General features: G+C 67.0%; 58 protein-coding genes and 1 tRNA gene (1 of these 59 cut by a window edge). 29 read left to right on the forward strand and 30 right to left on the reverse strand.

Annotation, left to right across the window (positions count from 1 at the left end):
* Window positions 1–93 precede the first annotated feature (93 nt).
* Both AC07NC_RS06180 and AC07NC_RS06185 read right to left on the reverse strand, forming a co-directional pair.
* The gene (locus AC07NC_RS06180) at window positions 94–993 is read right to left on the reverse strand and encodes an enoyl-CoA hydratase-related protein (RefSeq protein WP_040350026.1); all 900 of its coding nucleotides are present in this window, start codon (window positions 991–993) and stop codon (window positions 94–96) included.
* A gap of 51 nt (window positions 994–1,044) precedes the next feature.
* The gene (locus AC07NC_RS06185) at window positions 1,045–2,637 is read right to left on the reverse strand and encodes a carboxyl transferase domain-containing protein (protein ID WP_494568948.1); all 1,593 of its coding nucleotides are present in this window, start codon (window positions 2,635–2,637) and stop codon (window positions 1,045–1,047) included.
* 374 nt (window positions 2,638–3,011) lie between these two features.
* Between AC07NC_RS06185 and rpsF the strand changes: the two genes are divergently transcribed.
* The 9 genes from rpsF (at window position 3,012) to alr (ending at window position 11,064) form a co-directional block, all read left to right on the forward strand.
* Complete coding sequence (gene rpsF, locus AC07NC_RS06190; RefSeq protein ID WP_040349448.1) at window positions 3,012–3,398, forward strand: 30S ribosomal protein S6; 387 nt, start codon at window positions 3,012–3,014, stop codon at window positions 3,396–3,398.
* 12 nt (window positions 3,399–3,410) lie between these two features.
* Window positions 3,411–3,689, forward strand: a complete 279-nt coding sequence (gene rpsR, locus AC07NC_RS06195) for a 30S ribosomal protein S18 (protein WP_008259463.1) — start codon at window positions 3,411–3,413, stop codon at window positions 3,687–3,689.
* A gap of 1 nt (window position 3,690) precedes the next feature.
* Window positions 3,691–4,275 carry a 50S ribosomal protein L9 gene (rplI, locus tag AC07NC_RS06200; RefSeq protein ID WP_008261897.1) on the forward strand — a complete coding sequence of 195 codons (585 nt, stop codon included), beginning with the start codon at window positions 3,691–3,693 and terminating at the stop codon, window positions 4,273–4,275.
* Window positions 4,276–4,610: 335 nt separating this feature from the next.
* The gene (locus AC07NC_RS06205) at window positions 4,611–7,079 is read left to right on the forward strand and encodes a TonB-dependent receptor plug domain-containing protein (protein ID WP_494568949.1); all 2,469 of its coding nucleotides are present in this window, start codon (window positions 4,611–4,613) and stop codon (window positions 7,077–7,079) included.
* A gap of 162 nt (window positions 7,080–7,241) precedes the next feature.
* Window positions 7,242–7,607 (forward strand): hypothetical protein, encoded by a 366-nt coding sequence (locus AC07NC_RS06210; RefSeq protein WP_494568950.1) that lies wholly within the window; start codon window positions 7,242–7,244, stop codon window positions 7,605–7,607.
* An 80-nt stretch (window positions 7,608–7,687) separates the two neighbouring features.
* Entirely contained in the window at window positions 7,688–8,077 is a 390-nt protein-coding gene (locus AC07NC_RS06215) for a hypothetical protein (RefSeq protein ID WP_494568951.1), read from the forward strand.
* A 110-nt stretch (window positions 8,078–8,187) separates the two neighbouring features.
* Complete coding sequence (locus AC07NC_RS06220) at window positions 8,188–9,678, forward strand: replicative DNA helicase (RefSeq protein WP_035307425.1); 1,491 nt, start codon at window positions 8,188–8,190, stop codon at window positions 9,676–9,678.
* Between the two features lie 45 nt (window positions 9,679–9,723).
* Window positions 9,724–9,975, forward strand: coding sequence for a hypothetical protein (locus AC07NC_RS06225; RefSeq protein ID WP_494568952.1), 252 nt, complete (start codon window positions 9,724–9,726; stop codon window positions 9,973–9,975).
* 48 nt (window positions 9,976–10,023) lie between these two features.
* Complete coding sequence (alr, locus tag AC07NC_RS06230) at window positions 10,024–11,064, forward strand: alanine racemase (protein ID WP_494568953.1); 1,041 nt, start codon at window positions 10,024–10,026, stop codon at window positions 11,062–11,064.
* Here the strand turns inward: alr and AC07NC_RS06235 are convergent.
* Window positions 11,058–11,699, reverse strand: coding sequence for a Yip1 family protein (locus AC07NC_RS06235; protein ID WP_494568954.1), 642 nt, complete (start codon window positions 11,697–11,699; stop codon window positions 11,058–11,060). The genes alr and AC07NC_RS06235 overlap by 7 nt on opposite strands.
* Window positions 11,700–11,897: 198 nt before the next feature.
* Between AC07NC_RS06235 and radA the strand changes: the two genes are divergently transcribed.
* The 5 genes from radA (at window position 11,898) to AC07NC_RS06260 (ending at window position 16,639) form a co-directional block, all read left to right on the forward strand.
* Window positions 11,898–13,277 carry a DNA repair protein RadA gene (gene radA / locus AC07NC_RS06240; protein ID WP_035307418.1) on the forward strand — a complete coding sequence of 460 codons (1,380 nt, stop codon included), beginning with the start codon at window positions 11,898–11,900 and terminating at the stop codon, window positions 13,275–13,277.
* A gap of 28 nt (window positions 13,278–13,305) precedes the next feature.
* Complete coding sequence (locus AC07NC_RS06245) at window positions 13,306–13,902, forward strand: CvpA family protein (RefSeq protein ID WP_008258948.1); 597 nt, start codon at window positions 13,306–13,308, stop codon at window positions 13,900–13,902.
* A gap of 27 nt (window positions 13,903–13,929) precedes the next feature.
* Window positions 13,930–15,435, forward strand: coding sequence for an amidophosphoribosyltransferase (purF, locus tag AC07NC_RS06250; protein ID WP_008260342.1), 1,506 nt, complete (start codon window positions 13,930–13,932; stop codon window positions 15,433–15,435).
* Window positions 15,436–15,444: 9 nt separating this feature from the next.
* Window positions 15,445–15,759, forward strand: a complete 315-nt coding sequence (locus tag AC07NC_RS06255; RefSeq protein ID WP_494568955.1) for a hypothetical protein — start codon at window positions 15,445–15,447, stop codon at window positions 15,757–15,759.
* A 127-nt stretch (window positions 15,760–15,886) separates the two neighbouring features.
* The gene (locus tag AC07NC_RS06260) at window positions 15,887–16,639 is read left to right on the forward strand and encodes an SDR family NAD(P)-dependent oxidoreductase (RefSeq protein ID WP_494568956.1); all 753 of its coding nucleotides are present in this window, start codon (window positions 15,887–15,889) and stop codon (window positions 16,637–16,639) included.
* On the opposite strand, the gene AC07NC_RS06265 is transcribed toward AC07NC_RS06260, so the two are convergent.
* The gene (locus AC07NC_RS06265) at window positions 16,640–17,527 is read right to left on the reverse strand and encodes an oxidoreductase (protein ID WP_494568957.1); all 888 of its coding nucleotides are present in this window, start codon (window positions 17,525–17,527) and stop codon (window positions 16,640–16,642) included.
* 144 nt (window positions 17,528–17,671) lie between these two features.
* Here AC07NC_RS06265 and AC07NC_RS06270 point away from each other — a divergent pair, with 144 nt between their 5' ends.
* Complete coding sequence (locus AC07NC_RS06270; protein ID WP_494568958.1) at window positions 17,672–18,574, forward strand: AraC family transcriptional regulator; 903 nt, start codon at window positions 17,672–17,674, stop codon at window positions 18,572–18,574.
* Here the strand turns inward: AC07NC_RS06270 and AC07NC_RS06275 are convergent.
* The 12 genes from AC07NC_RS06275 to AC07NC_RS06330 all read right to left on the reverse strand — a co-directional run bounded on the left by AC07NC_RS06275 (window position 18,571) and on the right by AC07NC_RS06330 (window position 27,277).
* Window positions 18,571–19,197 (reverse strand): methyltransferase family protein, encoded by a 627-nt coding sequence (locus tag AC07NC_RS06275; RefSeq protein WP_492073830.1) that lies wholly within the window; start codon window positions 19,195–19,197, stop codon window positions 18,571–18,573. The two genes, AC07NC_RS06270 and AC07NC_RS06275, sit on opposite strands and share 4 nt — an antisense overlap.
* A gap of 102 nt (window positions 19,198–19,299) precedes the next feature.
* Complete coding sequence (locus tag AC07NC_RS06280) at window positions 19,300–19,758, reverse strand: NUDIX hydrolase (protein ID WP_008261740.1); 459 nt, start codon at window positions 19,756–19,758, stop codon at window positions 19,300–19,302.
* 7 nt (window positions 19,759–19,765) lie between these two features.
* Window positions 19,766–21,385, reverse strand: coding sequence for a ribosome biogenesis GTPase Der (gene der / locus AC07NC_RS06285; protein WP_494568959.1), 1,620 nt, complete (start codon window positions 21,383–21,385; stop codon window positions 19,766–19,768).
* A gap of 32 nt (window positions 21,386–21,417) precedes the next feature.
* On the reverse strand, window positions 21,418–22,797 hold the full coding sequence (locus tag AC07NC_RS06290) for a PQQ-binding-like beta-propeller repeat protein (RefSeq protein WP_035307407.1): 1,380 nt from the start codon (window positions 22,795–22,797) through the stop codon (window positions 21,418–21,420).
* Between the two features lie 23 nt (window positions 22,798–22,820).
* A complete protein-coding gene (locus AC07NC_RS06295; protein WP_494568960.1) occupies window positions 22,821–23,567 on the reverse strand; it encodes a tetratricopeptide repeat protein in 747 nt (248 codons plus the stop codon).
* A 79-nt stretch (window positions 23,568–23,646) separates the two neighbouring features.
* Window positions 23,647–24,483: a 3-methyl-2-oxobutanoate hydroxymethyltransferase gene (gene panB / locus AC07NC_RS06300; protein WP_494568961.1), complete on the reverse strand. Its 837-nt coding sequence runs from the start codon at window positions 24,481–24,483 to the stop codon at window positions 23,647–23,649.
* 58 nt (window positions 24,484–24,541) lie between these two features.
* Entirely contained in the window at window positions 24,542–24,943 is a 402-nt protein-coding gene (locus AC07NC_RS06305) for a hypothetical protein (RefSeq protein WP_292147561.1), read from the reverse strand.
* Window positions 24,933–25,493, reverse strand: a complete 561-nt coding sequence (locus AC07NC_RS06310; RefSeq protein ID WP_494568962.1) for an RNA polymerase sigma factor — start codon at window positions 25,491–25,493, stop codon at window positions 24,933–24,935. The genes AC07NC_RS06305 and AC07NC_RS06310 overlap by 11 nt, the downstream gene beginning before the upstream one ends.
* A gap of 24 nt (window positions 25,494–25,517) precedes the next feature.
* On the reverse strand, window positions 25,518–25,916 hold the full coding sequence (locus AC07NC_RS06315) for a DUF6249 domain-containing protein (RefSeq protein ID WP_494568963.1): 399 nt from the start codon (window positions 25,914–25,916) through the stop codon (window positions 25,518–25,520).
* 120 nt (window positions 25,917–26,036) lie between these two features.
* Window positions 26,037–26,333: a hypothetical protein gene (locus tag AC07NC_RS06320; RefSeq protein ID WP_494568964.1), complete on the reverse strand. Its 297-nt coding sequence runs from the start codon at window positions 26,331–26,333 to the stop codon at window positions 26,037–26,039.
* Window positions 26,323–26,850 carry an RNA polymerase sigma factor gene (locus AC07NC_RS06325; RefSeq protein ID WP_494568965.1) on the reverse strand — a complete coding sequence of 176 codons (528 nt, stop codon included), beginning with the start codon at window positions 26,848–26,850 and terminating at the stop codon, window positions 26,323–26,325. Before AC07NC_RS06325 ends, AC07NC_RS06320 begins: the two co-directional genes overlap by 11 nt.
* A gap of 13 nt (window positions 26,851–26,863) precedes the next feature.
* Window positions 26,864–27,277, reverse strand: a complete 414-nt coding sequence (locus AC07NC_RS06330; RefSeq protein ID WP_494568966.1) for a hypothetical protein — start codon at window positions 27,275–27,277, stop codon at window positions 26,864–26,866.
* 200 nt (window positions 27,278–27,477) lie between these two features.
* Between AC07NC_RS06330 and AC07NC_RS06335 the strand changes: the two genes are divergently transcribed.
* Window positions 27,478–27,717 carry a DUF2188 domain-containing protein gene (locus tag AC07NC_RS06335; RefSeq protein WP_494568967.1) on the forward strand — a complete coding sequence of 80 codons (240 nt, stop codon included), beginning with the start codon at window positions 27,478–27,480 and terminating at the stop codon, window positions 27,715–27,717.
* 12 nt (window positions 27,718–27,729) lie between these two features.
* Here AC07NC_RS06335 and AC07NC_RS06340 read toward each other — a convergent pair whose 3' ends face one another.
* Together AC07NC_RS06340 and AC07NC_RS06345 are read right to left on the reverse strand one after the other, a co-directional pair.
* Window positions 27,730–28,077: an ArsC family reductase gene (locus AC07NC_RS06340; RefSeq protein WP_492073819.1), complete on the reverse strand. Its 348-nt coding sequence runs from the start codon at window positions 28,075–28,077 to the stop codon at window positions 27,730–27,732.
* A 93-nt stretch (window positions 28,078–28,170) separates the two neighbouring features.
* Window positions 28,171–28,305 (reverse strand): hypothetical protein, encoded by a 135-nt coding sequence (locus tag AC07NC_RS06345; RefSeq protein WP_255343239.1) that lies wholly within the window; start codon window positions 28,303–28,305, stop codon window positions 28,171–28,173.
* On the opposite strand from AC07NC_RS06345, the gene AC07NC_RS06350 reads away from it, so the two are divergent.
* Entirely contained in the window at window positions 28,295–29,998 is a 1,704-nt protein-coding gene (locus AC07NC_RS06350; protein ID WP_494568968.1) for an ATP-binding protein, read from the forward strand. The genes AC07NC_RS06345 and AC07NC_RS06350 overlap by 11 nt on opposite strands.
* 14 nt (window positions 29,999–30,012) lie before the next feature.
* Here the strand turns inward: AC07NC_RS06350 and AC07NC_RS06355 are convergent, their stop codons facing one another.
* Complete coding sequence (locus AC07NC_RS06355; RefSeq protein ID WP_494568969.1) at window positions 30,013–32,634, reverse strand: TonB-dependent receptor domain-containing protein; 2,622 nt, start codon at window positions 32,632–32,634, stop codon at window positions 30,013–30,015.
* Window positions 32,635–32,812: 178 nt separating this feature from the next.
* On the opposite strand from AC07NC_RS06355, the gene AC07NC_RS06360 reads away from it, so the two are divergent.
* Window positions 32,813–33,901, forward strand: coding sequence for an ABC transporter ATP-binding protein (locus AC07NC_RS06360; protein WP_494568970.1), 1,089 nt, complete (start codon window positions 32,813–32,815; stop codon window positions 33,899–33,901).
* Here AC07NC_RS06360 and AC07NC_RS06365 read toward each other — a convergent pair.
* Window positions 33,898–34,254, reverse strand: a complete 357-nt coding sequence (locus tag AC07NC_RS06365) for a phage holin family protein (RefSeq protein WP_008260563.1) — start codon at window positions 34,252–34,254, stop codon at window positions 33,898–33,900. The genes AC07NC_RS06360 and AC07NC_RS06365 overlap by 4 nt on opposite strands.
* A gap of 122 nt (window positions 34,255–34,376) precedes the next feature.
* Between AC07NC_RS06365 and AC07NC_RS06370 the strand changes: the two genes are divergently transcribed.
* The 4 genes from AC07NC_RS06370 to AC07NC_RS06385 all read left to right on the forward strand — a co-directional run bounded on the left by AC07NC_RS06370 (window position 34,377) and on the right by AC07NC_RS06385 (window position 36,459).
* A complete protein-coding gene (locus AC07NC_RS06370; protein WP_494568971.1) occupies window positions 34,377–34,814 on the forward strand; it encodes an HIT family protein in 438 nt (145 codons plus the stop codon).
* Window positions 34,815–34,882: 68 nt separating this feature from the next.
* Window positions 34,883–34,958 (forward strand) — tRNA-Thr (locus AC07NC_RS06375).
* Between the two features lie 293 nt (window positions 34,959–35,251).
* The gene (locus AC07NC_RS06380; RefSeq protein WP_292147548.1) at window positions 35,252–35,950 is read left to right on the forward strand and encodes a cytochrome c oxidase assembly protein; all 699 of its coding nucleotides are present in this window, start codon (window positions 35,252–35,254) and stop codon (window positions 35,948–35,950) included.
* Window positions 35,947–36,459 (forward strand): CopD family protein, encoded by a 513-nt coding sequence (locus AC07NC_RS06385; protein ID WP_494568972.1) that lies wholly within the window; start codon window positions 35,947–35,949, stop codon window positions 36,457–36,459. Before AC07NC_RS06380 ends, AC07NC_RS06385 begins: the two co-directional genes overlap by 4 nt.
* Here the strand turns inward: AC07NC_RS06385 and AC07NC_RS06390 are convergent.
* Entirely contained in the window at window positions 36,429–36,941 is a 513-nt protein-coding gene (locus AC07NC_RS06390; RefSeq protein WP_287927109.1) for a DUF2231 domain-containing protein, read from the reverse strand. The genes AC07NC_RS06385 and AC07NC_RS06390 overlap by 31 nt on opposite strands.
* 21 nt (window positions 36,942–36,962) lie before the next feature.
* On the opposite strand from AC07NC_RS06390, the gene AC07NC_RS06395 reads away from it, so the two are divergent.
* The 3 genes from AC07NC_RS06395 to AC07NC_RS06405 are packed head-to-tail and all read left to right on the forward strand — an operon-like array spanning window position 36,963 to window position 40,425.
* The gene (locus tag AC07NC_RS06395) at window positions 36,963–37,625 is read left to right on the forward strand and encodes a cytochrome c oxidase subunit II (protein WP_494568973.1); all 663 of its coding nucleotides are present in this window, start codon (window positions 36,963–36,965) and stop codon (window positions 37,623–37,625) included.
* On the forward strand, window positions 37,622–40,105 hold the full coding sequence (gene ctaD / locus AC07NC_RS06400; protein ID WP_494568974.1) for a cytochrome c oxidase subunit I: 2,484 nt from the start codon (window positions 37,622–37,624) through the stop codon (window positions 40,103–40,105). The genes AC07NC_RS06395 and ctaD overlap by 4 nt, the downstream gene beginning before the upstream one ends.
* On the forward strand, window positions 40,102–40,425 hold the full coding sequence (locus tag AC07NC_RS06405) for a hypothetical protein (protein WP_494568975.1): 324 nt from the start codon (window positions 40,102–40,104) through the stop codon (window positions 40,423–40,425). The genes ctaD and AC07NC_RS06405 overlap by 4 nt, the downstream gene beginning before the upstream one ends.
* Window positions 40,426–40,495: 70 nt before the next feature.
* On the opposite strand, the gene AC07NC_RS06410 is transcribed toward AC07NC_RS06405, so the two are convergent.
* The 9 genes from AC07NC_RS06410 to AC07NC_RS06450 form a co-directional block, all read right to left on the reverse strand.
* Window positions 40,496–41,866: a purple acid phosphatase family protein gene (locus AC07NC_RS06410; RefSeq protein WP_494568976.1), complete on the reverse strand. Its 1,371-nt coding sequence runs from the start codon at window positions 41,864–41,866 to the stop codon at window positions 40,496–40,498.
* A gap of 11 nt (window positions 41,867–41,877) precedes the next feature.
* A complete protein-coding gene (locus tag AC07NC_RS06415) occupies window positions 41,878–45,027 on the reverse strand; it encodes a TonB-dependent receptor (protein ID WP_494568977.1) in 3,150 nt (1,049 codons plus the stop codon).
* 97 nt (window positions 45,028–45,124) lie between these two features.
* Complete coding sequence (locus tag AC07NC_RS06420) at window positions 45,125–46,099, reverse strand: FecR family protein (RefSeq protein ID WP_494568978.1); 975 nt, start codon at window positions 46,097–46,099, stop codon at window positions 45,125–45,127.
* The gene (locus tag AC07NC_RS06425) at window positions 46,089–46,595 is read right to left on the reverse strand and encodes an RNA polymerase sigma factor (RefSeq protein ID WP_164952572.1); all 507 of its coding nucleotides are present in this window, start codon (window positions 46,593–46,595) and stop codon (window positions 46,089–46,091) included. Before AC07NC_RS06425 ends, AC07NC_RS06420 begins: the two co-directional genes overlap by 11 nt.
* Before the next feature lie 180 nt (window positions 46,596–46,775).
* A complete protein-coding gene (locus AC07NC_RS06430; RefSeq protein WP_494568979.1) occupies window positions 46,776–47,162 on the reverse strand; it encodes a hypothetical protein in 387 nt (128 codons plus the stop codon).
* 55 nt (window positions 47,163–47,217) lie between these two features.
* The gene (locus AC07NC_RS06435) at window positions 47,218–47,652 is read right to left on the reverse strand and encodes a hypothetical protein (RefSeq protein WP_494568980.1); all 435 of its coding nucleotides are present in this window, start codon (window positions 47,650–47,652) and stop codon (window positions 47,218–47,220) included.
* Window positions 47,652–47,996, reverse strand: coding sequence for a hypothetical protein (locus AC07NC_RS06440; RefSeq protein ID WP_494568981.1), 345 nt, complete (start codon window positions 47,994–47,996; stop codon window positions 47,652–47,654). Before AC07NC_RS06440 ends, AC07NC_RS06435 begins: the two co-directional genes overlap by 1 nt.
* Before the next feature lie 14 nt (window positions 47,997–48,010).
* Window positions 48,011–48,454 carry a response regulator transcription factor gene (locus tag AC07NC_RS06445; RefSeq protein ID WP_008259390.1) on the reverse strand — a complete coding sequence of 148 codons (444 nt, stop codon included), beginning with the start codon at window positions 48,452–48,454 and terminating at the stop codon, window positions 48,011–48,013.
* 58 nt (window positions 48,455–48,512) lie between these two features.
* Complete coding sequence (locus AC07NC_RS06450; RefSeq protein ID WP_008261975.1) at window positions 48,513–48,932, reverse strand: helix-turn-helix domain-containing protein; 420 nt, start codon at window positions 48,930–48,932, stop codon at window positions 48,513–48,515.
* 255 nt (window positions 48,933–49,187) lie between these two features.
* On the opposite strand from AC07NC_RS06450, the gene AC07NC_RS06455 reads away from it, so the two are divergent.
* The 4 genes from AC07NC_RS06455 to AC07NC_RS06470 form a co-directional block, all read left to right on the forward strand.
* A complete protein-coding gene (locus AC07NC_RS06455; RefSeq protein WP_494568982.1) occupies window positions 49,188–50,222 on the forward strand; it encodes an SMP-30/gluconolactonase/LRE family protein in 1,035 nt (344 codons plus the stop codon).
* A 58-nt stretch (window positions 50,223–50,280) separates the two neighbouring features.
* Entirely contained in the window at window positions 50,281–51,534 is a 1,254-nt protein-coding gene (locus AC07NC_RS06460) for a TetR/AcrR family transcriptional regulator (protein ID WP_494568983.1), read from the forward strand.
* Window positions 51,535–51,808: 274 nt separating this feature from the next.
* On the forward strand, window positions 51,809–54,013 hold the full coding sequence (locus AC07NC_RS06465) for a TonB-dependent receptor (protein WP_494568984.1): 2,205 nt from the start codon (window positions 51,809–51,811) through the stop codon (window positions 54,011–54,013).
* A 68-nt stretch (window positions 54,014–54,081) separates the two neighbouring features.
* On the forward strand, window positions 54,082–54,457 hold the 5' portion of the coding sequence (locus AC07NC_RS06470; RefSeq protein ID WP_494568985.1) for an alkaline phosphatase D family protein. It continues 1,211 nt past the right edge of the window; the window shows 376 of its 1,587 coding nt (coding positions 1–376); the start codon lies at window positions 54,082–54,084; the stop codon falls past the right edge of the window.

Raw genomic sequence — 54,457 nt, forward strand, 5'->3', positions numbered from 1 at the left:
GGATTTCGGTGCTCGCATTCCTCCCCCCTTGGGGGAGGTGGATCGCCGGCGAAGCCGGCGAGACGGAGGGGGCCTGTGAGGCCTGCCCTGCCCCTAAACCGCCCAGTCGGGTTTGCGCTTGTCGAGGAAGGCGCGGACGCCTTCCTGGCCCTCGGGGGAGACGCGGGCGCGGGCGATGCGTTTGGCGGTGTCGTCCAAAAGGCCGCTGTCGATCTTGTGGCCGGCGATGTCGTTGACCAGGCGTTTGGCCTCGCCCATGGCGCCGGGGGCGTTGCCGCTGAGGCTGTCGGTCAGCATGGCGACGAACTCGTCCACCGACCCCTCGGGCAGGACCAGGTCGATCAGGCCGGCGTGGGCGGCGTAGTCGGCGTCGAAACTGTTGCCGGTCAGGAACAGCTGACGCGCGCGGCGCGCGCCGATGGCCTCGATGACATAGGGGGCGATGGTCGCGGGGATCAGGCCCAGCTTGACCTCGGAGAAGGCGAAACGCGCGCCCTCGACCGCCACGGCCATGTCGCAGGCGGCGACGATGCCGGCCCCGCCGCCCATGGCCGCGCCCTCGACCAGGGCGACCGTCAGGGCGGGGACGTCGTGCAGGGCCTTCAGCATCCGCGCCAGGCCCAGGGCGTCGTCGCGATTGTCGGCCTCGGACCAGTCGGCGGCGTCGCGCATCCAGTTCAGATCAGCCCCGGCGCTGAAGGTCCCGCCCGCGCCGCGGATGAAGACCAGGCGGACGTGGTCGGCGCCGTGCAGTGTCTCGAACGCCTCATGCAGGGCGGCGATGGTGGCGGCGTCGAAGGCGTTCTTCTTCTCGGGCCGGTCCAGGGTGATGAAGACCACCCCGTCGCTGGTGGCGTCGATCCGCACCAGGTCGTCATTGGCGTCCGGCGCGGCGTCGGCCAGCAGCGGATGGGCGATGCGGTTGATCTCGGCTTCCTCGGCGTCGGTGACGTCCAGGGCGTTGAGGTCGGCGTCGGTGGGTTGATCGGCCATGGTCATCTCCAAACTGAGGGTCCGCGTTGCAACGGGGGGCGGAAGAATAGGTTACATCCGGAACAGGCCGAAGGTCGTCTCCGGGATCGGGGCGTTCAGGCTGGCGGAAATGGCCAGGCCCAGGATGTCACGGGTCTGGGCCGGGTCGATGACGCCGTCGTCCCACAGGCGGGCGGTGGCGTAATAGGGATTGCCCTCGTCCTCGTACTTCTGGCGGATCGGGGCCTTGAAGGCCTCGGCGTCTTCCGCGCTCCAGGTCTCGGCGTCGCGGTGGACGGTGGCCAGCACCGACGCTGCCTGTTCCCCGCCCATCACGCCGATCCGGCTGTTGGGCCAGGTGAAGAGGAAGCGCGGAGAATAGGCGCGGCCGCACATGCCGTAGTTTCCGGCGCCGAAACTGCCGCCGATCAGGACGGTGAACTTGGGCACTTCGGCGCTGGCGACGGCGGTGACCAGCTTGGCGCCGTCCTTGGCGATGCCGCCGGCCTCATATTTGCCGCCGACCATGAAGCCCGAGATGTTCTGCAGGAACAGCAGCGGAATCTTGCGCTTGCAGGCCAGCTCGATGAAGTGGGCGCCCTTCTGGGCGCTTTCGGAGAAGATGACGCCGTTGTTGGCCAGGATGGCGACCGGATAGCCCCAGATGCGGGCGAAGCCGCAGACCAGGGTCGAGCCGTACAGGCTCTTGAACTCGTCGAACTCGGACCCGTCCACCAGGCGGGCGATGACCTCGCGCACGTCATAGGGGGCGCGCACGTCGTCGGGGATCAGGCCGTACAACTCTTCGGCCGCAAAGGCCGGCGCGCGAGGTTCGCGCACGTCCATCTCCACGGACTTGGTCGTGTTCAGATTGGCGACGATGGAGCGGACGATCTCCAGCGCATGTTCGTCGTTCTCGGCCACATGGTCGACCACGCCCGAGCGACGGCCGTGGGTCTCGGCGCCGCCCAGTTCCTCGGCCGAAATGACCTCGCCGGTGGCGGCCTTCACCAGGGGCGGGCCGGCCAGGAAGATGGCGCCCTGGTTGCGCACGATGATCGTCTCGTCCGACATGGCCGGCACATAGGCGCCGCCGGCGGTGGACAGGCCCATGACACAGGCGATCTGGGCGACGCCCTTGGCGCTCATCCGGGCCTGGTTGAAGAAGATGCGGCCGAAATGGTCGCGGTCGGGGAAGACCTCGGCCTGGTGCGGCAGGTTGGCCCCGCCGGAATCGACCAGATAGACGCAGGGCAGGCGGTTCTGCTCGGCGATCTCCTGGGCGCGCAGATGCTTCTTCACCGTCATGGGGAAGTAGGCGCCGCCCTTCACCGTCGGGTCGTTGGCGACGATCATCACCTCGCGGTCCGAGACGCGGCCGATTCCGGTGATCAGGCCGGCGCCGGGGGCCTCGCCGTCGTACATGGCGTGGGCGGCCAGCTGGCCGATCTCCAGGAAGGGCGAGCCGGGATCCAGCAGCCGCTCGACCCGGTCGCGGGGCAACAGCTTGCCGCGCGCCACATGTCGTTCGCGCGACTTGTCGGACCCGCCGCGCGCGGCCTGGGCCACATGGTCGCGAAGTTCAGCGACCAGGGCGCTGTTGTGCGTGTGCAGGGACTTGTATTTGGGGCTTTGCGGATCGACCGCTGACGTCAACTTCGGCATGGGGGTGGTTTAGGCGGGGTCGCGGGACGTCACAAGGAATTCTCCCTCCCCGCTCCGGGGAGGGGCGTCGCGCAGCGACGGGGCGGGGGCGGCCCGGCAGGGGCGCACTGCCGGAATCGGGACAGATCTGTGATGGGTCGCCCTGCCCTCCCCACCCGGTCTCGCCTGCGGCTCGACCACCCTCCCCCGCGGGGGAGGGAGAAATGTTGCGCATCGCCCCCTTTTCCCCTATAGGCCCCGCCTTTCCAGGGCTTCGGTCCTGTCGTGGAACACCAAAGGGTTGGACGTTCGGTCCGGCCGCCGCGCCAGGAGCCATCGTGGGGATCGACTTACCCGGTCGTTTCCACGCCGACGCCCACAAGGGAGACTACCGCATGGCTCTTTACGAGCACACGGTCATGACGCGCCAGGATATCTCGGCGCAGCAGGCCGAAGCGCTGAACGACACCATCAAGGACCTGATCGTGCAAGGTGGCGGTTCCGTCGCCAAGATCGAGTACTGGGGTCTGCGCAACCTGACGTACCGCGTGAAGAAGAACCGCAAGGCTCACTATTCGCTGCTGGCCGTCGACGCCCCTCCGGCCGCCATGGCCGAAGTCGAGCGTCAGCTGGGCATCAACGAAGACGTGCTGCGCTGGCTGACCGTCCGCGTCGAGGAACTCGACCTGGAACTGTCGCCGCTGCTGGCCCGCCGCGAGCGTGAACGCGAGCGTGAGCGCGAGCGCACCCCGCGCGACGACGCCGCCGCTGACGCCGAATAAGGAAACCGGAACATGACCGACACCACCGCCCCGACCCCGGGCGCCCCGGCCGGCTCCGGCGCCGCCGGCCGCCGCCCCTTCTATCGTCGCCGCAAGGTCTGCCCGTTCTCGGGCGCCAATGCGCCGAAGATCGACTACAAGGACGTGAAGCTGCTGCAGCGTTACGTCTCCGAACGCGGCAAGATCGTGCCCTCGCGCATCACCGCCGTCTCCCAGAAGAAGCAGCGCGAACTGGCCAAGGCCATCAAGCGCGCCCGCTATCTGGCCCTCCTGCCGTATGTGGTGAAGTAAGATGAAGGTCGTTCTGCTGGAACGCGTCGAGAATCTCGGCGCCATCGGCGACGTCGTGTCCGTCAAGGACGGCTTCGCCCGTAACTTCCTTCTGCCGCGCGACAAGGCCCGCCGGGCCACCGCCGCCAACCTGAAGGCGTTCGAACTCGACCGCGTCGCCATCGAGCAACGCAACGAGAAGAACAAGGCCGATGCACAGAAGGTCGCCGACAAGATCGACGGCCAGACCTACATCATGATCCGTCAGGCCGGTGAAACCGGTCACCTGTACGGTTCGGTCGCCGGCCGCGACGTCGCCGAGGCCATCCAGGCCGAAGGCGGCAAGGTCGAGCGTTCGCAAATCGTCCTGAACACGGCGATCAAGAACCTGGGCGTCCACGAAGTGCCGGTTCGCCTGCACGCCGAGGTCCGCGCATCGGTCAAGATCAACATCGCCCGTTCGATGGATGAAGCCGAGCGTCAAGCCAAGGGCGAGGACGTGATCCGCAGCCAGTTCGACGATGAGCGCCAGGCCGCCGAGCAATCGGCCCAGGAACTGATCGAAGGCGGCGCCGGTCAACAGGAAGGCTTCGGCGACGAAGCCTGATCCCGCCGGCCTTTCGAGGCCGGATCGCCGGAAACATCAGGGGCGCGTTCCGCAAGGGACGCGCCCTTTTTGCTGCGCGGGCCCTCGGCAGGAGGCCGGGCGCGCCTTCACGCAATTCATGACAAGTTTGCAACAGCCGCGAAGGTTTGGTGCGGCGATGAGAGTTTGCGCAAACTCCTTTCTTGACCGACGTAAATAGCGGTGAACACTCTCAACTAAGGCTGAGATTTGTCGACGGTGCGACCAATTTATTGCGCCTTTCATCCCGGCCCGGGTGTCGAAATCGTGGCCGGTCGCCGCCCCTCCCAACAGGCCGCTGTCGTTTGGGGATAGTCATGAAGCTGAATTCCGGTCGTTCCGTCTTGTTGGCCTTTGTCTCCACCAGCGCGCTGATGTCCGCGCCGCTCGCCTTCGCCCAGGAGGCGACACCGGCGGAGGACGCCGCCGACATCGGCGAGATCGTGGTGACAGGCACCCGCGCCATAGGTCGAACCCGCCTGGACACGATCGCCCCCGTGGACGTGATCACCGGCGAGACCCTGACCCGCAGCGGGACGGGCACGGAGACCGCCGCCGCCCTGGCCGCCGCCGCTCCGTCGATCAACTTCCCCCGCCCCGCCATCTCGGACGGTTCCGACCACGTCCGGCCGGCGACCCTGCGCGGTCTGGCCCCTGACCAGACCCTGGTGCTGATCAACGGACAGCGGGGCCACGTCGGCGCCTTGGTTAATGTGAACGGCGCCCTGGGACGCGGATCCACGGCCTTCGATCTGAACACCATTCCCTCGGTCGCCCTGGGCTCCGTCGAGGTGCTGCGCGACGGCGCCTCGGCCCAGTACGGCTCCGACGCCATCGCCGGGGTGATCAACCTGCGTCTGCGCCAGGCCCGCGACGGCGGCGGACTGACGCTGAACCATGGGCGTTACGACACCGAATACGACACCGCGCGCGGATCGCACGAGGCCACGGACGGCGAACAGACGTCCCTGGCCGGCTGGATCGGCCTGCCGTTGGGCGAGGACGGGTTCGTCACCGTGTCGGGCGAACTGCAGAAACGCGATCCGACCAACCGTTCGGACTACGCCGCGCCGTCGGCCGTGGTCGGCAATACGTCGACGAACACGGTTCTGGGCCGGTTCGGCGATCCGGCGGTGGAGTCACAGTCGCTGTGGTTCAACGCCGGCAAGCCGATCAACGCCGACTGGGAGACCTATGCCTTCGGCGGCATCCAACACAAGGAAAGCGAATCCGGCGCGACCGCCCGCGCCTACAACAACGCCAACAATGTCCTGGCCATCTATCCCAACGGCTTCCTGCCGCTGATCAACACCCAGATCGTCGACTACAACCTGTACGGCGGGGTCAAGGGCGAGGCGGCCGGGATCGATTGGGACGTCTCGGTCGGTTACGGGCGAAATGTGCTGGACTATCGCGTCACCAACTCGCTGAACGCTTCGTATGGCGCGGCGTCGCAGCAGGAGTTCGAGGCCGGGGGGCTGAAGTACGACCAACTGACGCTGGGCGTCGATGGCGTCAGGCCGCTGGAGTTCGGGCTGATCGAACCGGTCAATCTGGCCTTCGGGGTCGAATACCGGACCGAGCGTTTCGAGGTCTATGCCGGTGAGCCCGCCTCCTACAATCGCGGACCCAGCGCCGGCGGCGGCGGAGCCCAGGGCTTCCCCGGCTTCTCGCCGGCCAATGCGGCGGACGAGGACCGCAACAACTGGAGCGCCTATGTCGATCTGGAAGGCAAGCTGACCCAGGGGCTGACGGTCGGCGTGGCCGGCCGTTACGAAGACTATTCCGATTTCGGCGACCAGTTCACCGGCAAGGTCTCGGCGCGCTACGACTTCTCGCCGGCCTTCGCCCTGCGCGGCGCGGTCTCCACCGGCTTCCACGCCCCGGCCCTGCAGCAGCAGTATTTCAGCTATACCGCCACCAATCTGGTGACCCAGTTGATCGGCGGCCTGCCCGTGACCAGCCTGATCCAGGCCGGCACCTTCCGCGTGGACGACCCCGTAGCCCTGGCCCTCGGCTCCAAGCCGCTCGAGCCCGAGACCTCGGTCAACTATTCGGTGGGGGCGGTGTTCCGGTCCGGCGGATTCGAACTGACCATCGACGCTTATCAGATCGAGCTTGAAGACCGGATCATCTATTCCGAGAGCCTGGGGACGACGCGCCCCAGCCAGTCGGCAGCGACCACCACGGCGGTCCAGACCCTGCTGGCGCCCTTCGGCGTCAGCGCCGCCCGCTTCTTCCTGAACGGCGTCGACACGACGACCAAGGGAATCGACGTGGTCGGTCGGTGTCGCCTGCCGACAGACACGCTCGGCCGGTTCGATTTCACCCTGGCCGGAAACTACAACGAGACGACGGTGGACAAGACGCCGGAGACGCCCTCCATCGGCATTCCGACGTCGGATTTCTTCCTGTTCGACCGGTCCAACATCCTGGCGTTCGAGAAGGGCACGCCCAAGACCAAGGTGGTCGGCGGGATCGACTGGAGCCTGGGCGGTTTCGGCGTGTCGGCCAAGGCGACCTATTACGCCAGCGTCCTGGTCGCCAACAACGCCGCCAGCCTGGACTACGAGACCGGCGACAAGACCCTGATCGATCTGGAAGGCCGCTATCAGTTCCCATACGGGGTCGGTCTTGCGGTGGGGGTGAACAACCTGTTCGACGAGTATCCGGAATATACGCCGGCGGCCCTGAACGGGGCGACCGGGTCGGTGGGCTTCCCCAGCTATTCGCCGTTCGGCTTCAACGGTCGGTTCCTGTACGCGCGACTCAGCTACAGCTTCTGATCCAATCTGGAGCAACGAAAGGGGCGCTCGCCGGAGCGCTCCTTTTTCGTGATGAGAATGCCGAGCGGAAACATTACCGAAGCTTCAGAACCACACGAGATTCGCGCCGCCGTTGCGCCACATATCGCCGCTCAATCTGGCCCTCTTGTTCGGAGGGGATCAATGAAGACCAGAATCATCGCGGGGGCCTTGGCCCTGTCGCTCGTGGCCGGGACGGCGCGCGCCATGACGGTGCAGGAGTTTCTGACGACGGCGAACGGCATTCCCCGCAACCCCACCGCCCTGTTGCGGTCCGACACCCGGCGGCTGATGGGCGAGTTTCGCGGGGCAGTGCAGACGGTGCGCGCGGAACAGACGGCGGCCACAGCGGCCGGTCGCCGCTCGGCCACCTGTATGCCGGACAAGGTCGGCCTGTCAGCCGACGCCATTCTGGCCCGGTTCAACGCCATCCCCGCCGAGCGGCGCGGCATCAGCACGACCCAGGCCGTGCGTGAGTGGATGGCCGAGAAATATCCCTGCCCCGCATGACCCAAGGCAGGACGGTGCGAACGTCCGCGCTTCGATCCGCGATCATATTCATCGGAGGCGCGCTGCTGATAGTGGGCGGCTTGACCGGGCTCGGGCTGATTCTGGGGCCGGATGAGGTCGACGCCGTGCAGACGCCGGAGGGACTTCATCCCGCCGCCCTGTTCGCACTGGGCCTGGCCCTGATGACCGCCGAGGTTGCGCTGTTCACCCTCGTTCCGATAGAACTGTCGCAACGGTTCCTGAAACGCGCCTGGCCGGGCGTCGCAGCGGGTTTCGCCGTCTATGTCATCGGAATCCATTGGAATAACGGCTGGCTGGGATTGGCGGTCTCAAGCTGGATATGGGGCGTCGTGACCGGCGCCTATCTGCTGGAGCGCCCCGTATCGCGCGGTCGAGCGGCCTGTCAGGCGATCGGGCTGAAATGGACGTTCTGGATCTTCGCCATGGCAGTATTGACCGCCGGCGCCTGATCGCCCCGACTGAGGAATTCCCGTTCGCCCACAGGGTGGACGATCTGTCCACGGTCGAAGCGACGTCCACGACTGACGCAGGCGCGTGTCAGGGCTAGAGCGTTAAGACAATGAACGCGTTCGCCCCCATGCCCTTCTCGTCCTCGCCGATGGACTCCAGCGGCGTCAGCTCGATGCCCCACAATCTGGAGGCGGAACAGGCGCTGCTGGGCGCGCTGATGTTCGACAACGGCGTGTTCGAGCGTCTGAGCGACCGGCTGCGCGGCCAGCATTTCTACGAACCCTTCCACCAGCGGCTGTTCGAGGCGATCGAGGATCATATCCGCCAGGGCATGCTGGCCGAGCCGACCATCCTGATGGAGCGGTTCAAGCAGGATCCGGCCTTCCAGGAGTTCGGCGGCCTGCGCTATTTCGCCGATCTGGTGGACCGGGCGCCGCCGGCGGCCAATGCCCCGGACTATGCGCGGGTGGTCTATGACACGGCCCTGCGCCGCGACCTGATCCGCATCGGCGGCGAGATCATCAAGGAGGCGCCCAATCCCGAGACGCCCGCCGACGAACAGATCGAACAGGCCGAACAGACCCTGTATTCGCTGGCCGAGACCGGCAAGCCGTCGTCCGGTTTCGTCAGCTTTTCCCACGCCCTGTCCGGCGCCGTTCAGATGGCGGCCGAAGCCTATCAGCGCGAAGGCAAGCTGGCGGGGCTGGCGACCGGGCTCAATGATCTGGACCGGAAGCTGGGCGGGCTGCACCCGTCCGACCTGCTGATCCTGGCCGGGCGTCCGTCGATGGGCAAGACGGCGCTGGCGACCAACATGGCCTTCAATGTGGCCCGCGCCTATCAGTGGGAGCCGACGCCGGAGGGCCGCAAGACGGTCAACGGCGGGGTGGTGGCCTTCTATTCGCTGGAAATGAGCGCCGAACAGCTGGCCATGCGGATCCTGGCCGACGCCTCGGGCGTGTCGTCCGACAAGCTGCGCAAGGGCGAGATCGACGCCACCGACTTCGGCAAGCTGCGCGACGCAGCGGTCGAGATCGGCGAGAGCCCCCTGTACATCGACGCCACCGGCGGTCTGTCCATGTCGAAGCTGGCGGCCCGGGCGCGGCGGCTGAAGCGGATGGAGCACGGGCTGGACCTGATCATCGTCGATTATCTGCAACTGGTCACGACCGGCGACAGCGGCGGGCAGAAGAACCGGGTGCAGGAGGTGTCGGAGATCACCGGCGGCCTGAAGGCCCTGGCCAAGGAGCTGTCGGTGCCGATCATCGCCCTGTCGCAGCTGTCGCGTCAGGTGGAGCAGCGCGAGGACAAGCGGCCGCAACTGTCCGACCTGCGTGAATCCGGCTCGATCGAGCAGGACGCCGACTGCGTGATGTTCGTCTATCGCGAGAGCTATTATCTGGGCCGGGCCGAGCCGCGCGAAGGCACCGAGGAACACCTGCAATGGCAGCAGGACATGGACCGGCTTCAGGGCCAGGCCGAGGTCGTTATCGGCAAGCAACGCCACGGCCCCATCGGCATCGTCAAACTGGCCTTCGACGCAGAGACGGTGCGGTTCGGCAACCTGGCGCACGGCTATGAGGAAGTCAGCTACGAATAGACGGCGGCGGTTGACCTGGGCCGCGAACAGGCCCCTTGGGTGCGGATGGCCACTGAAACCGTCTATATTCTCCAGACCTATGTGCAGGGGCGCGGCAAGGGGCTGAAGGCCGAGCCGCAGGTCGGCTGCAAAGACGCCGAGGAGGCGCGGCGCAAGGCCGAGCGCATGGCGCCCCTGCGGCTGGGCGTGGTGGCCTTTTCGGTCTCTGCGGACACCGAGATGGGCGATTACGACGAGCAGCCGACCATCATCTTCAAGTCCGGGCGACTGCCGCCGCCGTTCAGCGACGAGGATTGATCGGGTCAGGCCTTCCATCGTCGGGAAGTTGCGCCAATAAGGGCCGCCATGCCCTCCCCCGCCCTGCTGTCCGTCGATCTGAACGCGCTCGCCCGCAATTTCCACACCCTGGAGGCCGTGACCGGCGTGCCGGTGCATCCGGTGGTCAAGGCCGACGCCTATGGCTTGGGGGCCGAGGCCTGTGCGAAACGTTTGATGGCGGAAGGGGCGCGGACCTTTTTCGTGGCGCGGGCCGGCGAAGGCGCAGCCCTGCGGACGGCGCTGGGCCCGGAACCCGTCCTCTATGTGCTGGACGGCTGTCACGGCGAGGCGGCGGGGCTGTTGAAGGCGGCGGACCTGCGGCCCGTGCTGAACCAGCCGGCGCAGATGAAGGCCTGGGCCGAGGCCGGCGTCGGAGCCTGCGGCATTCAGATCGACACCGGCCTGAACCGGCTGGGCTTCCGGCCGGAGGATGCGCCCGAGGCCTTTGACGGGCTGAGCCTGGTCATGAGCCACCTGGCCTGCGGCGACGAACCGGACCAGCCGATGAACCAGCGCCAGCGTGACCGGTTCGCGGGCGTGGTTGAACGCTATCCGGGCGTGACACGGTCCTTCGCCAATTCGGGCGGCTGTTTCCTGGGGCCGGATTTCGCCTTCGACGCGGTGCGGCCGGGCGTCTGCCTGTACGGCGGTGGACCTGAGGGGCGGCCGGACGAGCGGATCGCCCCCGTCGCCGCCCTGACGGCGGAGGTCCTGCTGGTGCGCGACGTGCGGGCGGGCGAGAGCGTCGGCTATTCGCGCGGTTTCGTGGCCGAACGACCGATGCGGGCGGCTGTGGTCGCGGCGGGCTATGCCGACGGGGTCCTGCGCGCCTATGGGCCGCGCGGCGCGGTCTGGGTCGCAGGCGAGACCCGGCCGCTGCTGGGCCGGATCTCGATGGATGTCTGCACGGTCGATGTGACCGGGCTGGAGGTCGCGGTCGGCGACCGGGTCGAACTGTTCGGGGCGCATCGCCCCATCGATGCGGCGGCGGCGGCGGCGGGGACCATCAGCTATGAACTGCTGACCGCCGTCACCGTCCGCGTTCCCCGCGCCTATGTCGGTCAGTAACCGCCGGTGATGGCCGCCATGCCGGCGCCGGCGACCACGAAACTGGCGCCGATCATGCCGACGATGGCGTTGATGATGAAGGTCATGACCAGGCCCAGGATCACCGTGACGATGAAATAGCCGACCGCCTTGTCCGCCGGGACCTTCATCAGCATCGGCAGACCCAGGTACAGCAGATAGAAGCTGTACAGGCCCAGGATGGCCAGGACGCCCAGCATCGGGATCAGGCCGAAGACCCCGACCAGCCACATGGCCGTATAGGAATAGACCGCCACCTTCATGGCCTGGACCGGATCGCTGGCCCCGCCGAAACTGGGGGCCAGGGCGTTTATGATCAGGCCCAGCAGATAGACGGCGACCAGGGACAGCCCATAGCTGACCACCGCGACCAGAAGCGCGCCGAGGATCGACATGGGCGTGCCGAACAGGGGCAGAAGCTGGCCGCCGATCAGGCTGCAGATCGGGCCGATGGCCGCCAGGATCATGGCGTAACGGGTGAACAGGCTGCGGGTCGTGGCGAACTCGTCGTCGATGCGCGCCCATTCGGTCTTCGGCTGCAGGATGATGCCCTTGACCCGGGCGATCAGGGCCGGATCGACGGCGGGTTGCGTCGACGGGGTGGAGGGTTCGGTCATGGACAAGGGCCTGTAAAACAGTGGGGGCGAAGCGGAATATTGACGTAACGTCACCTAACGACGCAAGCCATTTGCGACACGATCTCAACCCGGAACTACAGCAAAGGTTGCGGTTGCGACCGGAAATGACGTGACGACGATGCAAAGGGCCACCGGATTGGGCGGTCCGTCCGCCCTTCGGCCTGCTAAAGGATGCCCATGGCTCGCGATTCCGCCCTCTATGTCTGTCAGTCCTGCGGCTCGGTCCACGGCAAATGGTCGGGCCAGTGTGCGTCGTGCGGCCAGTGGAACACCCTGACGGAAGAGAGCCGGTCGGCGCCGCCGGGCGCGATCAAGCCGTCGGCGGCGGCCTCGGCGCGCGGGCGCGGCCTGCAGTTCGAGACGCTTCAGTCCGACACCCCCGAACCGCCCCGCATCACCACGGGCGTGGCCGAGTTCGACCGGGTCTGCGGCGGCGGCGTGGTGCCGGGTTCGGCCATCCTGCTGAGCGGCGATCCGGGTGTGGGCAAGTCGACCCTGTTGCTGGAGGTGGCGGCCAAGGCGGCCCTGAGGGGCGCGCGCATCGCCTATATCTCGGGCGAGGAGGCGGTCGAACAGATCCGGGCGCGGGCCAAGCGGATGGGGCTGGAACAGGCGCCGGTCAATCTGGCGGCGGCGACGGCGCTGCGCGACATCCTGGGCACGCTGAAGCGCGAACAGTTCGACATCGTCATCGTCGATTCGATCCAGACCCTGTGGTCCGACGTCCACGAGAGCGGGCCGGGCTCGATCACCCAGGTCCGGGCCTGCGCCGGCGAGATGGTGCGGCTGGCCAAGACGCAAGGGGTGGCGGTGGTTCTGGTCGGGCATGTCACCAAGGACGGCCAGGTCGCGGGGCCGCGCGTGGTCGAACACCTGGTCGACGCGGTCATGACCTTCGAGGGCGAGCGCGGCTATCCGTTCCGCATCCTGCGCGCCGGCAAGAACCGGTTCGGCGCCACCGACGAGATCGGGGTGTTCGAAATGGGCGACAGCGGCCTGAGGGAAGTCGCCAATCCGTCAGCCCTGTTCCTGGGCGACAGCAAGGACCGGGCGCCCGGCGCGGCGGTCTTCGCGGGGATCGAGGGATCGCGGCCCGTGCTGGTCGAGATTCAGGCCCTGGTGGCCCCGTCCGCCTATGGCACGCCGCGGCGGGCGGTGGTCGGCTGGGATTCCGGTCGCCTGGCCATGCTGCTGGCGGTGCTGGAGGCCCGGTGCGGTCTGGGGTTCGGGGACAAGGACGTCTATCTGAACGTCGCTGGCGGCCTGCGGATCAACGAGCCGGCGGCCGACCTCGCGGCGGCGGCGGCCCTGATCAGCTCCGCCCTGGACATGCCCCTGCCCCAGGGCTGCGTCGTGTTCGGCGAGATCGGCCTGTCGGGCGAGGTCCGCAGCGTCGGCCGGGCCGAGGCGCGGGTTCGGGAGGCCCAGAAACTGGGCTTTGAACATGTGCTCTGCCCGCCCCTGGCCCAGAACGGCGGCAAGACCAAGGGGGTCAAGGTGACGTCGGCGACGCGTTTGACGGATGTGGTCGAACGAATCTCGCAAAACCGCTATTAGACGCACGCAACAGCCGCTGGACCCCTGAGTGACCGGTTACGACGTCTTCGCCATCGTGGTGATCCTGTTCTCCGCCGCCGCCGGCTGGGTGCGTGGGGGCGTGCGCGAGATCATCACCCTGCTCAGCGCGCTGCTGGCCGCGCTGGTGGCGCTGGTGACCCTGCCGTGGACGGCGATCCTGGGGCGCGCCCTGGTCAATCCGGACTGGGCGGGGACCGTACTGGCGGCGGTGGTCGCCTTCTTCATCGTCTATTTCGGCGTCCGGCTGTTCGGCTCCTTCCTGTCGAAGCGGGCGCAGGCGCATCCGCAGCTGGGCGGGATCGACCGGTTCATCGGCGTCTTCGTCGGCGCGGGCCGGGCCCTGGTGCTGCTGGGGGCCGTCCATCTGGTCATCGTCGCGGCCATGCCGGGCGAACGGACGCCGCGCTGGCTGAGCGAAGCGGCCCTGTACAAGGTCAGCGCCGTAGGCGCCCGCGCCATCCAGATCATCCTGCCCGGCATCGGGCGGGGCGCCGATGCGATCACGCCCGTGGTCGATTCATCCGTGCGCAAAGGGTTTTCGAACGACGAAGCCTTGCCTCGGACGCAATCCGAGACTAACTCGCCGCGCGAAGCCGCCCCTTAAGTTTCCCCCGGTCATCGGAGCCCCACGATGCGCCACCATATCGCCGATCCTGTCGTCCACCGCGAGCACTGGCGCGAGCCGGAGGACGACCAGCTGCGGCTGGAGTGCGGCGTCTGCGGCGTCTGGGGGGCGGACGAGGACGAAGGCTCGGCCATCGTCGCCCTGGGCCTCCACGCCCTGCAGCATCGCGGCCAGGAAGCCTGCGGCATCGCCAGCGTCAAGGACGAGCGTTTCCACACCGAACGCCACCAGGGCCTGGTGGGCGAGGCCTTCGGCGGCGCCGACCTGATGACCCGCATGCCCGGCCGCGCGGCCGTGGGCCACACCCGCTATTCGACCGCCGGCGGCAGCTTCCTGCGCAATATCCAGCCGATGTTCGCCGACCTGGATCAGGGCGGCATCGCCATCGCCCACAACGGCAATCTGACCAACTTCAAATTCCTGCACGGCCAGCTGGTCAGCGAAGGCGCCATCTTCCAGTCGACGTCGGACTCGGAAGTCATCCTTCACCTGATCGCCCGCAGCCGTAAGGCCAAGATCGTCGACCGCTTCATCGACGCCCTGGCGCGGATCGAGGGCGGCTACGCCCTGGTCGCCCAGACCCGTCACAAGATGATCGGCGCCCGCGACCCGCTGGGCATCCGCCCGCTGGTGCTGGGCCAGGTCGGCGAGGCCTGGGTGCTGGCGTCCGAGACCTGCGCCCTGGACATGATGGGCGCCACCTTCGTGCGCGACGTCGAACACGGCGAGGTCGTGGTTATCGACGAGAACGGCCTGGAATCAATCAAACCCTTCCCGGCGCGCGCCGCCCGTCCCTGCCTGTTCGAATACGTCTATTTCTCGCGCCCGGATTCGGTCGTGAACGGCTGCTCGGTCTATGAGGTCCGCAAGGAGATGGGCCGGGGTCTGGCCCGCGAATGGGGCGTCGAGGCCGACATCGTGGTGCCGGTGCCCGACTCCGGCGTGCCGGCGGCCCTGGGCTATGCTCAGGAGAGCGGCATTCCCTACGAGATGGGCATCATCCGCAGCCACTATCTGGGCCGCACCTTCATCCAGCCCAGCCAGGGCGCCCGGCAGAAGGGCGTGCGCATGAAGCACAGCCCCAACAAGTCGGCGCTGGAAGGCAAGCGGGTCGTGCTGATCGACGATTCCATCGTGCGCGGCACCACCTCGGTCAAACTGGTCCGCGCCGTTCGCGCCGCCGGCGCCAAGGAAGTCCACCTGCGCTCGGCCAGCCCGCAGATCCTGTTCCCCGACTTCTACGGCATCGACATGCCGGAACGCGCCCAGCTGCTGGCGGCCAACAAGACGCTGGAAGAAATGCGCGAACTGCTGGAGGTCGATTCGCTGGGCTTCCTGTCGATCGACGGCCTGTACCGCGCCATGGGCGAGACGGGCCGCAACAACGCCCGTCCCCAGTACACCGACCACTATTTCACCGGCGACTACCCCACCCGCCTGCTGGATCGCGAGATCGAGGAAGGCGGCCGGGAGGTTTCGGCGCGGCAACTTTCCCTGCTGGTCAGCGCCTGATATCTTGGGTTGATGGCGCACCACCCTGTTCAAACTAGCCAGTTGCAGGAGGGGAGGCTCTTCCTGATCAGATTTGGCGGCCGACTTTTGGCGATTGTCGGGGTGTTCTTCGTCTTCAACCTGATCCTGGCGGGAAACCAAGCCGCCCTGTCGCCTTGGACCCTCGCTGGTTTGACGACGGGCTTGGGCGCGGGGCAGCTACTCCCCGTCAAGCGCCGCATTCGCGTCCCGTCTATGGTTTGGCTGGGCGTCGGGTTGCTGATGATCTTGGTCGCCGCTGCGGCGTCATACAGCCTCGCCCAGGCAGCCTCCGGCGGAAACTGAGCCGCATCCGAATGCCCTCGGGACGCAATGTCGTGGTCGTTGACGATCAGGGCGTCAGCTTAAGCCTCTGGTCGCCTTCTGCCTGATCCCGCTTGGCGACCGCCGCCCACGCGGGCTAAGCAGGGCTATGTCAGACCTGCCCCTCAAAGACCGTATCGCCCTCGTCGTCGGGGCTTCGCGTGGCATCGGCTATGAGAGCGCCCTGGCCCTGGCGAAGGCCGGCGCCCACGTGGTGGCCACAGCCCGGACGCAGGGCGGGCTTGAGGAACTGGACGACGCCGTCTTCGCCGCCACCGGCCAGCACGCGACCCTGGTTCCGTTCGACCTGGTCGATGGCGGCGGAATCGACCGACTGGGCGGGGCCATCTTCGAACGGTTCAAGAAGCTGGACGTCTGGGTCAACGCCGCCGCCACCATGGGGCCGTCGGGCCTGACGCCGGTGGCCCATGCCGACCCGCGTGAATTCGCCAAGGTCGAGAAGGTCAATTTCACTGCCGTCTATCGGATGATCCGCTCGCTGGAGCCGCTGCTGCGGGCCTCCGACGCCGGGCGGGCCATCCACCTCACCTCCAGCGTCGCCACCTCGCCGCGCGCCTTCTGGGGCATGTACGCCGCGACCAAGGCCGGGGCCGAGGCCCTGGTCAAGGCCTGGGCGGACGAGGTGGAGAGCACCCCGATCCGCGTCAGCATCGTCGATCCCGGCCGGATGCGCACCGCCCTGCGCGCCCAGGCCTTCCCCGGCGAGGATCCGCAGACCCTGCCCCACCCGTCCGAGATCGGCCCGCTGATGGTCGAGCTGGCGCGCGGCGACATGACGCCGCCGCTGACGGTGCAGTTCCGCGACTGGCGGGACGCGCCGACGACGGAGGCCCTGGTCTGATCAGCTCCAGGCGGTGTCCAGCCCCGGTTCCGCGCGGAAGGCGAAGCTTCCGTCGGTCGAGGCCGACAGGTCCCGCCAGGCGTTGAGTTCGCTGAGAAGGTCGGCGGCCTTGCCCTCGACCACGGCGACGGCGTCGGCGCCCGCCGACCAGCGGAGGGGCGGGTTTTCCGAAGTCGCCAAAGTCACGAGCGCCAGCCCCAACTTGGCGGGATCGCCGGCCTGGTTCTGGTTGCGCCCCTCATAGAAGGCGCGAAGGGCGGCCGAGGCCTCGGCGTAGTCGGCGATGGGACTGTCGGCGAAACGGACCGAGGTCGCATCGAGGAAGTCGGTGCGGAAGAAGCCCGGCTCGACAATGGTCATGCGGACACCGAACGGCCTGACCTCGGCGGCGACCGACTCGGTGAAGCCTTCGACGGCGAACTTGGACGCGCAATAGATCGAACCGCTCTCGCCGCCCCGCAGGCCGCCGATCGACGAGATGTTGAACACATGGCCCGACCGCTGGGCCCGCATGACCGGCAGGACGGCGCGGGTCATGTCGAACAGGCCGAAGACATTGGTGTCGAACTGGGTGCGGGCGTCCTGGGGCCGGGTCTCCTCGAACAGGCCGAGGTGGCCGTAGCCGGCGTTGTTGACCAGGACGTCGATGCGGCCGAAGCGGGCGACCGTCGCCTCGACGGCGGCGGCGATGGTTGCGGCGTCGGTGACGTCGAGCGTCACGGACAGGACCGTGTCGCTGTCGGGACCGAAGGCCTCGACCAGGGCGTCGCGGTTGCGGCCGGCGACGACGACCCGGTCGTCGGCGTCCAGAGCGGCGCGGGCGATGGCGGCGCCCAGGCCGCGGGCGGCGCCGGTGACGAACCAGGTCTTCCGGGATGGGGTGGTCATGAGATGTCTCCTCTGTCTGACGGGACGGAGAAGACGCGCCTTCGCCTTCCAGGCGTTAGGGCGATCCAGGCGAAGTCTTGCACGATCCTGTCAAAGCGCGCACCGCCGCTTGCGCGGGCGCCACCACAGGCGTTGGATATGGACATGAGCCTCTTGCCCGAAATGAGCGCCACCGTCGCGCGCCATGCGCCGCCCGACCTGTCGCGCTCGGCCGTGCCGGGCCTGCGCCTGTATGGCAGCGACGCGCCGACGCGGATGGTGTCGGTCGGCTATGAACCCATGCTGTGCCTAGTGGTGTCCGGCGGCAAACAGACGATCCTCGGCGAGACCGTCTATTCCTATCGGGCCGGCGACTGCCTGGTGGTGTCGGCGGAACTGCCGGTCTGCGGCAGCATCATCGAAGCGCCGTACCGCGCCCTGAGCTTCGACCTGAACCCGACGACGATCGCCGGCCTGATGGTGGAGATCGGCGCCCCCGCCGCCTCGGACCCGTCGCCGCCGTCCGGCATCCATGTGACACAGCTGGAGGACGAACTGCTGGAACCGATGGCGCGCCTGCTGCGTCTGCTGGACCGGCCGCACGAGATCGCGGTGATGACGCCGATGATCGAGCGGGAACTGGTGTGGCGGCTGCTGCACAGCCGGCACGCCGCGACGGTGCGCCAGATCGGCTCGGCCGAAAGCCGCCTGTCGGGCGTCAGCCGCGCCATCAACTGGATCCGCGCCCACTACGCCGAGCCGATGCGGCTGGAGGCCCTGTCGGACCTGGCCGGGATGAGCCTGTCGACCTTCCACCGGCATTTCCGGACGGTGACGACCATGAGCCCGTTGCAGTTCCAAAAGCAGGTGCGGCTGCAACAAGCCCGCACCCGCCTGCTGAGCGGCGCCGACGGGGCGGCTGAGACGGGTTTCGCGGTCGGCTACGACAGCCCGTCCCAGTTCAGCCGCGAATACGCCCGCCAGTTCGGTCTGCCGCCCGGCCGGGACGCGGCGCGGATGCGCGAGACCCTGGCGGTCGAGGGTTTGGCCGGAATCCGAGCCGCCTAGGGCAGGTGCGCCAGCACTTTCAGCCAGCCTTCGGCCTGGGCCAGGTCGATGGCCTCGAACAGGGGGATGGCCAGAAGGAAGACCAGGCCGTCGCGGATGGTGGTCAGGAAGAAGGACGGGCGGATCGACAGTTCGGCCTCGTCACGCCACAGGGCGAAGTTGGGCAGGAAGCGCGGCGTGCGGGCCTTGTAGGCGGCGTAGGCGGCGCCGAAGGTCGCGCCCAGCCAGGCCTCTTCGCGGCGAACGGTCAGATAGAAGACCGCTAGGGACGCGAGGGTGAACAGCACCGCCAGGGTCAGGCTGCCGCTCTGGGCGCCGATGCCGAAGGCGCCGAAGAAGCTGAAGATGTAGAGCGGATTGCGGCTGATCGAATACGGGCCGCGCGACACGATCTCGGCCTTCTTGCGCCCGCCGATATAGAGCGAACACCAGGCGCGGCCGACAATGGCGAAGACGATGGCGGCCAGACCCACGGCCTCGATCCCTTCGTGCATGGGGCTGTCCAGACCGGAAGCGGACTGTGACACCATGGTCAGGCCGACAAGCGCCAGCAGGGCGATCAGGACGGCGCCCTTGCGCACCTTTTGAACCGCTTGAAGATCGAAAATTTGGGTCGTTGTCATGACGCGCTCCAGTGGAGCAAAAACCCAAGCGCTGCTTTTTACGACGTGGCAAGAAGTTTAATTGCAAGCGAAAATCGCTCGCGAAACGGCGTAGGCGGAGCATTACAACGTAGAGAGGATTTCGGGCAGATCGTCCGGCCAGATCGTATCTTCCGACGCCGCAATTTGGGCCGTCGTCCACCAGCGATGCTCGATCAGGACGCGACGTTCTTCCTCGGTCCAGCCGGTCGGCGAGGGCTCGAAGGGTTCGGTGCGCAGCAGGAAGAAGCGCTGGTCCACATGGGACAGGCGGCCGTCGGGCAGGCGGAAATCGACGACGCGGCGGGCGACTTCCGGCCCGGGATCGGCGACGATCAGGCCGGTCTCCTCGAACAGTTCGCGACGCGCGGCGTCGGCATAGGTCTCGCCCGGTTCGCAGCCGCCGCCGGGCGTGGCCCAGAAGGCCGTGCCTGCGATCGGTCCATCGGCGTAGACGAAGCGGAACAGCAGCACCCGCCCCTGCCCGTCCAGAATCAGCCAGCGCGAGGTCGGCCGGTCGGGAAGGACGGGCGCGACCTGCATCACAGGCTCACTTCTTGGCGCCGCCCTTTTGGCCGGTGCGGATACGCCCGGAGCGCGAGACCTGGCGGGCGCCGCCGCGGGCGCCCTTCTGGACCGCCACCGACGAGCCGGCCTTCTTGGACGCGCTGGACTTCAGGCCGCCCAGGACCTTGGGCTGGGCCTTGCGGGTCTTCTTCTGTTCCAGCGCCTTGCCGGGCAGCTTGGACAGGGCCTCTTCCTTCTCGGCCTTCTTGATGCGGCGCGGCGCGGTCTTGGCGTCGCCCTTGTAGCGTTCCGGTCCGGACTTGGCGCCGCCCTCGGCATAGGGGTTCATGCCGCTGGACTTGACGTTCAGCCGGATCGGCGTGCCCGGCAGGTCGAAGCTCTCGCGGATCGAGTTGACCAGATAGCGCTTGTAATGCTCGGGCATCGACTCGGCGCGGTTGGCCATCAGCACGAAGGTGGGCGGACGGGCCTTGGTCTGGGCGATGTATTTCGGCTTGATCCGCTTGCCGTCCACGGCGGGGGGCGGATGCCGCTGGGTGGCCATGGACAGCCAGGTGTTCAGGTCCTTGGTCTTCACCTTGACCGACCAGGTGTCATAGGCCTGGAGCACGGCCGGCATCAGGCGTTCGACGCCCCGGCCCGAGTGCGAGGACAGGGCCACGAAGGGCGAGCCCTTCAGTTGCGGCAGCTTGTCCTCGGCCATGCCCTTCAGCTTGGCCATGCGGGCCTGGGGCTCGTCTTCCAGATCCCATTTGGACGCGACATAGACCAGGGCGCGGCCTTCGCGCTCGACCAGGTCCGCCAGCTGCAGGTCCTGGGTGTCGAAGGCGTCGTCCTTGTCCATCATCAGGATGACGACTTCGGCGAAGGTGATGGCGCGGATGGTGTCGGCGACCGACAGCTTCTCCAGCTTCTCCTGCACCCGCGCCTTGCGACGCATGCCGGCCGTATCGACCAGCCGGATGTTCTTGCCCTCGAACGTCCAGTCGACCGAGATGGAGTCGCGGGTGATGCCCGCTTCCGGTCCGGTCAGCAGGCGGTCGTCGCCGATCAGGCGGTTGATCAGAGTGGACTTACCGGCGTTCGGACGACCGATCACGGCGATGCGGATCGGCTTGTCCGGCTCGTCGATCTCTTCGATGAAGATGTCTTCGGACGCCGTGCGGATGGCCTTGTACAGGTCGGCCATGCCTTCGCCATGCTCGGCCGAGATGGCGACGGGTTCGCCGAAGCCCAGGGCGTGCGCCTCGCCGACGCCGCCGCCGCTCTCGCGGCTCTCGGACTTGTTGGCCAGCAGGATGATGGGCTTGTGCACCTTGCGCAGGCGCTCGGCGAAGATTCGGTCCAGCGAGGTGACGCCTTCGCGGGCGTCCATCATGAACATGACCAGTTCGGCGTCTTCCAGCGCGGCCTCGGTCTGCTCGCGCATCCGGGCTTCCAGGCTGTCGTCGGTGACGTCCTCGTAGCCCGCCGTGTCGATCAGCGTCAGGTCCATGTCGCCGATATTGCCGTCGGCGTAGCGCCGGTCGCGGGTCACGCCGGGGCGATCATCGACAAGCGCGAGGCGCTTGCCGACGAGGCGGTTGAACAGTGTCGATTTGCCCACATTGGGGCGGCCGACAATCGCGACCTTCAGAGCCATTTCGGCTTTCTAGCTTAATTCGGGCTGAAGAGTCAGCGAATGCAGATCAGCTGGCCGTTGTCGGTCAGCACGTACAGGGCGCCGTTGTAAGCGGCGGGGGCGATATAGGCGGGGGCGCCCAGTTTCAGCGTCGTCTGGGCGACGCCCGTCTTGGGATCAAAGGCCACGGCCTCGCCGTAGGAGTTGACCATCACCAGGCGGTTGGAAGCCAGCAACGGACCCGACCATTGGGGATAGATGGTCCGACGGCCGAAGTTGAGGAACCCGCCGACCTTGCGCTTGCGCCCCTCGTTCAGTTCGCGGGTCCAGTAAATCTGGCCCGTGTCGCGATTCGCGGTGATCAGTTCGCCCGAGGTGGAGACGATGAAGACCACGTCGCCGACCGGAAGGGGGGCGTTCACGCCGGTGACCGGCAGCTGCCACTTGGGCTGACCCGAGCGCAGGTCCAGGGCCGAAAGAACGCCCGAATGGCTGACGCCATAGACCATGCCCCGGCTGATGACGGGGCGGCCGGCGACGTCGCGGACTTCCGACAGGGCGCTGGTGCGGCTGGTGCGCGACAGGGTCTGTTCCCACAGCGGCTGGCCGTTCAGGGCGCTGAGCGCGACCAGCTGGCCCGACGAGAACGGCGCGATGACGGTGTTTCCGGTCACGGCCGGGCTGGAGGCGCGCATGACGCGCGCCGGCTCGGCGATGCCGCGATAGGTCCAGTCCTGGGCGCCGCTGTTGACGTCGAAGGCGAACAGTTGGCTGTCCACATCGACGACGAAGACGTGGGCGCCGACGACCGTCGGGGCGCCGTGGATCGGGGAATCGACCTGCTGGGTCCAGACCACGGCGCCGGTGGCGGCGTCCAGGGCCGTCACCGAGCGATAGCCGGACGAGACGAAGACCTTGCCGCCGGCGAAGGCGACGCCGCCGCCGAAGCCGCCGCTGCGGTCACGCTCGGCGTCCTTGACGTTGACCTTCCACAGGATGTCGCCGCTGTCGGCCGAGACGGCCGAGACGGTCGATTCGCCGTCCAGCACGAAGATCTTGCCGTCGGCGGCGACGATGGGCGCCATGACATTGCCGACGCGGGCCGAGCCCTCGCCCACGCTGCGCTTCCAGGCGATCTGGAAATTGGGGGCCGCGATGACGTGTTCGACCAGGTTTTCCGACGTCCCGCCCGGCTGGGTCCAGGCCGTGGCGGCCTGGGGTCCCGGCAGGAAGTAGTCGCGGCCGGACAGGGCGGCCGACGGCGCCAGCTGCTGTTCGAACTCGAGCACCGAGATGCGTTCGCCGGCCGAGGCGGTCGCCTTGGCGTCGTCCTTCTTGCCCAGGCCGAACGGCAGGTTACGGCTGACCGTCCCGCATGAGGCCATGGTGGCGGCGACGCCGCAGATCAGCGCGACTTTCAGAACTCGGTTCATCTTGGGCGTCCTGTAGGGGGTCGTCACTGTTGGGCCGGGGCGGTGGGAGTGGGCGCATTGGCGGCGCCGGCGGCCGGCGGAGCCGCGTTCTTGGCCGCATCGGCGATGCTCTTGAGCGCCCCCGCCGTGCCGGCGTCGATCGTGGCGACAGCGATGTTGGCGCGCTGACGGATCGGGTCCGGCACGTCCTGTCCCAGTTGCAGCAGGACGAAGGCCTCGCGGGCTTCCTTGGTCTTGCCGTGCTGCAGGCGGGCCAGGGCCAGGGCTTCCTGGGCGAAGGCGTGCAGCGGGCGCTTGTCTTCGGCCAGGGGCGTCAGGCGAGCCTCGATGTCGGCCAGGGGCGCGGTGTCCATGATCAGCAGGGCCGCCTTGAACGCCGCCGGGTCCGACAGGATCGGATCGCTGGAGGTCTTGGCGGCCTGGTCGAACAGGCGGACGGCGTCAGGGATCTTGTCGGCGGTCACGGCCAGGCCGGCCTGCTGCTGCAGGGCCAGGACCTTGTAGGCGTCGTTGCCTTCCTTGACCGTCTCCTCGAAGGCGAGACGGGCCTCGGCGGGCTTTTCGGCGCGCAGGGCCTCCATGCCGCGATCATAGGCCTCGGCGCCCTTGGCGGCCTTGCTCGAATTCAGGCTGTCCCAGCCCCACCAGCCCAGGGCGGCGACCAGGGCGACCACAAGAATGACGCCCACGACGGGCAGCCAGGTGCGGGCCAGGCGCTTGTACCGGTCGGAGCGAAGCTCCTCCTCGACCTGCTCGAAGACATCAACCACTGAAACGTCGCCCCAAAATCGCTAAAAGCAAACCGGCGCGGACCCTAGAGGTTCGCCCTTGCCGCCGCAACGTAGCCCGTTACTGCGAAGCCGGCTTTTTCGAGAAGTAGGTCTCGACTTCGGCAGGAAAACGGCGGGTTTTCACATCATTGGCGAAAGCGGCCGCCGCGCGGTCGATCTCGGTGCGCAGATCCGCGTATTTGCGCACGAATTTCGGGGTCCAGTCGAACAGTCCCAGCATGTCGTTGACCACCAGAACCTGGCCGTCGCAGGCGGCCGAGGCGCCGATGCCGATGGTGGGGACGTCGATGCTCTCGGTGATCTCGCGCGCCAGCGATTCGGCCACGCCCTCGATGACGATGCAGAAGGCGCCGGCCTCGGCCGTGGCCTTTGCTTCCGCCATGACACGGTCGCGTTCAAAATCGGTGCGTCCCTTGGCCTTGAACCCGCCCTCGGCCAAAATCGCCTGAGGCCGCAGTCCCACATGGCCCATGACCGGGATGCCGCGCTTGACCAGGAAGGCGACGATCTCGGCCAGTTCGACGCTGGTCTCCAGCTTCACCGCCTGGGCGCCGGTCTCCTTCATCACCCGCACGCAGTTGTCGTAGGCGACTTCCTTGCCGCCCTCATACGAGCCGAAGGGCATGTCGACCACGACCAGGGCCCGACGCGATCCCCGCACCACCGCCTGGCCGTGCAGGATCATCATCTCCAGCGTCACGCCGACGGTGTTCGGCAGGCCATGGACCGCCATGCCAAGGCTGTCGCCCACCAGCAGCACGTCGCAGTGCGGATCCAGCAATCCCGCCATCGGGGCGTCATAGGCGGTCAGGCAGACGATGGGCTCGCCGCCCTTGCGGCCAGCGATATCAGGCACGGAGACGCGCTTGATCGTCTCCTGGGTGTGAACGGACATCGAGAGGCTCCTGACTTCAAGTCGGGTCAGATAAGCCCCGCGATCCCGCAAGTCACCCTCACACGTCCTGAGACAGTTTCACCAGGCCCGCCGCCAGCACGGCGACGAGGGCTCCAGCCACGATCCAGAAGGCCATCATGCCCGACCCGTCCATCAGATCGAACGATCCGACACCCAAGCCCTCCAGCCCAGATTGGGCCGCGCCCTGAGCCGTCGCCGCCGCCGTCCGCACGCCCTGCGTCAGAGTCGTCTCTCCGTCCGCAGAGAAGTTGAAATTCACCCCCTCGCGCACCGCCAGGACGCCGCCGACCAGGCCGGCCCCCGTCAGGGCCAGGGTGCGCCAGCGCGACCGTTTCTCCATACTGGCCTGGACGGTCGCCAGAAACAGGGCCTCGTCGGCCAGTCGCGGGCTCTGCGCGAACAGCCGCTCGATCATCGGATCGAATTCATCAGCCGACATGGGTCGACCTCCCGCCTGATGCCTGCGCCGGCTGAAGCCGGGCGCGGAGTTTATCCAGACCACGTTTGACATGAGACTTCACCGTGCCGAGCGGCAAATTCATGGCCGCCGCGATTTCGGGGTGGGACATTCCTGCGCCGTGGCACAGGGAGACGCAGACCCGCTCGGTTTCGTTGAGCGTCTTCATCGCCTCGTCCAGGTCCATGAAGCCGGCGTGATCGACCACGACGTCAGCCTGGTCGGTCTCGACTTCCGGGACATAGCGGGCCTCGCGCGCAACGCGCTTCAGATACAGGCGGGCGGCGATCTTCTTGATCCAGCCGGCGAAGGTCCCCTGCCCCCGGAACTCCGAGCAGCGCTGGAAGCCTTGCAGGAAGGCGTCCTGGGCCACGTCGTCGGCCAGGGACGGCGCCGCGCCCATGCGGCGCAGCAGCCCCCGGACCGCCGACCCGTGCCGACGGACCAGTTCGCCATACTCCCGCCGTCCGCCGGCCGCCGCCTGGGCGGCCAGCTCGACGTCGTGGAGATCGCGCAGCAATGACGGCCTCATGGCGTCTTTCCCCGATCGCGGCCGTCAGTCCGCGTGCTTGTTGAAAAAGCTGAGGACGATGAAGGCGAGGCCGATGGTGATCGGTATGCAGGAGACGCCCAGCAGAGGATTCTGCATCCCGCCGTTCCAGTCATTGCCGCCGAGATCACTGACGACGCCGAATGCTGCAATGCCTATGCCCGTCGCCAGCCAGATGATGCCACGACGGATATCCTTGGTGCGCGAGGGGAGACTTTTCTGCACGTCCTTGGTCAGGACGTCGATCAACTCGGGCGGCAGTTGCTGTCCCTTGTCCACCGCATGACGAACGGTCTCCTGAATGTCGCGCTTCTCGCGATATTTCAGGAATGTCGGACCGAAGACGATGGCCGTGATGGTGCCGAAGACGGCGAATATGGCGAACAGCGGGATGAAGTCTTCCATGGCGTGGGCCCTTTTGATCCGATGCGACAGCCTGATGCGGCGGCCTTCTGATCACAAGAGGCTGCGGGATGCGCGTACGGATGCGCGGCCCGACGTGAAATCTTCGTAAGGTGGCCGGGCTCAGCCGCGCAGGACCTGTCTGACCACCGCCAATGCTGAACCTAGAGCCAGGACCGCGGCGGCCAACACCGCCCCCTCCGGTTCGGGCATGACCGCGCCTTCGACCAGACCCGACCAGACAGGCCGCAGTCCCCAGAGCAGGGCCCCTCCAGCCACGGCAAGCGGCGCCGCAGCCCCCACGGCGGCGACGGAGCGACGGCGAGCGATCCGTTTTGCGATCATCGCTTCAAAAGCAGGATCCCTCCGGGGCGCGGCGTCCAGGGCGAACAGGGCTTCGAGGTCTTTTTCAGGCGTCATCACCACCTCCGAGCATCGAGAGCAAACGGGCGCGGCCCCGCGATACATGCGACTTCACCGTGCCTATCGGCAAGTCCAAAGCCAGGGCGGCTTCGGCATGGGACCAACCATCCGCAACACACAGAGCGACGCAGGCTCTGACAGGCGGCGGCAACCTGGCCATCGCCTGGGCCAGGGCGATGCGATCCTCCGCCGAGCCGCCGTTAGATGCGTCCCGACTCTGAGACCAGGCCCCGTCACGCACTGCGCGCCGAAAGGCGGCGCGGGTTCCATCCTGCGCTCTGCGCCAGGCGATGCCCAGCAACCAGGCGCGCAGACCGGCCGGATCCTCAAGTCGACCGATCTCACGCCAGGCGACGATGAAGACGTCCTGAGCCACGTCGTCCGCGTCGGCCCAGCCGCCAGCCAGCAATCGCCGCAGAAAGTTTCGAACCGCGCCTTGATGGCGTTCGACGATCCGTGAAAAGGCGACGTCTGAGCCGCTGCTGGCGGCATGGACAAGGTCGGCGTCGGTCACGACCTTCGCTCGATCAATCGTGGTTCCCGCGCATCTGCAAGACTATCGCACAGACCAGCGACCAGACGCATACCGCCCCCATGACAAGGGCCACGATCGAGAAGGCGCCGCTCCCCCCGTCCATCCGTCCGCCCCATCCCGCCCAGACGAAGCCGGCGCAGAGAAAACCGAACAGACCGACCAGCGACCAGTAGTGGGCGGCCGTGCCCTGTTTCACGCTCTGCCGCCCGGACGGCGCGCCGGTCGAGGCTGCGGCCAGGGCGTCCATGATCTCTCGCGGCGGCTCCTGCCCCTTTTCCGCGTAAGCTCGGATCACATCCAGCACCCCCTTCTGACGACGATAGTTCAGCCACTGGGTCCACCCCACAAAACCGAATGCCGACATCGGGAACAGGACCCACCAGAATTCACGGATCAGATCAGCCATTGTCTCAATCTCCCGCGAAACGCCCATCGCCTCACGCTTTCAAGGGGTAGTCGTCGCCGACCCGGCCATTGGATGCGGCGTCTTTCACTATTTGTCGAACGACAGGATCGGGCCCGACAAGAAGGTGGCGGAGCAACTGATGTTCCTGCGGCGCGCGGTTCGGGCTAACGTCATGGCCTGACCCCCTGAAGGAGATTCCCATGGCCCACGTCACCTATCGCATCGTCGAGCACGACGGCGGATGGGCCTACCAGTCCGGGGGCACCTATTCCGAGACCTTCGCCACCCACGAGGCCGCCAAGGCCGCTGCGGTCCGGGCCGCGCGCGAACAGAAGGTGCCGGACGAGAACGCCGCCATCGAATACGAAACCGCCGACGGCCGCTGGGTCACGGAAAGCGCCGACGGACACGACCGCCCGGCGACCGACGTCGAAGGCTGACGGCCCCCGCCCCTATTCGAAGACGGCGGCGTAGGCTTCGGGCTTGAAGCCGACCAGGCGCCGGTCCCCCAGATCCAGGACCGGCCGCTTGATCATCGAGGGCTGGGCCGTCATCAGGGCGACGGCCTTGTCCCGATCGATGTCCGCCCGGTCGGCCTCGGGCAGTTTCCTGAAGGTCGTGCCGGCGCGGTTCAGCACCGTCTCCCAGCCGTGTTCGTCGATCCACTGGCCCAGTTGGACCGGGTCGACGCCCGCCTTCTTGTAGTCGTGAAAGACATAATCGACGCCGTGCTGGTCCAGCCAGACGCGGGCCTTCTTGACGGTGTCGCAGTTGGGAATGCCGTAGAGGACGACGGTCATGGGCGGTCCTTTTCCTTGGGGCGGCCGCTGTGCCTGTAGATAGTCCTCCTGACAAGCCTGGAAACCCGCTGTTCATGAGCGGGGACCCAATACTCATCGCCCCGCCAGAACACGGTTTCCCATGTCGATCCGCGCCGCTTCAAAACGTGTCCTGGCCTTGATGAGGACCAGGGCGGCGCTGTCCGCAGTCTCCATGATGGCGACGATGACGGCGATGATGGCCGCCATGATCGTCGTGGTGTTCGGGAACCTTTCCACCATAGAGGCCGCAGACCGTGCGGTTAACCACACCCGGGTCGTCGAAACCGCGGCGGCCGATCTTCTGGCGTCCAGCCTGGACCAGGAAACCGGCGTCAGGGGATACGGCGAAAGCAGGGGCGAACCGGCTGCGCTCGAACCCTATTTTGCAGGCCAGGCGAAGTTCAGCGAAGAACTGCAGACTCTCTACCGTCTGTCGAGCGACAGTCCGCAGCAGACCGCCCGACTGGACGCCCTGCGTGAGGGGCTGAACCGCTGGCGTTCCGTCTATGCAAGCCCTCAGCTGGCCCGTCCCCAAAGCCAGATCGCCGATCCCGCCCTGGCGGAGCGCGGTCGAGTCGCGATGGAGGAGGTGCGCCAATTGCTGGACGATCTTCGTGCGGAAGAGGCCTTGGCGACCCAGGAACGCGAGGAGGCGCGTGATCGCGCCTATACGACCGCACGGATCGTCGTCGGCGGTGTCGGCCTGGCGGCGCTGGGGTTCGGGGCGAGCCTGGGTCTTTGGGCCGTCCGCGCCTCGGCGCGACGTGAACGCGAAGCCGTGGCCTTCGCCAAGGCCAAGACGCGAACCCTGGCCGTCGTCAGCCACGAGATCCGCACGCCGCTGAACGGCATGCTGGGCATGTTGCAGGCCATGGCGGCCGAGCCGATGGCGGCGACCCAGAAGGAACGGCTCGAGGTCGCGCTTGAATCGGGAGAAACCCTGACGGCCCTGCTCAATGATCTGCTGGACGCGTCGAAGATCGAGGCAGGACGCCTGGAGTTGCTGGAGGCCGACTTCGACCTGATGCGTCTGCTCGCGCGCATGGAGACCGCCTTCGGCGAGACGGCGCGCAAGAAGGGCGTGCTGCTGCGGATCGACATCGCGCCCGAAGCGGCAGGCGATTGGATCGGGGACAAGGTGCGGATCGGCCAGATCCTGGCCAATCTGATCTCGAACGCCGTGAAGTTCACCGATCAGGGCGAAGTGGCCTTGTCCGTCGACGTCCCGAGCGCAGGCCTGCTTCGGATCGCCGTGCGTGACAGCGGCATGGGCATGAATGAAGCCACCCTGGACCGCCTGTTCTCACCCTATGCGCAGGCCAGCGCCGAAACCGCGCATACGCATGGCGGCACCGGCCTGGGTCTGTCGATCTCGCGCTCGCTGGCGCGGATGATGGGGGGCGACATAACCGTCACCAGCGCGCTCGGTCAGGGCTCCTGCTTCACCCTGGAGCTTCCGCTGCAACGCGGGCGTTCGGCCACGACCGAGCCCGAGAGCGCAAGAAGCCTGGCCGACCTGCATGTCCTGGCGGCCGACGACAACGCCGTGAATCGCCAGGTTCTGTCCGCCATCCTGCCCAGTCTGGGCGTCGAGCTGACGGTGGTCGAAAACGGCGACCAGGCCGTGGCCGCCTGGCGTGAGGGCGCCTATGATCTGGTGCTGCTGGACCTGCGCATGCCGCTCTGCGACGGCTTCGAGGCCGCCCGCCGAATTCGCGCCGAAGAGACGCCCGGCCAGCGCACGCCCCTGATCCTGTTGTCCGGCGACGTCTCCGCGTCGGTGCGCCAACAGGGCCGCGAGGCCGGTCTGGACGGCTTCGTCGCCAAGCCGCTGGACATCCATATGCTGATCGAGGCGATGAGCGCCGCCCTGCCGCCCGCCCACACGCTGGCCGCCTGACTCCCGCGCCCTGATCAGAATCGTTTTGTCAGGCCCAGGCTGAACACCCGTCCACGCGGATCGGCGACGACCGGGTCGTAGCCGAAGGCGTACTGGGCCAGGGGCGGCGCCTTGTCCGCCAGATTGACCACGCCCAGGGCCAGGTCGAGGTCGAGGCCGAGCGTGCGGGTGTAGAGCAGATCGACGGTGGTCTGGCTGGCGATGGTGGTGTCGTTGATCCCACTGCGGTCGTTACGATAACCGGCTGTGTAGTGGACCAGGCCGGTCAGGGCGTGATCGCCGCCGCTCCAGGACAGGGCGAATTCGCCGCGATTGCGCGGCAGGGACCGGCCGATATTGTTCAGATTGGTCGAGCCCACGCCCGACACCTGGGCCGCGCCGTCGCTGAGCCGGATGTCGTAACGGTCCACATAGGTCCAGGTCGCCGAGGCCGAGGCCCGCCCGCCCCACAGCTCGCCACCGTAACGCGCCGCCAGGTCGATCCCCTGCGTCTCGATAGAAGAGGCGTTGACGAAATAGAGCTGGACGAAGGTCAAGGCGCCGCCGGCCGAACGGGTGATGCGCGACTGGGCGTCCGTGCCGGTGCGGCCCGCCGCCGTATCGGCCGCCGCCTGATCGATGATCGCCTGGGCCGATTCCTTGACCACCTGGTCGGCATAGTCGAAGCGCCAGGCGTCCAGGCCCAGTTCCAGCCCCTCGATCGGACGCCACAGGGCGCCGAAGGTCAGGCTCTCGGACTTTTCGGGTTTCAGGTCGGCGTCGCCCGAGGTCAGGGTGTTGACGAAGACGAACGCCCCCCGATCGAACACCGACGGCTGAGAGGCCTGGGCGCCGGACTGGGCGTAGACGGACGGGGCGCGGAACCCCTGCCCCCACGAGGCGCGCAGCGCCAGGGCGTCGGTCACGTCCCAGCGGACCGCCGCCTTGGGGCTGAACCGCCCCTGATCGCCGTCATAGGACTCATAACGCCCGGCCAATTGCGCCTCGATCCGGCCGCCCAGATGGATTCTGGCCTCGGCGAATCCGGCCAGGGTTTGCTGGTCGCCCTCGAAGTCCGGCGAAAACCCGGCGGTCAGCAGTTCGCCGGCGTTGACCAGATCGCTCCAGTCATGACGGAAAACGCTGCGGCGATACTGGGCGCCCAGGGCCACATCGACCCGCCCCCCGGCCCAGGCCAGGGCCTGGCCGCCGGTCGAGGCGTCGGCCGTGGTCAGGCCGGACGCGCCGCGCAGACCGGTTGAGCCGGTCAGGCTGTCGATCAGTTCGGCGCTGTTGGCCGTGCCGGTCCCGAGATAGGCGCTGCCGAAGGGATTGAAATACTGACAGGCGCCGACGCCCGGCGACCCCGTCGCCGCATCGCAGCCGGCGCCGCCCAGACCATTCAGGGCGTTCCGCAGCGCGCTGCCGATCACGTCCGGCTTGTCATAGGCGACATGCTGGCGGCTGGCGGTCGCGGCCAGGCTCCAGGTCCAGCCGCCGGCGAAGTCACCGTCCAGACCGGCGGCCAGGCGCCAGGTCTCATACTCGAACACGGCGGTCGAAGCCCCGGCCTCTGCGCCCAGAAGCCGGCCCCGGAACAGGACGTCCTCGCCGAACGGATTGTCGGGGTGCGAGGCCGGCACGGTCAGGGACTGAGCCAGGATGGGCAGCGACGGCGTCTGGCGGGCGCGGGTTTCGGAGGTCGACCAGGCCGCCTGAAGCGACAGGCTCATGTCCCCGACCGGACGGCGATAGTCGGCGAAGACCTGGGTGCGCGTCTCCTCCGGCGTCAGGTCGAAGAAGTCGGAATAGTCGAGGCGGCAGAAGGCGTCGCCGGCGCTGTTGCGATAGGCGGCGTCGAAGGCGGGATTGTCGCAGACCGGGTCCGGCGCATAGGCCCCCGTGCCGGGCCGGTAATAGGAGCCCGGCTGGCCATAGCTGGTCACGGCGGTCCAGGACGCGCGGCCGTAACGGTCCGCCTGGGTGAAGTCGCGCTCGTCGGTGCTGAGCGCCGACCGGTGGAAATGCGAGGCCGCCAGGGTCAGGTCGCCGCCCCGCAGCGCAAGACCGCCGATGGCCTGGATCACGCTCTCTTCCGATCCGTCGGCCACGGCGTATTTGGCGCTGATCTCGGGCTCCGCCACATTGTGACGGGTGATGAAGTTGACCACCCCGGCCACGGCGTCCGAGCCATAGACGGCCGAGGCGCCGTCCCTGGCCACCTCGACCCGCTGCAGGGCGATCATGGGAACGAGCGAATTGATGTCGACGAAGGCCGAGCCGTCGGTCGCCACCACGGCGCTGGTCGTCCAGCGCTGGCCGTCGACCAGGACCAGGGTCGAACCCAGGCCGAGATTGCGCAGATTGAACTGGGCCGTGCCCGAGCTCTGGGGCTGGTTCAGCTGATCCACCTGGGCCTCGGAGCCCGAGTTGGCGGTGATCAGGCGGACCAGTTGCGAAGCGTCGGCGACGCCGGCGGCCGCGATGACGTTCCGCTCCAAAGTCTCGACCGGCGCGATCCGGTCGCCGCCGGCGATGCGCGATCCGGTGACGACGATATCGTCCACGCGAGACGGCCCCTCTTGCGCCTGAACCGCACAGACGCCCGCCAGCCAGGCGACCGAAGCCGTCGCCATCAGGATTTTACGCCGCGCCATGTCTGTGCTCCCCAAAACTTGACGGCGGCTTCTAGCGAGGGCGTGTATTTTGCGAAAGAGTAATTTTGCAGATTTGCAAATTAGCGGTTCTGCATACGCTCTGGAATATCGCGAGCCATTGATCCAGCGATGTAACCGGTTACGGTAGAGAAAAATGGAAGCGGTTCAGGGAAGAAGCATGGCGAACGTCCGTCTGGTCGACGTGAAGAAGGCGTTCGGCGCCGTCGAGGTGCTGAAGGGCGTCGATCTAGAGATCGCCGACGGCGAGTTCGTGGTCTTCGTCGGCCCGTCCGGCTGCGGCAAGTCCACCCTGTTGCGCACCATCGCCGGGCTGGAAGAGGCGACGACGGGCCAGGTCTCCATCGGCGACCGGGTGGTCAACGACCTGTCGCCGTCCGACCGGGGCATCGCCATGGTGTTTCAGTCCTACGCCCTGTATCCGCACATGACGGCCTATGAAAACATGGCCTTCGGGCTGAAACTGGCCAAGACGGACAGAGCCGAGATCGATCGCCGCGTACGCGCCGCCGCCGAAGCCCTGAGCATCACCGACTATCTGGACCGCAAGCCCAAGGCCATGTCCGGCGGACAGCGCCAGCGCGTCGCCATCGGCCGCGCCATCGTGCGCGAACCCGACGTCTTCCTGTTCGACGAGCCGCTGTCGAACCTGGACGCCGCCCTGCGGGTGCGGATGCGCTACGAGTTCGCACGCCTGCACGCCGAGCTGAAGACGACGATGATCTATGTGACCCACGACCAGGTCGAGGCCATGACCCTGGCCGACCGGATCGTGGTGCTGAACGGCGGCCGGATCGAACAGGTCGGGGCGCCGATGGACCTGTACCAGCGCCCGGCCAATCTGTTCGTCGCCGGCTTCATCGGCAGTCCGCGCATGAACCTGCTGGCGGGCGAGGTGGTCGCCGCCTCGGCCGCCGGGGCCACGGTGCGGACGACGGCAGGCGAGACGATCCGCGTGGCGGTGGACGCCGCCTCGGCCAAGGCCGGCGACCGCATCACCCTGGGCGTCCGGCCCGAACATCTGAGCCTGTCGGCCGAGGGCGACGTGCTGACCGCCGAGGTCCTGTTCGTCGAGCCCCTGGGGGCGACGACCATGGCCCATCTGAAACATCCGGCGTCGCAGGACACCCTGACGGTCCAGCTGGCGGGCGGGGCTCCGGCCAGGGTCGGCGAATCGCTGACCCTGCACGTCCCCGCCGACCAGGCCCATCTGTTCGACGCGGAAGGTCGCGCCTTTTCCCGACTTTAGCCGCGCTTTTCGTCACCGCCGATGAAGGCGCCGGCGATCCAGCTGACCACGCCGGTGACGATGGCCGCCCCGATTCCCGCCCACAGGCCGTCCACGGCGAAGCCGTTCAGGAACAGGGCGGTCAAGCCGATCATCGCCGCGTTCACGATCAGCAGGAACAGACCCAGGGTGACGACCGTGATCGGGAAGGTCAGCACCACCATGATCGGCCGCACGATCGCGTTGACCAGGCCCAGAATGATCGCCGCCGCGATCAGCGAGCCGTTATTGGTGAAGTCGACGCCCGGCACGATCTGGGCCGACAGCCACAGGCCGGCCATGGTGACGACGGCCTGGATGATGAAACGGATCATGTTGTCCTCAATGATGTGGAAGCGTCACCATAACGCGGCATGCCGGCAAAGGCTCCCCCTCGCCCGCCCCGGCTGCTAATCAAGGCGCTGATCCAGACCGCGACACGATACGGAGACCGGCCATGAGCCTTCACGGCGAATACGACCCCGACAACATCTTCGCCAAGATCCTGCGCGGCGAGATCCCCTCGGTGAAGGTGTGGGAGGACGACCACGTCCTGGCCTTCATGGACGTGTTTCCCCAGTCGGAAGGCCATGTCCTGATCATCGCCAAACAGTCCCAGGCGCGGAACCTGCTGGAGGTCGAGCCGGACATCCTGGCCCGGCTGACGGCCGCCCTGCAACGCACGGCCATGGCGGTCGAAAGGGCGCTGAAGCCCGACGGGATCGCCGTGATGCAGTTCAACGGCGACGCCGGCGGCCAGACCGTCTTCCACCTGCATTTCCATATCATCCCCCGCTGGGCCGACCGGCCGATGAAGGGACATGGCCACGCGCCCATGGCCGAAGCCGCCGCCTTGAGGCCCCTGGCCGACCGGATCGCCGCAGAACTGGCCTGAGCGTGGCGGATCCGTCTTGCACAGGCGTGAATCCGTCCGCATAAGGCCAGCCAGTCCTCAAGACCGGGGCCGGTTTAGCTCAGTTGGTAGAGCGCCAGTTTTGTAAACTGGATGTCGCGGGTTCGATTCCTGCAACCGGCACCATCTCTTCACGACTTGGCCCTGCAGTTTTGCAGGTGGCGCCTTGAGGGCGCAGCGGATCACAGACCGATATCGAACGGGTGCGCTTTCACGGCGTTTCAGTCGGGAAGGCACGGGCGACCACGCGGTATGGTTTTGACCATAGCCGAGCCCTGAAGGGTGGCGAGACGCCGATCGCGCCGAAACACTGAGGTCGGAACATCCTTGTCCGATACGGCTTAGGTATCTGACGGCCGCGAAGACAAGCCGGGGCCACGGACGCAAGATACTCATCAATCGGCAGGGAAACGCCCTGAATGCACGCCACTTACTGCGGTCCTGCGCCGCTTCCCGGCGAACTCGCCACGAGCTGGAATCTGGACCCGATTCTTCTCGCCGCGCTGTTCGCGCTGGGCGTGGGCCTGCGGCGCGACCGGGCCGGACTGGCCGGCGTGGCGGTGTTGGCGATCGCCTTCGTCTCTCCGCTCTGCGCCCTGTCGGCGGCCCTGTTTTCAGCGCGGGTCGTGCACCACGTCCTGCTCATCGCCGTCGCCGCACCGCTTCTGGCCTTGGCGGTCCCGGCGCGACGGCCGGGGGGAATCGTGATTCCCTTCGTGGTCTCGACCGCCGTCCTCTGGATCTGGCACATTCCCGCAGCCTATGACGCCGCCCTGACCAACATCCCAGTCTATTGGGTGATGCAGATCTCGCTGCTCGGCAGCGCGGTGCTGTTCTGGCGGGCGGTCCTGGCCGGGGACGGCGCACCCGTGGATCGCCTCGGGTTTGTGATCGCCGCCTTCGCCCAGATGGGGCTGCTCGGCGCCCTGCTGACCTTCGCCCCGACGTCCCTCTACGCGGCGCACAGCTTCGCGCCCCTGGCCTGGGGCATGACCCCGCTTGAGGATCAGGCCCTGGGAGGGCTGATCATGTGGGCGCCGGCGGGGATACCCTACGCGATCGCAACCATCTGGATCGCGCGCCAAGGCTGGTCGCGACTGAAGGCGACGCGCGCATGATCGACTGGCTGATACCCGCCGTTCCGCTGTTCAAGGCGGCCCATATCGTCGCCCTGGTGATCTGGTGCGGAGGGCTGCTGGCCCTGCCGCTGATGTTGACGCGCCATGACCCGAACATCTCGATTGAAGACTATCGCGTCGTCCGGAACGCCTCGCACCTGACCTATACGATGTGCGTCACGCCGGCGGCCGTCATCGCCGTGATCGCCGGCACCTGGCTGATCTTCCTGCGCGAGGTCTATGTGCCGTGGCTGTTCGCCAAACTGGCGTTCGTCGCGATGCTGGTGATGGCCCATGGCTGGATCGGCCACACCCTCGCGCGGATCGGCGAAGACCCTGACGAACACACCCCGCCCCGGGCCTATATCCCGATCGCCCTGGTTCTCTTGCCGATGTTGATGATCCTCACCCTAGTGTTGGCCAAGCCGACGCTGGCCTGGGTCGTCCTGCCGGACTGGCTGACGGAACCCCGGAGCGGTCAGCTCTTGTTCGACACGCCCAGTCGATAGTCGAAGACGAGTTTGCCGCCATGCCAGCCCGTTACCGCCACCACCCCGACACACAGGGCCGAGAGCAGGATGCCGTAAGGCAACACGGCCGCCTCATATCCATAGAGACGATGTCCCCAGTTCGCCCCGAGCAGCGCCAGCAGGGTCACCGCGATGATGAAATGGGTCCAGGCCGGAGCCCGCGCCCGGATGCCCGACACCATCAGAAGTTCAGCCGTGCCGGAAACGCCCGCCAACATGCCGAACAGAAAACCCGTGCCGGCGGACCACAGGGCGGCCCGGGCCCAGAAGCCGTCGCCCGTCCACCAGTACAGGGCGTCCGCGCCCAGGGTGCAGAAGGTCAGGGCCACGGGGAAGGCGACGCTCATCGCATGAATCGGGTGACCGAACACCGCGACGCGCGACTCGGTCGCGGAAAATCCGGGCGCGGCCGCAATCGGGTCGATCAGGGCCTCGGCTTCCTCTTCGATCTTGTCCGTCATTTCCCGTCCCTGCCGCGTCCCATGGTGGTTCTGACAACGGCGCTGGCGCTGGCGGGTTGCGAGGGGGCCCTGTCGACCGTCGATCCGGCCGGCCCCGCCGCCCGCACCATCGCCCAGATCTGGTGGGTGATGCTGATGGGGGCCGTCGCCATCTTCGCCCTCGTGATGGCCCTGGTCGCGCTGGCGTTCCGGGCGCGCGGCCCCGTTGACGAGACGCGGCACGAGCGCCTGTGGGTGATCAAGCTGGGCATAGCCTTTCCGGTCGTCGTGCTGCTGGCCCTTCTCGCCTATGGGCTGGCGGCGGGGGAGCGATTGCTGCCCAGGCAGGGCGCGGATGTCGTCCGCGTCGGCGCCGAGGCCCGCCGGTCCGCCTGGGCCTTCAGCTACGCCGATGTTGCGGGGCTGAGGACCGACCATGTGCTGCACATTCCCGCCGGGCGGCCCGTCGATGTCGCGATCACATCCACGGACGTGATCCACAGCTTCTGGGCGCCGCGCCTGGCCGGCAAGATCGACGCCATTCCCGGCCATGTGAACATCCTGCGCATCGAGGCCGACGCCCCCGGCGTCTATGCCGGCCGAAGCGCCGAGTTCAGCGGCGTCGGCTACGACGATTTCGCCTTCACCGTGGTCGCCCACGCCCCCGCCTCCTGGGAGCGCTTCGTCCGAAGCGGCACGCCATGAACACGCTCCAGCGCCATCGCCGCCTGACCGAAATCTGGTCGTCCGAGCCCGGTGCTCGCGGCCTGTTCTCGACCGTCAACCACACTGACCTCGGCCGGATGTTCCTGGCCGTGTCCTTCTTCTTCTTCCTGGTCGGCGGCGTGCTCGCCATGCTGATCCGGGCCCAGCTGGCGACGCCCCATTCGGCCTTCGCCGGGCCGGAGATCTACAACCAGATCTTCACCATGCACGGGACCATCATGATGTTCCTGTTCGCCATCCCGACGTTCGAGGGGCTGGCCATGTATCTGCTGCCCAAGATGCTGGGCACGCGGGATCTCGCCTTTCCCCGCCTCTCCGCCTACGGCTTCTGGTGCTATGTCTTCGGCGGGACGATGCTGCTGGTGTCGATGGTGCTAGGCATCGCGCCGGACGGCGGGTGGTTCATGTATCCCCCGCTGACCGGGCCGATCTACTCGCCGGGCATCAACACGGATTTCTGGCTGATCGGCATCACCTTCGTCGAGATTTCGGCCATTGCGGCGGCGGTCGAGATCACCGTCTCGATCCTCAAATACCGCGCCCCCGGCATGTCGCTGGACAAGATGCCGATCTTCGCCTGGTACGCCCTGGTCACCGCCCTGATGATCCTGACCGGCTTTCCGCCGCTGATCCTGGGCTCGATCCTGCTGGAACTGGAACGGGCGTTCGGACTGCCCTTCTTCCAGGCCGAGTTCGGCGGCGACAGCCTGTTGTGGCAGCACCTGTTCTGGCTGTTCGGTCACCCGGAGGTCTACATCATCTTCCTGCCGGCGGCGGGGGTGATCTCGACCATCCTGCCGGTCATGTGCCGCACGACCCTGCTGGGCTACGGCTGGATCGTGGCCTCGGCCACGGGACTGGCCTTCCTGTCTTTCGGCATCTGGGTCCACCACATGTTCACGACGGGAATCCCGCACATGGGGCTGGCCTTCTTCTCGGCCGCCTCGACCCTGGTGGCGGTGCCGACGGGGGTCCAGCTGTTCGCCTGGATCGGCACCATGTGGAAGGGCAGGCCCAGTCTGCGCATGCCGATGCTGCACCTGCTCGGCTTCTTCTTCACCTTCGTGATCGGAGGGCTGACCGGGGTCATGGTCGCTGTGGTTCCCTTCGACTGGCAGGCGCACGACACCGCCTTCATCACCGCCCACCTCCACTACGTCCTGTTCGGCGGCTTCGTCTTTCCGATCCTGGCCGGACTCTACTACTGGATGCCGCACGTCAGCGGCCGTGCGCGATTCTTCCGGCTGGGCGAGCTGGCCTTCGCCCTCGTCTTCATCGGCTTCCATGTCACCTTCCTGGCCATGCACTGGGTCGGTCTGCTGGGCCAGCGGCGGCGGATCTCGACCTATCTGCCGGAGGACGGCTGGACGACCGTCAACCTGATCTCGTCGATCGGCAGTTTCGTGCTGGCCATCGGCATCGCCATGGTGATCGTCGATCTGGTGCTCCACGCCTTCACCGCGCGACGCAGCCGTCGCGACCCCTGGCAGGCCGGAACCCTGGAGTGGGCGATGATGACGCCGCCGCCGGCGTATAATTTCGCCAGCCTGCCCCATGTCGACAGCCGCCAGCCGCTCGCCGACGATCCAGAGCTGACGCTCCGCCTTGCACGCGGTGAAGGCTATCTCTCGGAACCCGAACAGGGGTGGCGCGAAAGCCTGACGGTCGAGGTTGCGACCGGCAAGCCGGACTTTCACATCATCTACCCGACCAACACCCGCCTGCCGATCCTGATGGCGGCGGTCACCGGGGTGTTCTTCGTCTCCCTGTTGCTGAAGTTCTACTGGACGGTTCCGCTGGCGGTGGTCGGGGTGACGATCCTGGCGTGGCGCTGGGCCTGGTCGCTGGGACGCACGACCGATCTGCCCCCTCGGTCGATCGGTCGCGGCCTGACGCTGCCCAACGCCACCCAGGTCAGCCGTTCGCCCAGCTGGTGGGGGTCGGCCCTCCTGCTGACGGCCAATGCGACCTTCTTCGGCTCGCTGCTGTTCGGCTTCGCCTTCCTGTGGACGGTCGCCCCGTCCTGGCCGCCGCCCGCCTGGTTGACGTCGTCGGCGCCGGAGCTGGCGCTGGGCGTCATCGGGGCCGGGCTTGGCGTGATGGCGATCCGACGCGCCGCGCGGGCCAATCGAAAGGGCCAGGACGCCCGGCCTTGGCTGGGCCTGACCTTCGTCGCCGCCCTGGGGGTTGCGGCGGCGGCGGGCGGGGTGGTCCTGCGGGCCCCGACGCCCGGCGACCACGCCTATGGAGCGACGCTCCTGGTGCTCGGATCCTACGCCTTGTTTCACGCCGTCCTGGCGGCCCTGATGGCCGCCTTCCTCACCGCCCGCGTCGTCAGGGGCTTCACCTCGCCCAGCCGTCAGGCCGAATTCCCGGTGGTGGCCCTTTGGGTCGACTACATGGCCGGCGCCTCGACGCTGATCCTCGTCGTCGCCCATCTTCCGGGATTGCTGGCGTGAAGGATATCCTGCGCATCCTGGTCGCCCCTTTGGTCTGGCTGGCCAGCTTCAGCGCGGTGTACGGCCTGCACGGGCTGATCTGCGGACACGGGATCGGCGGTTCGGTCTTCGGCCTGGTCTCCGTCCCGCGCCTGCTGATGGGGGGCGCCTATGGGCTGGCGGTGCTGCTGCAGGTGGGTCTGATCCTGGCCCTTCACGCCCCGCGCTTCAGTTCGCCCTCGCCGTTCGTGCGCTTCGTCAGCCGCGCCACAGCCTGGGTGGGACTGATCGCGGCGGTCTGGACGCTGTTGCCGACGGTGGTCACGACCTACTGCCTTTGACGAGCCGACAGCGAGCGATGATCACGTCTGCAGAACGTCAACCTTTAGATCGTCGCATCGCCCAGCCGGATCAGTCCCCCCGCTCTTCCCCCTCCAGCGTTTCCACCCTGGCGACCCCGTCCTCGCCCTTCGTCAGGCGGAAGGCGTCCAGTTCGCGGCCTGTCGCGGTGAAGGCGCGATAGACCACCGCGTCTTGCGACACATTCAGCGTCTGGAAGGTCTGGGTCCGCGCGGCCGTCCGGTCGGCCCAGGTCAGATCCGCCATCGGATACATCTTCGGCCCGGCGACCGAGACCACATAGGTCGAGCCCTGGTCCGACCTGTGGCCAGGGCCGGCGTTGGTCATGGCCCCCTCGCCTATGGCGCCGCGCGCATAGCCGTGGTCGTGGGCCTGAAGCACCAGGTCCACTCCGTACTTGTCGATCAGCGGCTTCAGCGCATCGCGGACGCGGCTGTTGTCCCGGTCGGGGTCGATCGAGAACAGCGGGAAGTGCAGGAACAGCACTGTCCAGCGGTTCGGATTGTCGGCCAGGACCTGATCCAGCCATCGCACCATTTCGGCCCGCATGGCCTCGTCGCCATGGAAAAGCGGGGCGTCGATCGAGATCAGGCGCAGACCCTGATAATCGACGGTCCAGGCGGTTTCCTTCAGACGTTCTGCGCCCGCCGGCCCGGTCTCCGGCAGGGTGAACTGCCGGCGCCATTGGGGGTTCAGGATCGGGCCGCGGCCGTATTCGTGATTGCCCGGCGTCGGCATCTGCGGCGTCTGGGCGTACAGGAATCCGCCCGAGGCGAACCATTCGCCCCACTCGTTGTCGCTGTCGTGCCGGTTGATCAGGTCGCCGGCGTGGATGACGAAGGCCGCGTCACCGGCCTTGCGGAACCCCATCCTCAGGGTGCGGGACGCCTCGCTGAGGATATTGTTCTGCATGTCCCCGAAATACAGGAAGGTGAAGGGCTCGGGCGTCGCGGCCGCCGTCCTGAACTGCAGCCACTCGGACCAAGCCCCACCCGAACCGACCCGGTAGACATAGACGGTCGCCGGCTTCAGCCCCTTCATTACGGCCGAATGATAGGCGGCGCGGAAGTCCGCCGCCTCGCGCACCGCCAGGACCGCGTCGTCGGTGGTCGCGGCCACGCGAACGGCGGAGGCGATGAAGTCCGGCCCGTCCTGGGCCTCGGCGAACTCCACCTGACCGTCCAGGCCCGGCGCGGTGCGCCAGGTGACGGCCATCTGATGCGCCGGATCAGCGGTCAGGTTCAGAATGATCCGCTCCGGCTGCACCGTCGCTGGCGCTATCGGGCGTTCGGACGCCTGGACCGGCGCCGGTTCGGGGCGATCCGGACGCTGCGTCTGGGCCTGTGCCTGGCACTGGGCGCCGGTGGAGACGCCCAGGGCCGCGACAGCGGCCCCGAGCATGAGGGTGCGAACAAACATCATTTTCGTCACCCTCAGAAGACGTAGGTCAGGCCGAGCGAGATCGACCGCCCGTTCTTGATATAGGCCCGGCTGGACCCCGTGCTCGAACCGGCGGTGTACCAGTAGGTGTGGTTGTCGAAGAGGTTCTGCACCTGCAGTGAGGCGGTGGCGCCGCCCCACAGCTTGCGCCGCACGTTCAGGTCCACGAACTCATAGTCCTGTTCGTAGGGATTATTGCCGAAGTCCTGAATTCCCTCCAGGAATTCCGACTGGTAGCTGTAGGCGGCATAGGCTTCCCATCCGCTGTACTGCCAGAACAGCTGTACATTGGCGATGGCCTCGGGCGTCTCCATCAGCGGCAGGGTGTAACCCGCCGGGTGCCAGGAAATCCCGGTCTCGGCTTCCGAATGCTGCAGCGTCAGGTTCACACTGGCGCCCAGGCCCGACAGGGCGCCCGGCAACCAGTAGAAGATCTGCTGGGCGCTCATCTCGACGCCGTAAACCTCGGCCCATTTGCCGTTGTTGGGCATGGAGATGGTGACGCCGTCCGGCCCGATGTTCGCCCCCGCCGTGCCGTCGCGGATGTTGCTGGAGGCCGAGCGGAACAGGAAGTTCTCGATATCCTTGTAGAACAGGCCCAGCGAATAGGCGCCGGTGTCGCCGTTGTAGCGCTCGATCGACAGATCGTAGTTGATCGCCTTCATCGGCTTCAGATCCGGGTTGCCCTGTTCGATGCCGATCAGCACCCAGTCCGAGGTGGGGTTCTCCTCGCCGTCGCCGTCCGGATCGATGTCGTAGCTGTATTCCCGGGCCGAGGTCATGCGCGCGATGTCGGGCCGGGCGAAGCTGGTCCAGATCGCCGCGCGGACCTTGGTGTTGCGATCCAGCGCATAGTTCAGATGGATCGACGGCAGGACATTGACGAAGTCGCTCTTGTCCGTGGTGAATCGCTCACCCTGAACCTCGTCCAGCACATAGGCCGAGATGTGGTCGCGGGTGCTCTCGACCCGCAGGCCGCCGATGATCTGGGCGTCGCCGAAGCGGGCCGTGGCCATCAGATAGCCGGCGAGAATGTCTTCCTTGAACTCGAAACTGTCTTCTCCGCTGAGCTTGGCGCTGGAGGGATCGGTGGCGAAGCCTTCGAAGAAGCTGCTGTCGCCGTTCATCGCCCGCTGAAGCTCGGCCAACATGGCCTGATTGTCGATGATCACGCCCAGACGATAGAGGCCCGTATATTCGCCGTCGAACAGGTCGGTGACCTCCTTGCCGTAGAAGGCCGAGAAGTCCGCCAGGGTCCCCTCCGCGTCCAGATCAAGGAACTCGCCGCTATAGGTCGCGCGTTTGGAGGAATAGAATTTCGCGCCGCCCTTTACCGAGTCCAGCCAGGGCGAAACGGGCCGCCATTCGGCGTTGAACTGGCCCTGCCACAGATCCTCCTGCGCCCCGCCGACCTCCCCGGACAGGCCCGCATACTTGTATTGCGCCGGGTCCTGCACCGCCGCCATGCCGGCGTCGTTCAGCACCCATTTGGGGAAGCGGCTGTCGCCGAAGTTGACGATGTCGACGCCCTCGTTGCCCAGCCAGCCGTATTTGTCGCTGCGGAACTCCATCTCGTAACTGTCGTCTATATTGTCTTCGGACTTGGCGTAGGACAGATCGTAATCCACCTTCACATCGCCGTAGCGGCTGACGCCGCCCAGGTTCAGCGACATCAGCGAGCCGGTCTCGCGCGAACCTTCCCAGAAGCGACGCAGGCGGAAGCCCTGCGGATCCCAGGTCCCCGAGGCGCCGTTCAGCGTGTAGTAGGATTTGGTCGATCGATCCGCGTCGGTGATGACGCCGTCGCCGTCCCGGTCAACGATCTGGGCTGTGGTATAGGAGTAGATATTGCCCTTGGCGCCCGAACCTATGATGGCGTCGTCCGGACTGGCCAGGTCGGTGGCGGTCTTGTCCACCTGGGTCAGTCGCGTCGAGTTTTTCGACGTGTCGTTGCGGAAGTTCAGACGGTTGTCGAACTCGTCCTGGGTGTATTCATTGAACTGGCCGCGAAAGTGAAAGTCGTGGTGATCGCCGCGATAGTCGAGACTGGCGTTCAACCCCTTGCGCTCGACCTCGGTCTCGCCGAACGCCAGGTTCATGCCGCGCAGAACGAAAGTACTGGTATCCCAGCCCAGGCTCTCGCTGTCTTCGTACCAGACCGGAGGCTGGTTATCGCCATCGACGCCGTTCTGTTCGAACTGGGACTTGCGTCGCGACCAGCTGGCGGTGACGAACACGCCCCAGTGGTCGTTGAACTGGCGGCCGAAGGAGCCGGAGACTTCGCCCGAGGTCTTGTCGTCGAACTTGTCCAGCAGACCGGCCGAGGCCGACAGGACGCCGTAGGTCGGCTTGTGGTCGAAGGCAGTAGGGGTGCGGATGTCGATGGAGCCGCCCAGGGCGTCGCCGTCGCGGTCCGGCGTCAGGCTCTTGACCACGGTGATGGAGTCGATGCCTTCCGGCGGCAGAAAGCTGAGCCGCACGCCGCGATAAAAGCTGTCGTCCGGCGAACCGGTGCCGCCGATGCGGACGCCGTTCATGGTGTAGTTGTTCAGCTCGGTCGACAGGCCGCGGATCGTGATCCGGTCGCCCTCACCGGTGGTGTGGTTGCGCACGGCGTTCACGCCGGGCAGGCGCGACAGGGACTCGGCCACATTGTTGGCCGGCAGGTCGCCCATGTCGTCGGCGCTGATGACGTCGGATATGAAGTCGGCGTCGCGCTTGGCGTCCAGCGAGCGGCGCATGCCGGCGGCGTAGCCGACCACCAGGACCTCCTCCAGCACCGTCGCATCCGGGGTGGGCATGGACGCCTCGGCCGTCTGGCGCACCAGGGTCAGAACGCCGCGAACCTCGCGCGCCTCGACGCCGGAGCCCGCGATCATCCGGCGAAGCGCCTCACGGGGAGTCATGGAGCCGGAAACGGCCTGAGCCCGCAGCCCGCGCGTCAGTTCAGGGTCGAAGACAATCTGCAGGCCGGTCTGACGCGACAAGGTCTGGATCGCACGCCCCAGGTCCTGCGCCGGGATATTGAAAGTGGCGCGCGCCTCGGCGCTGCTGGCGGCCTGCCAGGCCTGGGCCGGGGCGGCGGCGGATGTCAGGACGGCGACGGCGGCCGCCGCAAGGAGGCCAGTCTTGTAAATACGCATATGATAGATCCCCCGCGGCCGAACCTGACCGCTATTGGGGAAGACGACCGACTTCGCAGTCCTGACACCCGTCGTGAAAACTTGCCCTATCCGTCACCTAAACGTCAGACAGCAGATAGTGACCGGCGTCTTTTCGGATCAGTCTGAGCCCATGAAGCCGGGCGATCGCGGCCAAGGCGTTCTCGGGATTTTCGTAAGAGAAGCGGCCGCTGACGAGCGCGCGGCCAAGTTGCGGATCAGAGAGCGAGACCTCCACCCCCGTGGTCCGCTTCAGATCGTCGATCACGCTGATCAGGGTCGTCTCGTCCAGTTCCAGCCAGCCCTTGGTCCAGGATGGAAGGTCCGTCTCGGCCTCGGCTTGTCGCAGACGAGCGCGTTGAACATCGGCCTTCAGCACCCGGACGCGCTCTCCGGCTCGGATTCTCACGACGTCCCCCTTGTTCGGCGCCACATCGACGGCGCCTTCGAACACCACGACCTCGACCATCGGGCCGTCGGGGGTCTCGAGCGTGTCCACGTTGAACCGAGTGCCGACGGCGGTGATCCGCACCCCTTCGGCTTCCACCGTAAAGGGGCGGCCGGCGTCATGGGCGACTTCGAAGAAGCCTTCGCCGTCCAGTCGCAGTCTCCGTTCCGTGTCGCCCAGCAGGACACGGACCTTGCTTGCGCCATTCAGCCGGACCGCCGAGCCATCCGCCAGGGCCACGGCTTGCGGAACCCCGCGACGACCGACGATCATCTCTCCCCGAAGGGAAGAGGTCGCGACGAACAGGGCCGCGCAGGCGACACAGGCGGCCAGGCCCGCCGGCGCCCAGATCTTCACCCAGGCCGGCGTCGAGGCGAACAGGCCCGGCTTCGCCGTCCGGTGAGCGGCTCGCCGCGCCGCCCACAGGACGGCCGGATCGGCGACCAGAGCCTCATGCTGCTCCAGCAGGCGCTGTCGATCGGGCCGCCCCGCCAGCCAGGCGTTCAGCGCGGCCTGCCGCGCCGGGGTCCAGCCGTCTCCCTGCTTTTCATCCGCCCAAAGGGCCGCCGCCCGGTCGTCACGAGCGTCAAAGGTTTCAGTCGACATGACGCCCCTCCGCCGTCTTGCGAAGCGTCTGAGCGGCGCGACTATAGTGTTTCTGAACCGCCTCGACCGACATGTTCAATTCGCCGGCGATATGTTCATAGGATTCCTCGCCGGCGCGGCGTCTCACGAACACCTCGCGGCGCACGGCGGGCATGGCGTCCAGGGCTTTCTGACACAGACGCAGCCGTTGGTTCATGTCCAGCGCTTCCAAGGGAGACGCCGCGCCGTCCGCTTGGTGGTCCGTCTCGCCGAAATCGTCAAAAGGCGTGGTTTCCGATCGGCGCGCGCGATCGATCAGAATATTGCGGGCGGCCCGCATCGCGTAGGACAGCGGATCCGTGATCAGCGCCACCCGCGCACGGGAAAGCACACGCAGAATAGCCTCCTGCGCGACGTCTTCCGCATCGGCGCTCGACGCCAGTCTCCGTCGCACATAGGCGAGAAGCGCACGATTGTGCGTCACAAGCGCCTGCCCCACTTCGTGCTCGTGACTCACTGGGCGGCCCCTTACCGAAGGGGCCGACATAGAAGCGGCGCGTAACGGAAATTCGACATCTTGATGTCGGTTTGACTTCGCATCCGCGAATGACGGGCGCCGTCGAGCCTGGCCTGGCGCCCCAACGCAGGCTCTGCCCGCGCCGGGAACCAAGCCTCGGCTTCGACGGTGCGCGACGGTTCAAGGCCTGGGGGCGGCCTCCCTGTCTGCGGCGGACGCGGTATATCGTATCTGTGAGGGACGCGGCGATGTCGAAGCCATCCCCTCCGCCGTCATGCCGCGCGACATCATCCACGCCTGGATGCGGTTCAATGTGGCGAACGTCTGAGGCGTGAGCCCCTCGCCTGTATTAATCACCTCGAGCAGCCAGGCGGCTTCCCGTTCGGACGTGGGCGTGCAGGCGAGCAACTGGCTCTCGCATCGCTCAAGCCGCATCTCAAAATCGCGCTCGGCCGCGCAGCAGGCTTCGTAGGATGCAAATTCATCGGGCAGGAAGCCGTCGAACCGGCGAAGGATGTCCCATTCGGCGAACAGGTCGGCGAAGGTCGGCATGTGGCTCTCGGCCATGGGGGAATCTCCTCGCCGTCAGCCCCTGGGCGACGGCGAAATCAACAAGAGTGAGTTAGGCCGGCGCGCCAGGCAGCAATCGATACCGGCGCACCAGATGAGCTTCATAGGCGCCGGCCAGAAGCACGATCAGCAAGGCGATCCAGGTCGCAAGCCTGACCGTGACGGCCGTCCAGTTATAGATGAAGGCGGGGCCTAGGGCGGCGAAATGGGTCAGGACGACGGCGACCTGAAGACCAGCGGCGAACAGAAGCCACCAGCGGTCCGCCCGCAACGCCAGGCCGATCAGGCCGATCAGGCCGATCGCGCAGGCGAGATCCACCAGGGCGACGCCCCAGCGGACATCGCCGAGCATCAGATGCTGCGCCAATGGGCTGAGCACCATGTCCGCCAGCAGAAGCACGGCGGCCCAGCGGTCGGCGCGACCGCCCCAGACGACAGGGGCGGCCAGGGCGACCAGACTGATGATCAGCAGCCCCGCCTGGAGCATCAGGCGTCCAGCGCCAGCGCCAGCGCCGTCGCTCCGCCGGCGGGCTGATCCTTGCCCTCCAGCGGTCCGCCGGCTGTGACGATTATGCCGAGCGTGCGGGCGATGCGCGCCAGTCGATCGTGACTGGCCACGAGCCGGGACCGCCCCTCGACAAGCGCCCCGGCCGCGGCCTGGACGTCGACCAGGGCCTGGTGGCCCGCCTGGGCGGCGAACCGGGCGCCGGCGCGGTGGCGCGTCATGTCGTGGGTCAGAAGGCTGATTTCGGCGAGCGCCTGATCGAGCGCCTGTTCAGCGGTCTGAAGTCGTCTGGCGATTAAGTTGGCGAAGTCGGTCTTGTGATTCATGGCGAGGATCCCGGCTAAGAGGGCCGCCATGCGTCGAGCGTCGAGAAGATCGTCATCACCAAAGACGTCAGACCGCCCAGTACGAGCAGCCAGAGCGCCGTCGCGCCGACGATGACGCCCAGACGGATGAGCCGGTTCGCCGGAGGCGGTCGCCAGAAGCGCGCCGCCCAGGGCCGGTCATCGATCGGGTTCCCCACGCCCGGCGAGACGGCCGGACGCAGTCGTTCTGGCAGCCGCTCGGCCAGTTCGGCATCGGTCATTCCGGCGCCTGGGTATTGAATGCCCAGCGCCTGGGCCGCCGCCCTCCGGTGACTGGTGCCGAGTTTGGCGTTGGCGCTTTGCAGATAGTTCGCCACGGTGCTGGGCGTGATGCCCAGCACGTCTGCAATCTCCTGATTTGACAGTCTCAGGCCGGCCAGTTGCACGCATTCGATCTCGCGCCGCGTCAGTCGCCCCATCGCCTAGCGTCCGATCCGCGAAAGGGCTCGCCGTCCGCAACGGACAGCGAGCCGAAGTCTAGACATCGATTTCCGCGCCGGTCTCTGCAGAAACCCGGGCCAGTTGCTGGATCAGGTCCAGAACGAGCTTCTGGTTTCGCACCGACAGCTCGGGCGCCCGCCGGGCGATCTCGGCCGTCTGTTTCGTGGGTGCGCCGCCCATGCGCGCCTCGGGTCCATCGGGCAAACCCAGACCCTCAAAGAAGTAGTTCAGATCCACGTTCAGGAATTCCGCGATCTCCCACAGACGCGAGGCGGCGATCCGATTGCTCCCGCGCTCGTACTTCTGGATCTGCTGGAAGGTGACCCCGGCCGCCTGGGCCAGTTGAGCCTGACTGTAGCGCAACGCCTGGCGGCGTTCGGCGACACGCCGGCCCACGTGCAGGTCTACGGGATTGAGGTTATCGCCTTGGGGCGTCTTGATCGCGACTTTTGCCATGGCGAAAGCTAGCCTTGGTCCGACCCGAGTCGTCAAGCCGCCTGACGGCCTCGCCGACGTTTGCCGCTGATATGGAAGGCGCCGACAGCCATCGCTTCGATGATGCGACAGGATGATGGCTTGTCGCGACAGGAAAAAGCTCCAGTACTTGCGCTCAGCCCGCAACGCGTCGGCCGTTCAGATTGAAACAAGCCCGATGATCATGAAGCCTGCGCGCCGCGCCGTCTCGCCCTGAAACCATACCAACCCTTCCCCTTGTCCCGGAGTTTCGCCCTGACCCTCTCTCGTCGTCTCGTTCTCGCTGGAAGCCTCGCGGGAAGCTTCGTCGGCGCCGGTTGCGCCACGGCCCGCGCCCCCGCCTCCGCCGCCCCCGTGATCCGTCACGATCCCGCGCTGGACCGCCTGATCGCCCCGGACGCCCGGCTGGAGACGCTCGCGTCGGGCTTCACCTGGTCCGAAGGCCCGGTATGGATCGCTGACGGCGGCTATCTGCTGTTCAGCGACGTGCCCGAGAACCGGATTCATCGCTGGTCCGAGAAGGACGGCGTCTCGGTCTTCATGGAGCCGTCGGGCTATGACGGGCCGGACGCGTCTGTCTTTCGAGAGCCAGGGTCGAACGGTCTGATCGCCGGCCCCCGCGGTTCGATCCTGATGGCCGATCATGGCGCCCGCGCCATTGCGCGCGTCGATCTGGCGACCCGCGCCAAGACCCTGCTGGCGACCCGCTATGGCGACGCCCGCTTCAGTTCGCCCAACGACCTGGTCCAGGCGTCCAACGGCGCGATCTTCTTCACCGATCCGCCCTATGGACTGAAGGACATGGACCGGTCGCCGCTGAAGGAGACGGCGTACAACGGCGTCTATCGGCTGGACCCCGACGGCGTCGTGACCCTGTTGGACGACAGTCTCAGCTTCCCCAACGGGATCGGCCTGTCGCCGGATCAGCGGGCCCTCTATGTGGCGGTCTCCGATCCCGAACGCCCGTTATTGCTGGCCTATGATCTGAGCCGAACCGGGCCGGCGATGAAGCCGCGCGTGCTGATGGACTTCTCCGATCAGGTCGGGCCGTCCAATCCTGGCCTGCCGGATGGTATGGCCGTCGATCGCGCGGGCCATCTGTTCGCCACAGGTCCCGGCGGAGTACATGTGCTGACGCCCGAGGGGCGCAGCCTGGGCCGTATCGACACCGGCGGGGCTGCGGCGAACTGCACCTTCGGCGAAGACGGCCGGAGCCTGTTCATCACGGCCGGAGACCGGCTTCTGCGCCTGCGGACCTTGACCCTGGGCTGAGGGTCTGACGACCTCCATAGGGTCTCGACATCGCGGCTTCGCCAGACCATTGACGCCTATGCTTCAGCGACAAGCCTCACCCAGATCGACCGACGCGCAGCGGATCATCGAGGCGGCCATCGACCTAGTGATCGCTCAGGGTTTCCGCAAACTGACCCTGCGCGACCTGGCCCAGGCCGTCGGCAAGAGCACGACCGTCATCGTCAACCTGTTCGGCGCCAAGTCCGGCCTGGTCCTGGCGGTCGGCGAACATGCGCTGGAGGCGGACGCCGTTTTTCATCAGCGCTTCTTCGGCGCCGTGGCTGGTCTGCCGGCGAGCCGCGACACCCTGCTCGCCCTTGTCCTGCGCTATCTGAGGCTCCGCGCCGCAGCCGAAGCCGGCTTTGTTCGGGTCTGGGAGGCCCTGCTGCTGGACACGGACCTGGGCGAGGCGCGCCATGACCTGATGCGACGCTGGGAGGCGATGCGCGAGGCGGCCTGGCGGACCTATCTGGCGACCGTCCCCGGCGCCGCCGATTTCGCGGCGCCCCTGACCGCCTGTCTCGTCACCGAACAATTCTACGCCGGCGCCCTTCTGGGCCGCACCGACTATGAGGTCATCAGCGCCGAGGGCCTGGGCGCCCTGGTCGACCGAGCCCTGGGCCGAGACGACGGCCCCGCCCCGGCCACCTTCTGGTATCGCGAACACCTGGTTCTGCCCCAGGCGCCGGCTGCGGGACTGGAGGTCGATTCGATGCGGCTCAAACTGCTCGACATCGCGGCGGACCAGATCCTGGCCGGCGGCGTGGCCGGCGTGACCAATCGCTCGGTCAGCCTGGTGGCCGGCACCTCCACATCCACCATCGCCTATCATTGGCCGGACATGCGTCGCTTCGTCGTGGATGCGGTGTGGCACAGCGTGTTCCGCGACCTGCCCCATTATCTGGCGAGGCGGCGTCCCGACATGGACCCTTCCGCGGCTACGCTCGAGACCTGGGAAAGGCTTATGACGCCAACCGTCTCGATCGATCCTCAGGCCGAGGGATTCTACACCCGATACGCCCGCCTGATCGCCAGCATCTGCCTGGAGGCCCGCCGCGATCCGCCGCTTCAGGACCTCGCCATGGTCCTGCGCGGACCGGAGGGCGGCGGCACCTTCTACAACAGCGCCGGGGTCTGGCCGGCGCGTTTCGACCTGACCCGACTGGCCGCCACCCGGTTCGCGCTCTGGATCAAGGGCCAGGCCCTGGTCGCCTCGGCGACGGGGATTCCGCTGTCGGGCGCGACGCTCAAGACCGCCGCGACCCAGCTTGTGGCGCAGCAAGAGGCATAGAACGGGCGTTACTTCCAGCCTCAGGTTGCCAGGGCGCTGCCTGACAGAAAGTCTTCCTACAAGCGTCATAAAAGCTTAGCAGGGCGCGCCTAATGCCGAACCGTTGTCGAACAGTTGTTTTTCTGCGGGACGCCAGCGGCTCCAGCCTTCCTCCCCATCGCCAGGGGCCGCTCCCGTCAAATCGCCGAACCGAACAGCTGTTCGACAGCATCATCAACAGATCGGCCCGTGCGGCAGGGGGTGCCTGCGCGCGCCGCCCGCAATGGATCGTGCAATGCATCGTCTGCTCCTCGGCGTCTCGAGCGCCGCACTCGCCCTGGCCGCGGCCCTGCCCGCCGCCGCCCAATCTTCCTCGGCTCCGTCGGCGACGGTCGAGGACATCGTCGTCACCGCCCAGCGTCGGGCCCAGGGCAGCCAGGACGTCGGCGCCTCGCTAAGCGTCGTCAACGGCCAGGACCTGGACGAAAAGAACATCACGGTCGTCAACGACCTCGAAAACGTAGTCCCCAACCTCGAAGTGGACAGCCAGTTCGGCGGCGGTCAGCCGCAGTTCCGTATCCGGGGCGTCGGCGCACGCGAATATTCCAGCAATAACGCCTCTACCGTCGGCATCTATGTGGATGAGGTCGCGCACCCTTATACGATCACCACCCAAGGCGCGCTGTTCGACGTCGCCCGCCTCGAAGTCCTTCGTGGCCCGCAAGGCACGCTCTACGGCAGCAACACCACGGGCGGCGCCGTCAACATCATCACCAACGCTCCCACCGTTGACCGCACGGGCGGCTTCACCGCTGAATACGGCTCCTACGACCGCTACAAGCTGGACGGCTACGCCTCGGGCCAGATCGCCGAGGGCCTGCTGGGCCGCCTGGCCTTCGTCACCGAACAGGGCGGGGCCTGGCAGTACAACCGCGACACCGGCCAGAAGCTGGGCGATCTCGACAAGACGGCAGTGCGTGGGCGCCTGACCTGGGACGCCACCGACGACGTCACCGTCGATCTCAGCGCCACCTATCAGGTCGACAAGTCCGACGGCCTCGGCTTCCGCCTCTTGGGCGACTACACGACTGCGGGCGGGGTCACCATTCCGGCCGACACCGCCTGGCGGATCACGGGCTGGTCCCTGTCGCCGCAACTGGCCGCCATCTCCGGACGCAGCGTCGGCGACAAGCCCGGCCGCGACAATGAGGGCCTGGACCTGAGCGCCAAGGTCGTCGCCGACCTCGGCTGGGCGGACCTGACCTCGATCACGGCCTACCAGTCCTTCACCCGCTCGGAATACAATGACTGGGACGGCACCAGCGCGCGCGAGTCCGACGTCTATTTCTACAACGACATCAAGGCGGCCTCTCAGGAACTGCGCCTCGCGTCGAACGATGACGGCCGTTTGAAGTGGATGACGGGCGTTCACTATTCGAACGAAAGCAACGACGGCGGCTTCTATACGGAGTTTCGTGGCATCACCGCCCTCATCCACACGCCCTACAAGCAGGACGTGGAATCGATCGGCGTCTTCACCAACAACAGCTTCCAGGCGACGGATCGCCTGAACCTGATCCTGGGTCTGCGTTACGAATACGAAGAGCGCAGCCTGACCAGCCCCGGCACCTACCGCCTCAGCGCGACGCCGGGCGCGGACGTCACCTATTCCACCGACATGTCCGAAGTGACCGGCCGGCTGGGGCTTGAGTACGCGCTCAGCGACAACTCGCTCTTCTATGCGAACGTCGCGCGCGGCGTGAAGTCCGGCGGTTTCACCACCTACAACGCCACCTCCGCCACCCCCTTCGCCCCCGAAGAACTGATCGCCTATGAGTCAGGCGTCAAATCCGACTTCTTCGGTCATTCGATGAGGCTGAACGGCGCGGCCTTCTACTACGATTACAAGAACCAGCAGGTGCAGACAGTCCTGTACGACCGTGTCTCCGGCCGGGTCGGCAAGATCGACAACGTGCCCAAGTCGCACATCTACGGCGCCGAGCTGGAGTTTGAGTGGACCCCGATCATCGGGCTCAGCATCAGCCAGAACATCAGCTACAAGCACGGCGAGTATGACGAGTACAACTCGGTCGACACGACGGCCACGGCTGCGGCCAACCCGACCAACGGCCCGTGGGACGTGATCATCTACACGGACCGCGCGGGCGAAAAACTGCCTTTCCCGAAGATGAACTACGGCGGCTCCATCGCCTATGACTGGCAGATGGCCGGTTTGGATCTGCGCGCCGAGACCAACTACAACTACCGCGATGATCTGTATTCGACGAGCTCGTCGTCGATCATTCCAGCCTACTGGCTGTGGAACGCCAACTTCACCGGCGGCCCCGCGAACGCCAACTGGCGGGTCGGCCTGTCGGTGCGCAACCTCTTCAACACCTATTACGAAGAGACGCGCAACGGCTTCAACGGATCGGCACGCCCGACCACTTCGCCGCAACCGGGCCGCACGGTCGCCGTCCGTCTGTCGATGGACTTCTAAGACCAGGACAGGGCGGATCGGCTTCAGGCCGGTCCGCCCGATCCGTTGCTCCCGTTGGAAAGCCCCCCATGCTGCTGAAGTCCGCCCCCCCGATGAACCGCCGCCTTCTGCTCGGCGGCTTCGTCGCCGCGCCCCTGGTCTTGCGGTTCGGCCGGGCTCAGGCCCAGGCGGGCGGGGCCTATGTCTTCCCGCTGGGCGTCGCCAGCGGCGATCCGGCCCCCGATGGTTTCGTCCTGTGGACGCGGCTGGCGGTCGATCCGGTGGCGCCGGACGGCCTGGGCGGCATGGGCGGCCCGGTCGCCGTGCGTTGGGACGTGGCGGCGGACGAGGCCTTCAACCGCATCGTCGCCTCGGGCGAGGCCGTGGCGGATCGCACCGACGCCCACAGCCTGCACATCGAGGTCGATGGTCTGCGCCCCGACCGCCCCTATTGGTACAGGTTCA

The organism is Brevundimonas sp. GW821-FHT10A07 (assembly GCF_059415785.1).

Excerpts from the sequence above, each read along its gene's own strand:
- AC07NC_RS06180 (WP_040350026.1), bottom strand. The coding sequence starts at position 993 with ATGGCCGATCAACCCACCGACGCCGACCTCAACGCCCTGGACGTCACC.
- AC07NC_RS06185 (WP_494568948.1), bottom strand. The coding sequence starts at position 2,637 with ATGCCGAAGTTGACGTCAGCGGTCGATCCGCAAAGCCCCAAATACAAG.
- rpsF (WP_040349448.1), top strand. The coding sequence starts at position 3,012 with ATGGCTCTTTACGAGCACACGGTCATGACGCGCCAGGATATCTCGGCG.
- rpsR (WP_008259463.1), top strand. The coding sequence starts at position 3,411 with ATGACCGACACCACCGCCCCGACCCCGGGCGCCCCGGCCGGCTCCGGC.
- rplI (WP_008261897.1), top strand. The coding sequence starts at position 3,691 with ATGAAGGTCGTTCTGCTGGAACGCGTCGAGAATCTCGGCGCCATCGGC.
- AC07NC_RS06205 (WP_494568949.1), top strand. The coding sequence starts at position 4,611 with ATGAAGCTGAATTCCGGTCGTTCCGTCTTGTTGGCCTTTGTCTCCACC.
- AC07NC_RS06210 (WP_494568950.1), top strand. The coding sequence starts at position 7,242 with ATGAAGACCAGAATCATCGCGGGGGCCTTGGCCCTGTCGCTCGTGGCC.
- AC07NC_RS06220 (WP_035307425.1), top strand. The coding sequence starts at position 8,188 with ATGAACGCGTTCGCCCCCATGCCCTTCTCGTCCTCGCCGATGGACTCC.
- AC07NC_RS06225 (WP_494568952.1), top strand. The coding sequence starts at position 9,724 with ATGGCCACTGAAACCGTCTATATTCTCCAGACCTATGTGCAGGGGCGC.
- alr (WP_494568953.1), top strand. The coding sequence starts at position 10,024 with ATGCCCTCCCCCGCCCTGCTGTCCGTCGATCTGAACGCGCTCGCCCGC.
- AC07NC_RS06235 (WP_494568954.1), bottom strand. The coding sequence starts at position 11,699 with ATGACCGAACCCTCCACCCCGTCGACGCAACCCGCCGTCGATCCGGCC.
- radA (WP_035307418.1), top strand. The coding sequence starts at position 11,898 with ATGGCTCGCGATTCCGCCCTCTATGTCTGTCAGTCCTGCGGCTCGGTC.
- purF (WP_008260342.1), top strand. The coding sequence starts at position 13,930 with ATGCGCCACCATATCGCCGATCCTGTCGTCCACCGCGAGCACTGGCGC.
- AC07NC_RS06260 (WP_494568956.1), top strand. The coding sequence starts at position 15,887 with ATGTCAGACCTGCCCCTCAAAGACCGTATCGCCCTCGTCGTCGGGGCT.
- AC07NC_RS06265 (WP_494568957.1), bottom strand. The coding sequence starts at position 17,527 with ATGACCACCCCATCCCGGAAGACCTGGTTCGTCACCGGCGCCGCCCGC.
- AC07NC_RS06270 (WP_494568958.1), top strand. The coding sequence starts at position 17,672 with ATGAGCCTCTTGCCCGAAATGAGCGCCACCGTCGCGCGCCATGCGCCG.
- AC07NC_RS06275 (WP_492073830.1), bottom strand. The coding sequence starts at position 19,197 with ATGACAACGACCCAAATTTTCGATCTTCAAGCGGTTCAAAAGGTGCGC.
- AC07NC_RS06280 (WP_008261740.1), bottom strand. The coding sequence starts at position 19,758 with ATGCAGGTCGCGCCCGTCCTTCCCGACCGGCCGACCTCGCGCTGGCTG.
- der (WP_494568959.1), bottom strand. The coding sequence starts at position 21,385 with ATGGCTCTGAAGGTCGCGATTGTCGGCCGCCCCAATGTGGGCAAATCG.
- AC07NC_RS06290 (WP_035307407.1), bottom strand. The coding sequence starts at position 22,797 with ATGAACCGAGTTCTGAAAGTCGCGCTGATCTGCGGCGTCGCCGCCACC.
- panB (WP_494568961.1), bottom strand. The coding sequence starts at position 24,483 with ATGTCCGTTCACACCCAGGAGACGATCAAGCGCGTCTCCGTGCCTGAT.
- AC07NC_RS06305 (WP_292147561.1), bottom strand. The coding sequence starts at position 24,943 with ATGTCGGCTGATGAATTCGATCCGATGATCGAGCGGCTGTTCGCGCAG.
- AC07NC_RS06310 (WP_494568962.1), bottom strand. The coding sequence starts at position 25,493 with ATGAGGCCGTCATTGCTGCGCGATCTCCACGACGTCGAGCTGGCCGCC.
- AC07NC_RS06315 (WP_494568963.1), bottom strand. The coding sequence starts at position 25,916 with ATGGAAGACTTCATCCCGCTGTTCGCCATATTCGCCGTCTTCGGCACC.
- AC07NC_RS06320 (WP_494568964.1), bottom strand. The coding sequence starts at position 26,333 with ATGACGCCTGAAAAAGACCTCGAAGCCCTGTTCGCCCTGGACGCCGCG.
- AC07NC_RS06330 (WP_494568966.1), bottom strand. The coding sequence starts at position 27,277 with ATGGCTGATCTGATCCGTGAATTCTGGTGGGTCCTGTTCCCGATGTCG.
- AC07NC_RS06335 (WP_494568967.1), top strand. The coding sequence starts at position 27,478 with ATGGCCCACGTCACCTATCGCATCGTCGAGCACGACGGCGGATGGGCC.
- AC07NC_RS06340 (WP_492073819.1), bottom strand. The coding sequence starts at position 28,077 with ATGACCGTCGTCCTCTACGGCATTCCCAACTGCGACACCGTCAAGAAG.
- AC07NC_RS06350 (WP_494568968.1), top strand. The coding sequence starts at position 28,295 with ATGGCCGCCATGATCGTCGTGGTGTTCGGGAACCTTTCCACCATAGAG.
- AC07NC_RS06345 (WP_255343239.1), bottom strand. The coding sequence starts at position 28,305 with ATGGCGGCCATCATCGCCGTCATCGTCGCCATCATGGAGACTGCGGAC.
- AC07NC_RS06355 (WP_494568969.1), bottom strand. The coding sequence starts at position 32,634 with ATGGCGCGGCGTAAAATCCTGATGGCGACGGCTTCGGTCGCCTGGCTG.
- AC07NC_RS06360 (WP_494568970.1), top strand. The coding sequence starts at position 32,813 with ATGGCGAACGTCCGTCTGGTCGACGTGAAGAAGGCGTTCGGCGCCGTC.
- AC07NC_RS06365 (WP_008260563.1), bottom strand. The coding sequence starts at position 34,254 with ATGATCCGTTTCATCATCCAGGCCGTCGTCACCATGGCCGGCCTGTGG.
- AC07NC_RS06370 (WP_494568971.1), top strand. The coding sequence starts at position 34,377 with ATGAGCCTTCACGGCGAATACGACCCCGACAACATCTTCGCCAAGATC.
- AC07NC_RS06380 (WP_292147548.1), top strand. The coding sequence starts at position 35,252 with ATGCACGCCACTTACTGCGGTCCTGCGCCGCTTCCCGGCGAACTCGCC.
- AC07NC_RS06385 (WP_494568972.1), top strand. The coding sequence starts at position 35,947 with ATGATCGACTGGCTGATACCCGCCGTTCCGCTGTTCAAGGCGGCCCAT.
- AC07NC_RS06390 (WP_287927109.1), bottom strand. The coding sequence starts at position 36,941 with ATGACGGACAAGATCGAAGAGGAAGCCGAGGCCCTGATCGACCCGATT.
- AC07NC_RS06395 (WP_494568973.1), top strand. The coding sequence starts at position 36,963 with ATGGTGGTTCTGACAACGGCGCTGGCGCTGGCGGGTTGCGAGGGGGCC.
- ctaD (WP_494568974.1), top strand. The coding sequence starts at position 37,622 with ATGAACACGCTCCAGCGCCATCGCCGCCTGACCGAAATCTGGTCGTCC.
- AC07NC_RS06410 (WP_494568976.1), bottom strand. The coding sequence starts at position 41,866 with ATGATGTTTGTTCGCACCCTCATGCTCGGGGCCGCTGTCGCGGCCCTG.
- AC07NC_RS06415 (WP_494568977.1), bottom strand. The coding sequence starts at position 45,027 with ATGCGTATTTACAAGACTGGCCTCCTTGCGGCGGCCGCCGTCGCCGTC.
- AC07NC_RS06420 (WP_494568978.1), bottom strand. The coding sequence starts at position 46,099 with ATGTCGACTGAAACCTTTGACGCTCGTGACGACCGGGCGGCGGCCCTT.
- AC07NC_RS06430 (WP_494568979.1), bottom strand. The coding sequence starts at position 47,162 with ATGGCCGAGAGCCACATGCCGACCTTCGCCGACCTGTTCGCCGAATGG.
- AC07NC_RS06435 (WP_494568980.1), bottom strand. The coding sequence starts at position 47,652 with ATGCTCCAGGCGGGGCTGCTGATCATCAGTCTGGTCGCCCTGGCCGCC.
- AC07NC_RS06440 (WP_494568981.1), bottom strand. The coding sequence starts at position 47,996 with ATGAATCACAAGACCGACTTCGCCAACTTAATCGCCAGACGACTTCAG.
- AC07NC_RS06445 (WP_008259390.1), bottom strand. The coding sequence starts at position 48,454 with ATGGGGCGACTGACGCGGCGCGAGATCGAATGCGTGCAACTGGCCGGC.
- AC07NC_RS06450 (WP_008261975.1), bottom strand. The coding sequence starts at position 48,932 with ATGGCAAAAGTCGCGATCAAGACGCCCCAAGGCGATAACCTCAATCCC.
- AC07NC_RS06460 (WP_494568983.1), top strand. The coding sequence starts at position 50,281 with ATGCTTCAGCGACAAGCCTCACCCAGATCGACCGACGCGCAGCGGATC.
- AC07NC_RS06465 (WP_494568984.1), top strand. The coding sequence starts at position 51,809 with ATGCATCGTCTGCTCCTCGGCGTCTCGAGCGCCGCACTCGCCCTGGCC.